Origin of the sequence: Pseudomonas sp. QD4 (genome assembly GCF_049199125.1) — a bacterium.
Taxonomy (GTDB): Bacteria; Pseudomonadota; Gammaproteobacteria; order Pseudomonadales; family Pseudomonadaceae; genus Aquipseudomonas.
This window is the reverse complement of the sequence record NZ_JBLZOM010000009.1, coordinates 86,064-140,374: the sequence shown is the minus strand read 5'-3', so window position 1 is coordinate 140,374 and position 54,311 is coordinate 86,064. Positions and strand designations below refer to the sequence as shown.

Genomic DNA, 54,311 nt, shown 5'->3' with positions numbered 1-54,311 from the left:
CCCTGGGCGCTGCCGCTGTGGGCAACCACCACCCGGCCACCCTGGCGGGCGCATTCGAGGGCCGCAGCGCGGCCGATGCCACGGGAGGCGCCGGTGATGATGACAGTCTTGTCTTTGAGCAACATAAAGAGACTCCTTTGGAAGTGGGATCAGCCCAGGTAATTGCCGTAGCCAACCATGGCGATGGACGCCAGGATCACCGCGATGCCCAGTAGCAGCACCTGTTTGGTTCGAGCGCTGGTGCCCTGCCATTCACGGAAGTACAGGCCCCAGAAGTTGGACACGATGATGATGAAAGACATGTGCAACACCCAGGAGCTGGCGTCGTTGTGCATGCGGCTGGCGCCCATACCGTAGAAGAAAAACTGCAGGAACCACAGGGTGCCGGCCGTGGCCACCAACAGGTAGTTGCGCAGCAGCGGGGTCGAGCGGTCGGTGTAGTTGTGGAAGGTGCGGTTGCGGTAGTTCAGCCACAGGCACCAGAGGCCGTTGGTGGTCAGGCCGCCCCACATGATCACCATAAAGGTCACGTTGTTCTGGAACAGGCTGTTGGCGCCGTGGGCGATGGCGGCTTCGGCCAGGGGTTGGCCGGCAGCGATACCGTAGCTGAAGCAGGCACTGAGCACCCCGGAGATCAGCGCCACCAGGGCGCCCTTGGCCAGGGAGAACTCTTTGACGCTTTCGAACTTGGTGCTGTCCGGTACTTCCCGCTCCTTGACCAGCCCGGCGCGGCCGCACAGGGCGATGCCCAGCAGCGACACCAGAACGCCGATCAGTACCCAATGGCCACCGGGGTTGCCGAGCATTTCGCTGAAGGTGCCGGCCTGGGCATCGGTGAACAGATCGCGGTAGATCGGTGGCATCAGCGCGCCCAGGGCCGAGGTCAGGCCCATGATCAGCGACATGCCCAGGGACAGCCCGAGGTAGCGCATGGTCAGGCCGAACGTCAGCCCGCCGATGCCCCACAGCACGCCGAAAAAGTAGGTCCAGAACAGGGTGACGCCGTCGGCGTTGCGCAGGATCTCGACAAAGCCCGGCACCGTGAGTTGCGCGGCAATCAGCGGCACTACCAGCCAGGACACCAGGCCGCCGGTGATCCAGTAGCTTTCCCAGGCCCAGCCACCCACTTTCTTGTAGGGGATATAGAAACTGCCGGAGGCGAAGCCGCCGATAAAGTGCAGGATCACTCCCAGAAAAATGATTTCCACGTTGCGCTTTCCTTCTTATTTTTATCAGCGATAAGGGCCGGCACCGAGGCGCCGGCACGGTTCAAGGGCGTGGCAGGTCGAACATCGGTTGCAGCTCCACGCTCAGCGGCGAGCCGTCGGGATGGCTGGGCATGATGTCTTGCATGTATTGCCACCAGCGTTGCATCACCGGGTGTCGGGGCAAGTCGTCCAGGCCGTGGGCGTCCTGGTGGGTCATCACCGCGAACAGGGCGTGGCTCTGGGGGTCGAGGAAGATTCGGTAATCCTCGATCCCGGCCCCGTGCAGCAAGGCCACCAGCTCCGGCCAGATTTGATCGTGGCGGCGCAGGTATTCCTGCGCCTGACCGGGGTTGAGGTTCATCCGAAAAGCACGGGTCTGCATGGCGTGGCTCCTCGATCAGCGCGGGTAAGGGCGGTTCAGCGCGCACTCGGGGTTGAGCTCGACGCCGAAGCCGGGCTTGTCCAATACCGAGGCGCGCATACGGCCGTTGACCGGCACCGGTTCGCCCAGCAGTTGCGGGGAAAACATCGGCACGATCTGGTCGGCCTTGGGCGACATGTTGAGGAACTCGGCGAACGGGCTGTTGGTGCGGGTGATCACGAAGTGGTAGCTGTACACCGACGAGCCGTGGGGCACGACCATGGCGTTGTGGGCATCGGCCAGGGCCGAGATCTTGATCAGCTCGGTGATCCCGCCGCACCAGCCGACGTCCGGCTGGATGATGTCGCAGCAGCCCATTTCCAGCAGCATGCGAAAGCCCCAGCGCGTGGCCTCATGTTCGCCGGTGGTGACCAGCATGCCGCTGGGCACGTTTTTGCGCAGGGCGGCGTAGCCCCAGTAATCGTCCGGCGGCAGAGCCTCTTCGATCCACTTCAGGCCGAATTCGGCGGCGCCCTTGGCCAGGCGTGTGGCGTAGTTCAGGTCCAGGCTCATCCAGCAGTCGAACATCAGCCAGAAATCATCGCCGACTTTTTCGCGCATATGGGCCAGGTGCTCAAGGTTCTTGCGCAGGCCCTCTTCGCCTTCGGCAGGGCCGTATTGCAGGGGCATCTTGCCGCCGATAAAGCCCATCTCCTTGGCCAGGTCCGGGCGGGCGCCGGTGCAGTAGAACTGCAGCTCATCGCGCACCGCCCCGCCCAGCAGTTGGTGCACCGGCTCTTTACGGATCTTGCCGAGCAAGTCCCAGAGCGCCAGGTCGACCCCGGAAATGGTGTTGAGGACGATGCCCTTGCGGCCGTAGTAGAGGGTCGCGTGGTACATCTGGTCCCAGATTTTTTCGATGTCGGTGACCTTGGCCCCTTCAAGGAAGCGCGCCAGGTGCTTCTCGACGATAAAGGCGCCGATCTCACCGCCGGTGGTCACCGCAAAACCGACGGTGCCGTCGCTGGCCTCGATCTCCACCACCAGGGTGCCGAGCACGTTGATGCCGAAGCTCTGGCGGCTCTGGCGATATTCCGGGTAGCGGCCCATGGGGGTGGAGATGTGATCGTCGATCCAGTGGCCGGCCGCCTGGTCGTGGTAGTCGGCACCGCCTCCGGTGAGGGTGAAGGCGCGAACCTGCTTGATGGTCGGTGTGCTCATAAGGCTCTCCTGCAAGGCAAAGGGGCAAACAGCGGGCAAGTCGAAGACCCGGGCTGAAGGTGTCAGCCGTGGCGGCGTGGAAGTCGGTGGGGGCAAGGAGGGCGCGTCTGCAGCGACGGCGCAGCGAAATGTGGGCAAGACCATGTAGGGCTGTTCATCACGCCGGTTTCCTTATTGGATTTATCGGGGCGTAAAGGGTGGGCAGCGCCTGCGGGGAGCAGGCCGTGCCGAAGTGCATGGGAGGGAGCTTACGGAGGCGGATTGATGCTGACTAATTCAAATAAACTTAATACTGATGCCCTCAAGGTATCGATTGCGCCACCCGCCACCCGCCACCTGTAGCCGCTGCCTCGGCAGCGGCTACAGCTTCAAGCCATACGCCTGCGCCGCATTGCGAAAAAAAAACTTCTCCTGGGCCGCGAGGGAGTACTGCGCGATGCAGCGTTTCACCAAGCCCAGGGTGGTGTCGAAATCCGCCACCTGCTCACTGTTCGGCCAGTCGCTGCCAAAGAAACACCGGTCCTCGCCAAATGCCTGCCACAGGCCATCGATCCGCTCCCGGTAAAACCCCGGGTCGAGCCGCAATTGCCCTTCGCGAACCTGCGGAATCTCCGCCAGCTTGGCGAACACATTGGGGCGCTGCGCCAGCTCCTCGATCCGCCGCATAAAAGCTCGCTCCTCGCCGGGCTCGATCGTGGCGTTGGGCAGGTGATCGATGACGATCCGCAGTTGCGGCAGGCGCTCGCTGAGCTTCAACAGGCCATCCAGCAGGCGCCCGTCGGGGTTGGCACTGTCCAGGCTGCGCCCGCTGGCGGCGAGGCCTCGCAGGTTGTCGAGAAACCCGGACTGGTCCTGATCCGTCAGCAAGTCGCGGTCCCACAGGTTGCCGTAGCGCAAGCCGAGAAACAGCGGCTCCTGCTCCAGCCATTCCAGCTCCTGGCGAAACTGGCCGTGGGCCGGGTCCAGGTTGCCGACGAAACCCAGCATCCGCGGATCGCCACGCAAGGTTTCGAGCAGCCAGCGGTTGTCCCCGACCCAGGGGCTGGCCTCCACCGCGATCGCGCCGGTGATGCCATGGGCCGGGGCCAGGGCCCAGTAATGTTCGGGCAGATGAGGCGCGTAAATGCTGTCGGCCGGGGTCGGCCACGGGATGCCTTCGGCACGGCGCGGATCGAACAGGTGGATGTGGCAGTCGATGATCGGGCCGGCATAGACGGCGGGGGCGAGGGCGCTCACAGGCGATCTCCATTGTTATTGTCGGGGGCTTCGGAATAACAAACCCGACCCGCAAAAGCTAATAGGGGATTGGGGCATTGCGATACCCTGCGGGTATCAGAACAACAATAGGGTGCCTTTATGTCGACGCCGATCACCGCCCGCAGCCTGTTCAACCGCCTGCGCTACAAGCACCTGCTGATGCTGGTGACCCTGGGCAACAGCCAGAACCTGCACCGCGCCGCCGAAGCCTTGAACATGTCGCAACCGGCCACCACGCGCATGCTCCAGGAAATCGAAGAAGCCTTCGGCTGCACCCTGTTCGAACGCCAATCCCGGGGTATGCGCGCCACGGTCCTCGGCGAAGAACTGCTGCGCTTCGCCCGTGCCGCCCTTAACGGCCTGGAGCGTTGCGCCGAAGACCTCACCGACCGCCAGGCCGGCGGTTACGGTTACTTGGCGGTGGGCGCGATCATGGGCGCGGTGCCGGACCTGGTGGTGCAATCCATCGCCGAGATGAAAGCCAGCCACCCGCTGCTGCGCCTGCGGATCATGGGCGACACCAGCGACCAGCTCAGCGAGTTGCTGGACCAGCGCCGTATCGATGTGGCCGTGGCGCGCCTGTCCCACGCCCAGGACCGTCAGCGCTTCGCCTTCGAGCCCCTGGGCAACGAACACCTGGCCGTGGTCGTGCGCGCCGGCCACCCGCTGACCCAGGTCACCGCCCCCAACCTCGCGGAAATGGTCGAAGCCTGGCCCTGGATCCTGCAACCCGACACCAGCCCCGCCCGCGTCGCCCTGGAAAACGCCTTCGCCCGCCTCGACGTCGCCTCCCCCAGTGACGTCATCGAATGCACCTCGGTATTCGCCATGCTGCAACTGGTGCAAATCACCGACGCGATCCTGGTCCTCACCGACACCGTGGTCCGCGATCACGTGCACACCGGTTTGCTGACGGCCCTGGACCTGGAGATAGAAGAGCAGTTGAGCCCGTTCGGGGTGATGCTGAGGAAGGACGAGCCGCTGAGTCGGGAGTTGGAGATTTTCTTGAACATGCTGCGCGAGAGGGCGCAGCGCAGAGCTTGAAAAGAGGGGGCGGCAAGCGGTTCGGCCTGTTCGCGCAGGCTTTGCTTGAACGATGGCTGGCGCAGCCCAGATGCTCGGTCAAACACGTGCGGTGCAGAGCAAGCGGTAAAAAGACGGCTATCCGTATGCCGCTGGTTTCCCCTGGCCACAAAAAAGCCCCAGGCCATAAGACCTGGGGCTTTTTCGATGTATCTGGTGCACCCGGCGGGATTCGAACCCACGACCCCTGCCTTCGGAGGGCAGTACTCTATCCAGCTGAGCTACGGATGCAGTGCGGGCGACATCATACCCATGTCCGCCCGGGGCGTCCACGCCGGTTTTTGTTTCGCTCGCGGGGCGTGGGGGCGGGGTGTGCAGGTGCTGCTGTTCTTCACCTATTGGGCCGACGACCAGCGGTAAAGGCAGATAGCCATCACTGCTTTGACTTTGCGCTAAAGTCGTTGGGCGACTTTTAACCGGCTGTTGCCATTGTGTCTTGGCACCGTCGCACAGTCCCTTTATCAAGGAGAGAAATATGCCCGATTCCCTGGTCAATCCGCAGGCCGCTGACGTGCTGATCCAGAACACCCACCAGGCCCATGGGCTGGCCTCGCCGTCGCCCGCCGCTTACTTCGATGGCGACAGCAAGCTGGCGCTGACGGCCCAGGCGGTGTTGCTCAAGCAGATGCCTGGAGGCCCTGGCCAAGACGCGCCGCTCGCCCCCACAGAGGACGCCTTGGTGATCGTGAGCAGCGACGTGCCGCTGGGCGCCTGATTCTTGCGAGTCTTTGTTTCTTCGCACCCCACCCTGGGAGGGAATATTCGATGGCAGACACCCCTGAAAATGATATGGCCGCCTTCCTGCAAGTTGCCGAAAGGTATCTGAAGCGCCCATTGCAGAGTTATGAACAGGAGCTGTTGGAACGGTACAGATGGGCGCTGGCGGCCAGTGGCCGGCCAGCGCTAAACGCCATACAGGTGATGGAGATGATTATGCAGGGCGTTGACCCGCATGCGTGGCGTAAGGCGAACGAGGCAAACCTCGCACCACTCTTGGCCAGCAAGGAGGTGCCACGGCCACTTCAAGCGACGAATCTCGACGCTCAGTTATCGGCTCGCACTGCGGCTATGCAGCCGCTGACGTCGATTGATGATCTGGTGGGTCGACCCGGCGCGGAAGGCACCGAGAAAGTGGCCCAGGCCGGGGCGCCCGACGACCTCAAGAGCCTGCTGGCGCTGCTCAAGTCGTTTCAATCCTAGGGGCCTGGATCTCCAGCGTCGGGCGTCCGGCTTCCCGCCCCTGGGGCCTTGCCGGGCCGCAGGGGCATTTTGGCATCGGTGCTGGGAATCACGCTGATCTGAAATTTTCGGCAAATGCGCCGTTTTCGTTCTTTTTTTCGAACGGACTATTGTCCTTTACCCCTGTTGACCCTAGGATCGTTTGAGATTTCAAACGCTCTCGCTTGGGTGCTGCGCTGCGCGCGTGTCTTTTGTGCGCTTTTTCTGTCATCACCCGGTGATTGAATTCCCTGACGGCAGCCACCTGTTGGCGCCTTTCAACAATCACAATTCGCCCCGCGCCTGCGCGGTGCTGTTAAGGAAGCCGACATGCAGCTCAAAGACACCCAATTGTTCCGCCAACAAGCCTTTATCGATGGGGCCTGGGTCGATGCGGACAATGGTCAGACGATCAAAGTGAACAACCCGGCCACCGGTGAAATCATCGGCAGCGTGCCGAAAATGGGCGCCGCTGAAACCCGTCGCGCCATCGAAGCTGCCGACAACGCTCTGCCAGCCTGGCGTGCACTGACCGCCAAGGAGCGCGCCAACAAGCTGCGCCGCTGGTACGAGCTGCTGATCGAAAACCAGGACGACCTCGCGCGCCTGATGACCCTGGAACAGGGCAAGCCACTGGCCGAAGCCAAGGGCGAAATCGTTTACGCCGCCTCGTTCATCGAGTGGTTCGCCGAAGAAGCCAAGCGCATCTACGGTGACGTGATTCCTGGGCACCAGCCCGACAAACGCCTGATCGTGATCAAGCAGCCGATCGGCGTGACCGCTGCCATCACCCCGTGGAACTTCCCGGCGGCGATGATTACCCGTAAAGCCGGCCCGGCCCTGGCCGCCGGTTGCACCATGGTCATCAAGCCTGCGTCGCAAACCCCATTCTCGGCCTTGGCCCTGGTTGAGCTGGCGCACCGCGCCGGTATCCCGAAAGGCGTACTCAGCGTGGTTACCGGCAGCGCCGGCGACATCGGCGGCGAGCTGACCAGCAACCCGATCGTGCGCAAGCTGTCCTTCACCGGCTCCACCGAAATCGGTCGCCAGCTGATGGCCGAATGCGCCAAGGACATCAAGAAAGTCTCCCTGGAACTGGGCGGTAACGCGCCGTTCATCGTGTTCGACGACGCAGACCTGGATAAGGCCGTCGAAGGCGCGATCATTTCCAAGTACCGCAACAACGGCCAGACCTGCGTCTGCGCCAACCGCCTGTACATCCAGGACTCGGTCTACGACGCGTTCGCCGAAAAACTCAAAGTGGCCGTGGCCAAGCTGAAGATCGGCAACGGTCTGGAAGAAGGCACCACCACCGGTCCGCTGATCGATGAAAAGGCCGTGGCCAAGGTTCAGGAACACATCGCCGATGCCCTGAGCAAAGGCGCGACCCTGCTGGCTGGCGGCAAGGTGATGGAAGGCAACTTCTTCGAGCCGACCATCCTCACCAACGTGCCGAAAAACGCGGCCGTGGCCAAGGAAGAAACCTTCGGTCCATTGGCGCCGCTGTTCCGCTTCAAAGACGAAGCCGAAGTCATCGCCATGTCCAACGACACCGAGTTCGGCCTGGCGTCCTACTTCTACGCCCGTGACCTGGGCCGTGTGTTCCGTGTGGCTGAAGCCCTGGAATACGGCATGGTCGGCGTCAACACCGGTTTAATCTCCAACGAAGTCGCGCCTTTCGGCGGCATCAAGGCTTCGGGCCTGGGCCGTGAAGGTTCCAAGTACGGGATCGAGGATTACCTGGAAATCAAATACCTCTGCCTGGGTATCTGATCCGGTTTCAAGCGCAAAGGGCACGAGAGCGCTGTCCCTTTGCGCAGCTGTAAAAACGCACTTTTCAAGGTGGCCCGGGACCGCTCCGGCAGTCGATCATCGCATGCTGTCGCAGGCGCTTCCCCGCCCCGCAACCCTTGAACCACACCGTTTTAAAGACGGTGAATGAGGACACTATGAGCAAGACCAACGCATCCCTGATGAAACGCCGCGAAGCTGCCGTACCACGCGGTGTTGGCCAGATTCACCCGATCTTCGCCGAGTCGGCGAAGAACGCCACCGTGACCGACGTTGAAGGTCGCGAGTTCATCGATTTCGCCGGCGGTATCGCCGTGCTCAACACCGGTCACGTGCACCCGAAAATCATCGCCGCGGTGACCGAGCAACTGAACAAGCTGACCCACACCTGCTTCCAGGTCCTGGCCTACGAGCCTTACGTGGAGCTGTGCGAGAAAATCAACGCCAAGGTGCCAGGTGATTTCGCCAAGAAAACCCTGCTGGTGACCACCGGTTCCGAAGCCGTCGAGAACGCCGTGAAAATCGCCCGTGCCGCCACTGGCCGCGCTGGCGTGATCGCCTTCACCGGCGCCTACCACGGTCGCACCATGATGACCCTGGGCCTGACCGGCAAGGTCGTGCCTTACTCGGCCGGCATGGGCCTGATGCCAGGCGGCGTGTTCCGCGCGCTGTTCCCGAACGAATTGCACGGCGTGAGCGATGACGATTCCATCGCCAGCATCGAACGCATCTTCAAGAACGATGCCGAGCCGCGTGATATCGCTGCCATCATCATCGAGCCGGTGCAGGGCGAAGGCGGTTTCTACGTCGCGCCTAAATCCTTTATGAAGCGTTTGCGTGAACTGTGCGACAAGCACGGCATTCTGTTGATCGCCGACGAAGTGCAGACCGGCGCTGGCCGTACCGGCACCTTCTTCGCCATGGAACAGATGGGCGTTACCGCCGACCTGACCACCTTCGCCAAATCCATCGCTGGCGGCTTCCCGCTGGCCGGTGTCTGCGGCAAGGCCGAGTACATGGACGCCATCGCTCCAGGCGGCCTGGGCGGCACCTACGCCGGTAGCCCGATCGCTTGCGCGGCGGCCCTGGCGGTGATGGAAGTGTTCGAGGAAGAGCACCTGCTGGACCGCTGCAAGGCAGTGGGCGAGCGTCTGGTAACCGGTCTGAAAGCCATCCAGGCCAAGTACCCGGTCATCGGTGAAGTGCGTGCCTTGGGCGCGATGATCGCGGTCGAGCTGTTCGAAAACGGCGACAGCCACAAGCCGAACGCTGCCGCGGTGGCATCGGTGGTGGCCAAGGCTCGCGACAAGGGTCTGATCCTGCTGTCGTGCGGCACCTACGGAAACGTGCTGCGGGTTCTGGTACCCCTGACCTCGCCGGACGAGCAACTGGATAAAGGCCTGGCCATCATTGAAGAGTGCTTCTCGGAACTCTGATTGGTTGTGACCTGATCGACAAAAAACCCGCTTCGGCGGGTTTTTTTATGGGTTGAGGGCCGACGGACGGTATTTACGCTGTATGGATGGCGTCCCATTGACTAAGGTGCAAAGGATTGCTTTGGGAGCGTGCTGCATGACTGCTGTGGATTTACCCGCTGTACCGCGTGTGCTGATTGCCGAGGCAGACCCGTGGTCGCGTGATTTGTTGAAGCAGGTTTTATTGAATGTGCGCTGCGACGCTCGGCTGGATGTGTGTGCCAACGGCCAGGAAGCGTTGCAGCTGTTGAGTGAAAAAGCCTACGACCTGGTGATCGCCGACTGGGAGTTGCCCGGTGTCGATGGCCTGAGTGTTTTGCGCAGCGTGCGCCAGCGCCGGCGCAACCCGGTACTGCCGTTCATCCTGCTGAGCAGTCGTAGCGACAGCGCCAGCGTACGTGAAGCCCTGCCCCTGGCGCCCACGGCCTACCTGACCAAACCCCTGAACATGGACGGCCTGACCCAGCGCCTGCAGGACCTGCTGCTCGATGCCGGTCAGGAAGTCTCCTGCGAGGTGCCGGCGCTGGCGCCGGGCATGACCCTGTGGAATTTCCTTGAGCGGCGCCGCGAGATTGCTGATGGCGCGCCCTTGTTGGCCGATGTGCAGTTGGCGGTCAAGCGCAGCCTCAACCCCGGTGGCCTGGACCTGAAGCTGCTGGAAGAGGAGGTCCGCACTGATCCGCAAATCACCGCAGTCTTGATCGCGGCGGCCAACAGCGCCGCGCAGCATCACGGCAGCGCGGTGCAAACCTTGTCCCAGGCCCTGCACCGCCTGGGGACCGGGCAAAGCATGAACCTGATTCTGGGCCTGGCGCTCAAGCGCAGTGCACGGTTGAGCTCCCCGGCCCTGGCCGACTACGCCGAACGTTACTGGGATTTGTCGCTGCACACGGCGGAATACGGCCGGACCCTGGCGCGCCTGCTGGACCTGGACCAGGAGCGCTGCTATTGCGCCGGCATGTTGCATCGCCTCGGCGACCTGGCGTTGCTGCGCTGTCTGCAGGAGTGGAAACAGGCTGGCGGCGAGTTGGACGATCAGGAAGAAATCGGCGACGCCCTGGATGAGTTCGGCGCCAGCTACGGTTCGGCGTTGCGCACTCGCTGGCGCCTGCCCCTTGAGTTGCGTGAGCTGATCGCCTCGGTCTATCAGCTCGGTGGCGGGGTTTATTCCCGTGAAGCCCTGGTGATGAACCTGGCGGCCCAACTGGCCCGTCTGCGGCCGTCAGAAGGCGTTGAAGACATCGCCAAAAGCAAGACCGCGCGCCTGCTGAAGATCGGCCTGCCGGAGTTGATGCGCCTGCGCAAAGGCTGATCAGCACCAGGGGCTGCTGCTGGAGCGCTCAGCGAAAGATTTCGAGAACGCTGAACCAGCTATCGACCGTGTCGTCCGCCGCCAGAATCGCCAGGTACAGCGGCGGCAGCGACAGGATGATCAGCAGTGGCACCGCCAGTTCGAAGCCATTCCTGAACCAGAGCATGACGCCCATCCCCAGTAGAAACGCCCCGAAGCCGAACGCCAGGAAACGCTGCAGGAAGCAGCCGCCGCGTTGCTTGCCGTTGATGCGCTTGAGTAGCTGCTTTTCGTTCATGGGCACAGGGAGGCGGAAGGGGTCGCTACTTTAGCAAATCCCCCGACGCATCGGCGCGAGGCACCGCAAGTCGGGGGCGGCTTGGGCATCAGCCCGAGACAATCCGATTCTTGCCTTCACGCTTGGCCTGGTACATGGCGGCGTCGGCGCGGGCGAACAGGCTGTCGAGGTTTTCATCGTCGTCGCTGAGGTTGCTCAGGCCCTGGCTGACGGTAATGCCGAACGTCTGGCCTTCATGCTCGAAGCTCAGGCGCTGGATTTCCCGTTGCAGGCGTTCCGCGACTTGCCGGGCAATATCCGGCGTGCAGCCCGGAAACACCGCAGCAAATTCCTCGCCGCCGATGCGCCCGAACAGGTCGCCCCGTCGCAGGGCCGCGCGGCCGCTTTCGGCAATGTGCTGCAGGACGATATCGCCCGCCGGATGGCCGTAGGTGTCGTTGATCACCTTGAAGTCATCGATGTCCAGCAACAGAAAGGCCATCTGCGAGCCCTGGCTGCGGGCCTGGTCGAACTCGCGGTTGGCGCATTCGAAGAAGTGCCGGCGGTTGCTGCTCTGGGTCAGGACGTCAGTGGTGGCCAGGCGTTGCAGTTCGTTTTCCAGGTGCTTCTTTTCGGTGATGTCTTCGGCAATGCCGACAATGATCACTCGCTGCCCGGCCTCGGGGTTGCGGTTGATGAAGCACTTGTCGCTGAGCCAGCGAATCTGGCCTTCGGCATCGATGATGCGGTATTCGCGGTCTTCCACCGCGCCCTTTTCCAGCACCTGGGCCAGGCTGCGCTCGGCGTATTCCAGGTCGTCGGGGTAGATGCTGTCGCGCCATTCATTGAAGTCGGCGAGCAACAGGCCGGCAGAGCGTCCGAAAATCCTTTCATAGGCCGGGCTGACGTAAAGCATCTGGCGGCTTTCCCAGTCAAAGGCCCACAGCACGGCATTGACGCTGACCAGCAACGAGCTGAACAGCTGTTCGCGTTCGGTCAGGCGCGCCACTTCACCTTGGGCATGAATCAACGCCATCAGGGTTTGCGCGGCTTCTGGCCATTGCGGGAGGGATGAGTCTTGTAGATTTTTATTGACCATCGGCACAACTCTCAAAGGGCGTGCGCCGCTCGACATTCGAACACGGCCACTGCGTGGGGCCCCTTATCAATTATTTCTTGTGCCACAGCAGGCGCTCACGCTTTGGTGTGGGAATTAATTGATAAAAGGTCTCGGCCCGCCTGGATGGCGAAGTGTCTTTGAGATAGGGGAAACGGAGCTAAGTTCCCGCCGCGTGTGGCGAGGCGGCGTGTGCCCGCCCGGCGGTACGCGGGGGATTTTTCAGTTGAAGCCGGTCGCCAGGGAGGCTATCGACCTGTCCGCGAGGAGAGCGCCTTGCCACAGCAGGTGCTGTGGCAAGGGCCGGGGGTCAGGCCGTGGTAGGGCGCAGCGAGTAGGTTTTCAGCTGGTTGGCGAAGTCGCGCAGCGATTGAATCCCGCTGGCCTCGGCTTCGTGTACCCAGTCCTTGATCGCCGCCAGCATGTCGTGGCCGTTGGAACTGGTCTTGAGCCAGATCTGCTGCAGGGCCAGGCGTTTTTCGTAGATCACCTTCAGTGCCTGGCTGTGTTCGAGCATGTTCTGGATGCGCAGGTGATGGCGGTCGTCCAGCAGGCTGGTTTCCCGCGACAGCAGGCGCTTGGCGCGGTGGAATTGATGACGCACCGAATGATCGACCTTTTCCAGCTCCTGCTTGACCAGGGGCGCAATCACCAACTTGCGGTACTGGGCCATGATCTGGAACCGGTTATTGAGGATCGCCATGGCGGTGTCCATGTCCAGGTGGCCCTTGCCTTCGACCCGGTGGGCGATCGGCGCGACCCGCTGGACCTTGGCCAGGCGCAGGAAGCTGAAGACCTTGATCCAGGCCCAGCCCAGGTCGAACTCCCATTTTTTCACCGAGAGCTTGGCCGAATTGGGGTAGGTGTGGTGGTTGTTGTGCAGTTCTTCGCCGCCAATCAGGATGCCCCAGGGCACCAGGTTGGTCGCGGCATCGCGGCACTCGAAGTTGCGATAGCCGACGGCATGACCCAGGCCGTTGATGACCCCGGCGGCCCAGAATGGGATCCACATCATCTGCACGGCCCAGATGGTGATGCCGGCGGTGCCGAACAGCAGCAGGTCGATAGCAGCCATGAAGGCCACGCCCAGCAGCGGATAACGTGAATAAAGTTTGCGCTCGATCCAGTCATCCGGGCAATTTTTGCCATAAATGCGCAGGGTTTCAGGATTTTCCGCTTCTGCGCGGTATAGTTCCGCGCCTTTACGTAATACGGTGGACAAGCCTTTGATCACCGGGCTGTGCGGGTCATCGACGGTTTCGCATTTTGCGTGGTGCTTGCGGTGGATGGCGGTCCACTCGCGGGTGTTCTGGGCCGTGGTCAGCCACAGCCAGAAGCGGAAGAAATGTTTCAGGCCGGCGTTGAGCTCAAGGGAGCGGTGGGCTGAATAACGATGCAGGTAGACTGTAACCCCGACAATGGTTACGTGGGTCATCAATAGGGTGACTGCCACCAGTTGCCAGGCCGACAAGCCAAGTAAACCTTCGTACCACATAGGCTATAGGGACCTCGATAAAGAAAAAAACAGCCGTCGCATTATCACTCAGCGTGCACAGAAAACCAGTCGCCCTTTCAGATAAGAGTGGCGGGATGTTTCTTCCTCTATAATTCCAAGCTTTTCGTAAGGACATTGACGACCTTATGCCGGTTTCTTATCGCGATGCGATGCGTGCAGCACTGCTCTATCTATTGCTGTCTGTAGTGTGGCTACAGCTCAGTGGTCATTTATTGAGCAGTTTCTTCGATGAGTCGGCCGATCTCGCTCGATGGCAACGGATCAACGGTTACGCCTGGGTGCTGATCAGCACCGCGCTGATTTTTTTCTCTCGTTCGCGCCTGCTGCGCCTGTTGGGTGCGGACACCTGGCTGCGTCACCAGCAGGAGGATCGCGAGCGCCTGCGCCAGGCGGCGGCGGTGTTCGACTGCACCCGGGAAGGGGTGCTGGTCAGTGACCGCAAGGGCCTGATCGTGCACGTCAATCGGGCCTTTATCGAAATTACCGGCTACCAGCAGGATGAAGTGCTGGGGCGCATGCCGAGCATGTTCAAGTCCGGGCACCATTCGGCGGACTTCTACCAGGCGATGTTCGAGTCCCTGAAGAACACCGGCGAGTGGAGCGGCGAGATCTGGAACCGGCGCAAGTGCGGCGAAATCTACCCGCAATGGCAGACCATCCGCGCAATCCACGATGACCATGGCCAGCTCAGCCATTATGTCGCGGTGTTTTCCGACATCAGCGCGATCAAGGATTCCGAGCACGAACTGGCGCACCTGGCCCATCACGACCCCCTCACCGACCTGCCGAACCGCCTGCTGTTCACCGACCGTGCGGAACAGGCCCTGGCTTCGGCGCAGATCCACAAGCGCGGCTGCGCCATGCTGATGATCGACCTGGATCACTTCAAAATGATCAACGACAGCCTGGGCCACAACATCGGCGATCAGTTGCTCAAGGCCGTGTCCACGCGTTTGCTGGACATGTTCGGTCCGGGCATCACCCTGGCGCGCCTGGGGGGCGACGAGTTTGCCGTGCTCGCCGAAAGTTGCCCGCAACCCGGGCAGGCTGCGGCGCTGGCGCAACGCATCATCGACGGCCTGAAAGAGCCCTTCGAGTTGGCCGATCATCAGTTGTTTATCAATGCCAGCATCGGCATCAGCCTGTTCCCCAGCGACGCCTTGAGCGCCGAACAGCTGCTGCGCAATGCCGACTCGGCCTTGTTCAAGGCCAAAAGTACCGGGCGCGACGGGTATGCCCTGTACACCGAGGAACTGACGGCCCACGCCCAGCAGCGGGTGGAAATCGCCTTCGAACTGCGCCGCGCCCTGGAGCAGCAAGAGCTGCGGGTGTATTACCAGCCGGTGCACGACCTCAAAAGCAGCCGCCTGATCGGGGTCGAGGCGCTGGTGCGCTGGGAGCATCCCCAGCGCGGCCTGGTGTCGCCCGCCGAGTTCATTCCGATTGCCGAGCGTACCGGGCTGATTTCCGAGATCGATGCCTGGGTGATGCAGCAGGCCTGTCGGCAGATGTGCGAATGGCAGGCTGCCGGGGTGGTGCTGTCTTTTATCGCGGTGAACGTTTCGACCCGTTTGTTTGCCCGCCGCGAGTTGTATCAGCAGGTGGCGCAGGTGCTGCACGACACCGGGCTGGATCCGGCCTTTCTGGAGCTGGAAGTCACAGAGAGCGCGGTGATGGATGATCCGGAGGTCGCCCTTGAGCAGATGCATCGCCTGCGCGAGTTGGGCGTGCGCCTGGCCATCGATGACTTCGGCACCGGTTATTCGTCACTGCTGCGGCTCAAGCGCCTGCCGGTGCAAAAGCTCAAGATCGACCAGGGTTTTGTCGCCGGCCTGCCGTGGGATGAGGACGATGCGGCGATCTCGCGGGTGATCATCGCCCTGGCCCAGAGCATGGGCATGCAGGTGCACGCCGAAGGCATCGAGCAGGAGGAGCAGGCGCGTTTCCTGCTCGACCATGGTTGCGACCTGGGCCAGGGCTACTGGTTCGGCCGACCGGTGCCGGCGGTGCAGCTGGATTGGAACTGCGCCCCTCAAATTCACTGACCCACTCCCTCGCCCTGGTGCCCCGGCCAGCAGCTACACCTCTGTAGCCGCTGCCGCCAGGCGGCGCTGGTGGGGGTGTTGGTGCGGGAGGCCAACGCGGCGTTCGGCAGTGGCCACGGTAAACCCGCGTCGCCACAGGTAATTTCTTTTCGTTATATAAACATTCTTAAATAGTATTTTTAAGAATATCCGCGCCTATCTACTATTGCCCTCACGCCACAAGCAGTGCCGCCACTGCGAGGCACATCCCATTCAGGAGCAGCACCATGAGCGCATCTCTACGTAGCGTTGACGGCCAGGACGAAGCAACCATCTTGCGCGAGATCCAGAGCGCCTTGCGCGACCTGCGCTTTGGTGCGGTGGAAATCACCGTGCATAACGCCCAGGTCGTGCAGATCGAACGCAAAGAAAAATTCCGCCTGCAAAACCCCGGCAACAAACCCAGCTGAACCCCGCGTCACCCTCTCTCCCGATAGAGAGGCCCGACTGGTCAACCGGAGGGCGTCAGCCATGACCCCCAGCAGAATCAAGAGCGTTCAGTCACGAATGCGGGCCTGAAGCGCCAATAAGAAAAGCCAACACACACAAAATTTCAGGAGCTTGATCATGTCGTCAATTCGCCGTTACGCGCTGGCCGCCCTTGCCAGTGCCATTTTTGCCGGTTCCGCAGTCGCCAAGGATTACGAGTTGTTGAACGTGTCTTACGACCCGACTCGTGAGCTGTATCAGGATTACAACGCCGAATTCGTCAGCTTCTGGAAGAAAGAGCACCCAGGCGACAACGTCAAGATCCAGCAATCCCACGGTGGCTCGGGCAAACAGGGCCGCGCCGTGATCGACGGCCTGCGTGCCGACGTGGTGACCCTGGCCCTGGCCGGCGACATCGATGAAATCGCCAAGCTCGGCAAGACCCTGCCGGCCGATTGGCAGAAACGCCTGCCGGACGCCAGCACCCCGTACACCTCGACCATCGTGTTCCTGGTGCGCAAGGGCAACCCCAAGGGCATCAAGGACTGGGGCGACCTGATCAAGAAAGACGTATCGGTCATCACCCCCAACCCGAAAACCTCCGGCGGCGCTCGCTGGAACTTCCTCGCCGCCTGGGCCTATGGCCTGAAAGCCGGCGGCAGCGAAGCCAAGGCCCAGGAATACATCACCGAACTGTTCAAGCACGTGCCGGTGCTCGACACCGGTGCCCGTGGCTCGACCATTACCTTCGTCAACAACGGTCAGGGCGACGTGTTGCTGGCCTGGGAAAACGAAGCGTTCCTGGCCCTGAAGGAAGACGGCGGCGCCGACAAGTTCGACATCGTGGTGCCTTCGCTGTCCATCCTTGCCGAGCCGCCAGTGGCGGTGGTCGACAAGAATGCCGAGAAAAAGGGCAACACCGAAATCGCCGAGGCCTACCTCAAGCATCTGTACAGCCCGGCTGGCCAGGAAATCGCGGCGAAGAACTTCTACCGCCCGCGTGACGAGAAGGTTGCAGCCAAATATGGCCAGCAGTTCCCTAAACTCGACCTGGTGACTATCGACAAGGACTTCGGCGGCTGGAAAACTGCGCAACCGAAATTCTTTAATGACGGTGGTGTGTTCGACCAGATCTACCAGGCGCAGTAACCTTCAGCGGCGAGCCCTGGCACTGCAAGATGTTCAGGGATCGCTCAATAGCTAGAGCAATGAGCCCGGATCCGTTTCCGGGCTTTGCGCGTAAACCAAGGACTTTTATGTCGCGTCGTATCTCCCCCGTCATACCCGGCTTCGGGCTGACGCTGGGCTACACCTTGGTGTACCTCAGCCTGATTGTGCTCATACCACTGGCGGCGATGTTCGTGCATGCCGCTCAACTCACCTGGGATCAGTTCTGGGCCATCATCTCGGCGCCCCGGGTGCTCGCGGCGTTGAAGCTGAGCTTCGGTACAGCGCTGTATGCCGCGATCATCAACGGTATTATCGGCACGCTGCTGGCCTGGGTGCTGGTGCGCTACACCTTCCCCGGGCGCAAGATCATCGACGCGATGATCGACCTGCCGTTCGCCCTGCCCACGGCCGTCGCCGGTATCGCCCTGACCGCGCTCTACGCGCCGACCGGCCTGGTTGGCCAGTTCGCCACCTACCTGGGCTTCAAGATCGCCTACACCCCGCTCGGCATTACCCTGGCGTTGACCTTCGTCACCCTGCCGTTCGTGGTGCGTACGGTGCAGCCGGTACTGGCCGACATCCCGCGGGAAGTCGAAGAAGCCGCCGCCTGCCTCGGTGCCAAGCCGCTGCAAGTGTTCCGCCATATCCTGGTGCCGGCGCTGCTGCCGGCCTGGCTCACCGGTTTTGCCCTGGCGTTTGCCCGGGGCGTCGGCGAATACGGCTCGGTGATCTTCATCGCCGGCAACATGCCGATGAAAACCGAGATCCTGCCGCTGCTGATCATGGTCAAGCTCGACCAGTACGATTACACCGGCGCCACTTCCATCGGCGTGCTGATGCTGGTGGTTTCCTTTGTCCTGCTGCTGCTGATCAACCTGCTGCAGCGGCGCATCGAACGACCATAAGGAGGCGCGAACCATGTCCCAATCGTCTATTTCCGCTGCCTCTTCTGCCAACGCCGCACGCCGTGGCAGCGCGTCTTCACGGCTGGTGCTGATCGGCCTCGGCTGGCTGATCTTCGCCCTGTTCCTGCTGCTGCCGCTGTTGATCGTGGTGTCCCAGGGCCTGAAGCTGGGCCTGGGGGCGTTCTTCACCGCGATCTTCGAGCCTGACGCCTTGTCCGCCCTGAAACTCACGGTGATCGCCGTGCTGATCTCGGTGCCGCTGAACCTGGTGTTCGGGGTCAGCGCCGCCTGGTGCGTGAGCAAGTACTCGTTCCGTGGCAAGAGCATCCTGGTGACCCTGATCGACCTGCCGTTCTCGGTATCGCCGGTGATCGCGGGCCTGGTCTACGTGCTGATGTTCGGCGCCCAGGGCCTGTTCGGGCCGTGGCTTTCGGATCACGACATCCAGATCGTCTTCGCCTTGCCCGGCATCGTCCTGGCCACCATCTTCGTCACCGTGCCCTTTGTCGCCCGGGAACTGATCCCGCTGATGCAGGAGCAGGGGACCCAGGAAGAAGAGGCGGCGCGGCTGCTGGGCGCCAACGGCTGGCAGATGTTCTGGCACGTCACCGTGCCCAACATCAAGTGGGGCCTGATCTACGGCGTGGTGCTGTGTACCGCGCGGGCGATGGGCGAGTTTGGTGCGGTGTCGGTGGTGTCCGGGCACATTCGCGGGGTGACCAACACCCTGCCGTTGCACGTGGAGATCCTCTACAACGAATACAACCACGTCGCCGCGTTTGCCGTTGCGAGCCTGTTGCTGATCATGGCGCTCTTCATCCTGCTGCTTAAGCAGTGGAGCGAAAATCGTATTAACCGCCTGCGCGCCAGCGCCGCGGAGGAATGACACATGTCGATCGAAGTCCGTAATGTCAGCAAGAACTTCAACGCCTTCAAGGCCCTGAACAGCATCAACCTGGATATCCAGAGCGGTGAGCTGGTGGCCCTGCTGGGCCCGTCCGGCTGCGGCAAGACCACCTTGCTGCGGATCATCGCCGGCCTGGAAACCCCGGACGCCGGCAGCATCGTGTTCCACGGCGAAGACGTCTCGGGCCACGACGTGCGTGATCGCAACGTCGGTTTCGTGTTCCAGCACTACGCGCTGTTCCGCCACATGAGCGTGTTCGACAACGTTGCCTTCGGCCTGCGCATGAAGCCGAAGAACCAGCGCCCGAGCGAAAGCAAGATTGCAGAGAAGGTCCATGAACTGCTGAACATGGTGCAGCTCGACTGGCTCTCCGACCGCTACCCCGAGCAACTGTCCGGCGGCCAGCGCCAGCGGATCGCCCTGGCCCGCGCCCTGGCGGTGGAGCCCAAGGTGCTGCTGCTGGACGAACCCTTCGGCGCCCTCGATGCCAAGGTGCGCAAGGAGCTGCGGCGCTGGCTGGCACGGCTGCACGAAGACATCAACCTGACTTCGGTGTTCGTGACCCACGACCAGGAAGAGGCCATGGAAGTCGCCGACCGTATCGTGGTGATGAACAAGGGCGTGATCGAGCAGATCGGCTCGCCGGGCGAGGTCTACGAGAACCCGGCCAGCGACTTCGTCTACCACTTCCTCGGTGATTCCAACCGCCTGCACCTGGGGGACGACAACCACGTGCTGTTCCGCCCGCACGAAGTGTCGCTGTCGCGCTCGGAGCTCGAAGATCACCACGCCGCCGAAGTGCGTGACATTCGTCCATTGGGCGCAACCACCCGGGTCACGCTCAAGGTCGAAGGCCAGAGTGAACTGATCGAGGCCGAAGTGGTGAAGGACCACGACAGCCTGGTCGGCCTGGCCCGTGGCGAGACGCTGTTCTTCAAGCCCAAGGTCTGGCAGAAAGTCGCCAACGTCTGAACCCGTCAGCGCTACATCGGCCCAGGCGGCGATGTCGCTGCCGGGCCGGTGTGATGAGCGAGCGTCAGGCGTGCCCCGAGCCACCGGCAGCCAGGCGGCGTACCGGGCCCGCCCGTTGTTCGATTTCGCGTTTGAGGGGCTGGCGCAGCCCCAGCAGGAACGCCAGCTCAGCCACCACAAACAACGGCCCGACGATCAGCCCCGACAGGTCATCGACGAACGCCGGTTTGCGCCCCTCGTAGTAATGGCCGACAAACTGGATCACCCAGCCCAGCACGAACATCCCCAGGCCGCTGGCCAGCCAGACCAGGGTCTGTTGCGCCGCCAGGGCATGACCCAGCCACACCGACAGGCCCATCAACAGGCTCATCAACAGGCCCAGGCGCCATTCCAGGCGCAGGTAGAACCAGGCCGAAGCCAACGCCAGCAGCACCGCCGGCGACAGGGTGATGCCGGCCACTGCCCATTGCGGCCGCGACAGCAGCACCGCGACCGCCACCACAATCAGCGGAATCCCGATAAAGTGGCTGGCAATGTTGCGCGGGTCGCGATGGTAGGCGGCGTATTGACTGAGATGGTCGACGAGGCTTTTCATTGTTGTTCCTCCTGAAGGTTGCCTGATCATGCCCGGCCCGTGCGCCGGGCTCTGTCGGCTAGGCGACACTCCTCTGCGGTTTTGCCGGATAAGGTGTTCATGGATAAGCAGGCCTGGCGCGAACGCCTCCTGAGTGGCCAGTGGTTCAGCCACTTGCCCCTTGAGTTACAGAATAGTGTGCTCGACGCCGCGCGCCTGCGCCGTCTGGCACCGGGGCAGGCGCTGTTTCTGCGGGGTGATCCACCTTGTGGGCTGTATGCGGTGCTGGAAGGTTCGGTGCGTATCGGTGCGGTCAGCGAGCAGGGCAAGGAGGCGCTGCTGAGCCTGGTGGAAGCGCCGCACTGGTTTGGCGAAATCTGCCTGTTCGATGGCCAGCCACGCACCCACGATGCCTATGGCCTCGGCCCGTGCACCCTGTTGCAGGTGCCGCAGGCGGCGCTGTTGGCCTTGCTCGACCAGCAGCCGCAGTACTGGCGTCAGTTCGCCCTGCTGATGAGCCACAAGTTGCGCCTGGCCTTTATCAACCTCGAACAATTGAGCCTGCTGCCCGCCCCGGCCCGGGTCGCCCACCGTCTGTTGGCCATGGCCAGCGGCTACGGCGAAATCGAGCAGGCCCGGGCCGTGCTGCAACTGCCCCAGGAGCAGTTGGCGCTGATGCTTTCGCTATCGCGGCAGACCACCAACCAGATCCTCAAGGATTTGCAGAGCCTGGGGATCCTGCGCCTGGGCTACGGCGAGATCGAGATTCTCGACGCCCAGGCCCTGCGCGCCCAGGCCGGGCTCTAGCGGCTACGAACCGCGGTAGGTGGAGAAGCCGTAGGGGCTGAGCAGCAGGGGAATGTGATAGTGCTGATCGGTCTGCTTGACCTCGAAGATCACCGGAATCTCCGGAAAAAACGTCTCGCGCCTGGCCTGCTTGAAATACTCCCCGGTCTTGAACACGACCCGGTATTCACCGGCCGTCAGCGCCTGCCCGGCCGGGAACAACTCGGCGATGCGCCCCTGTTCGTTGGTGGTGCCTTCGGCCAGTGGCTTCCAGTCATGGCCCACCTGTTGTTCCAGGGTGACCTTGACCCCGGGCGACGGCAGGCCGTTCTCCAGGTTGAGCACATGCACGCTCAACGGATTCCCCGCCGCCAAGGCCAGGCCCGAAATACCGCAAAGCGCTGCGGCGACTAATGCATTACGCAAAATATTCATTCAAAAATTCCTCATTGGATAAAAAATCAAATTTGTAGCCGCTGCCGAAGGCTGCGCTGGCCCTCACAATCGCCGCGCCGTATCAGCAGTACCCCCGGCGTTGCCTATGGTCAGCGCAGCCTCGCGCTGCTCGGAAGCGGCTACAGGCTGCTGCTCAACCCCACTTTCTGCGCTGCCTGGAGCGCGCAGCTTTCGTCCTGGGCGGCGCCACCGGCGCCGGCGATGCCCATCGCCCCCACCAACTCACTGCCCGCGAACAACGGGATACCGCCCCCGAGCAACAACAGCTCAGGCAAGGTATTGAGGTTGGCTGCCTCCGGGTTGTTGCGGGCGCGCTCGGCGAACAGCCGGGTCGGGGTCTTGGTCGACAGCGCGGTATAGGCCTTGCGCTGGCTGGCGACGGTGTTGTGCGGGCCGACGCCATCGGCGCGCAGGGTCAGCAGCAGGTTGCCGCCACGGTCGAGCACCGAGACCACCGCGTTGCACTGCGCCAGGCTGGCGTCGGCCAATTGCCGTGCAGTGCGCAGGTCGAGGTCGGCGTGTCGGGGCAGTTCCGGGGCGGCCACAGCCAGGCCGCAGAGGCCCAGGCCAAGGCTCAAGACAAGGGGTTTGCAGATCATGGGTAAGGCTCCGAAAGCGAAGGCCGTCACCTTAACCAGCGTCCTTCGTCAGAACCTCGTCAGTTGCATTACAAGTTTGTAATGGGCAAGCGCGAACAACGCGCCTAGCCTGTGCCCATCCATATTGAGGTGTGCCATGCGTTTGCTGGTTGTTGAAGACGAAGCCAAGACCGCCAACTTCCTGGCCAAAGGCCTGGGTGAATCGGGTTTTGCAGTGGATGTGGCGCTCAATGGCCTGGACGGGCGGCACTTTATCGAGCAGCAGGAATACGACCTGATCATCCTCGACGTGATGCTGCCAGGGCTCAACGGCTGGCAGTTGCTGCAACTGATCCGTCAGCGCGGCGCCACGCCGGTGCTGTTCCTGACTGCCAAGGACGCCATCGAGGATCGCGTGCGCGGCCTGGAACTGGGCGCCGACGATTACCTGCTCAAACCCTTCGCCTTTGCCGAACTCCTGGCTAGGGTCCGCACTTTGCTGCGTCGTGGCCCGATGCGCGAGGCCGAGTCCTACAGCATTGCCGACCTGGAGATCGACGTGCTGCGGCGCCGGGTCAGCCGAGGAGGCCAGCGCATCGCCCTGACCAACAAGGAGTTCGCCCTGCTGCAATTGCTCGCCAGTCGCCAGGGCGAAGTGCTGTCGCGGACCCTGATCGCCTCCCAGGTGTGGAACCTGAATTTCGACAGCGACACCAACATGGTGGAAGTCGCCGTGCGCCGCTTGCGCTCCAAGGTCGACGACCCCTACATGCCCAAACTGATCCACACCGTACGCGGCGTCGGTTACCAGCTGGATGCCCCGGACGATGCGCTCTAGGTCGATTGCCTGGCGCCTGGCGCTGGCGTTTGCCGCCGTCTGCGCCCTGGTGCTGAGCGTGATCGGGGTGTTCCTGTATCGCTCCCTGGCCTCTGAAATCGCCTTGCGCGACGACCAGGCCCTGCTGGGACGCCTGGAGCAGGTCAGGGCCCTGCTGCAAGACAGCGACAGCCTGGACGCCCTGCAAGCCCGTCCCCGGCTATACCAGAACATGCTCGGCAACCAGGACAGCCTGCTGCTGGTGGAAGCGGCCGATGGCACGCCGGTGATCCGCATCAACCCGCGCCAGCAGAACCTGCCGACCCTGGCGGCGATCCCTGCGCAACAGCGCCCGCAACGCAGCGACGTGCAGACCTGGCAAGCCACCGACGGCGCCGCCGTGGCCCTGCTCGCCGGTGCTGCCGTGGGCCCGCGCGGCGAAGCGCTGACCGTGATTGCGGGCAAGGTCCTCAGCGAGCGCGAACAGATGCTCGCCAGCTACCGCCTGCGCCTGTGCCTGGCGGTCGGGTTGGGCGCCGCGCTGGCCTTCGCCCTGGGCCTGTTGCTGCTGCGCCGGGGCCTGTTGCCGCTGCGTCAGTTGAGTGAGTCGGTGCGCGGCATCGATTTGCGCAGCCTGGACAAACGCCTCGAAACCCGCGGCATCCCCGCCGAATTCCACGAACCGGTGCAGGCCCTGAATGCCATGCTGGCGCGCCTCGAAGAAAGCTTTCAGCGCCTGTCGCAGTTTTCCGCCGACCTGGCCCATGAAATCCGCACCCCGCTGCACAACCTCCTGGGCAGCAACGGCCTGGCGCTCAACCAGCCGCGTAGCACGGCGGAGTATCAGGAGGTCCTGGCGTCGAACATGGAAGAGTTCGAGCGCCTGACGCGCATGGCGGAAAACCTGATGTTCCTGGCCCGCGCCGAGCAGGCCGAACGCGCCCTTCAGCTGCGCCAGCTGGAGCTGGCGAGCGTGGGGGAGGAGCTGTGCGACTACTTCGAGGCCCTGGCCGACGACCGCGAGATCCGCCTGGAAAACGCCCTGTGCGGCCAGTTGCTGGCCGATCAGCAACTGCTGCAGCGGGCCCTGGGCAACCTGCTGGCCAACGCGGTGCGTCATGCCGACCCCGGCTCGCCCATCAGCCTGCGGCGGGTGGATACGCCTGGCCTGTGCTGGCTGCAAGTGCACAACCAGGGCCCGCCCATTGCATCCCAGCACCTGGGCAAACTCTTCGACCGCTTCTACCGCGTCGACCCCTCACGGGCCGAACCCGGCGACTCCGGCGGCCTGGGCCTGGCCATCGTGCGCTCGATCATGCTGCTGCACGGCGGGCAGGTGCGGGTCAGCAGCGATGAGGGCGGGACGGTGTTCGAGTTGGGATTCAAACAGGTGCAATAGTCTATATTTTTGCATCAAATACAGTGTGTATTGGCCCTTAATCATAAAATGCACTGTATGCGATGCAATTTGGGGGCGAAATGTACAGACTCGGCGAGCTGATCAAACAGTTGCGTAAAGAGCACAAACTGTCGCAGCAGGCGTTAGCCCAGCAATACGGCATGAGCCGGGCGACCATCTCGGGCATTGAAAACGATACGGTTTCCGAGATCGGAATCCGTAAGGTTGAAGCCATCCTCAATGGCTTCGGTTACGAACTGACGGCTGTGCCCAGGTCTCGGCAGCGGCCGACCCTGGATAACCTGAAAGAGCGCGGTTTCCATGACTGATCCCCAGCTCTTGTCGATCCGTGTAGCCCCGGCCACGCTCGGCCGTGGTCAAGCCGATGCGGGCTCGGTTTTCGCCTACGCCCCGCAGGCTTTCAGCGCATGGGCGAGGCGATGCTGGCTGCCTGGTCTGCCGGTGTAGCGCGCAGCCTGAACCCGGGTTGATCCGGCACCGACCGCTTTGAACCGTTAGGCCTGGGGTTGTCAGCGCACTCCATCGCGAAACTGCCCCGGGGTCAGTCCGGTCCAGCGTTTGAAGGCGCGGCTGAAGCTGCTGGCGTCGGTGAAGCCGAGCAGGCAGCTGATTTCGCTCAGGGAGCATTGCGGGTCGCGCAGGTGGAGCAGGGCGAGGTTTTCCCGGCATTCGTTGAGCAGGGTGTCGAAACGGCAACCCTCGTCCGCCAGGTGCCGTTGCAGGCTGCGCAGGCTCAGGTGCAAGGCCTGGGCGACGCGTTCGGCGGAGGGCTCGCCTTCGGGTAGTTGGGCCTCGATGGCCCCGAGTACCTTGCGCTCCCAGGTCAGGGGTTGCAGTTGCGCCAGGGTGGGTTGGGGCGTGGCCTGGCTGGAGGTGGCCAGTTCCGATTGGGTGTCGTCGAGGTGGCGCTCGAAATCGTGCAGGCCGAACTCCAGGCAGTCATCTGCGGCGTCGAACACCAGGTCGCAGCGAAACACCTTGTGCCACGGCCCGCAGTCGACGGGCGCCGGACGCCGCAGGTGCACGGCCAATGGCGCATAGTCGCGGCCCAGGCGGTTGCGGCAGGTGCGCACGTAGATCGCGGCAAAGGCGTCGATGGCCTCCACCGCCGGTTGCGGGCTGCCGGGCGGAACCTTGAGTACAAAGCGATAGCGGTCGGCGTTGCGCGTCAGCTCCAGCACCAGGGCGTCGCTGACCATCTGGTGGTAGCGCACGATGCGTTCGAACACCTCGCGCAGGCTGCCGCTGGCCACCAGCGCATAGCCAAGGGCGTGGAAGGTCGTCGGGCTGACAAACCGCGACACCCGCAGGCCGATGGCCGGATCGCCGCTGGCCGTGACCGCCAGCCCCCACAAACGGGTGGTGGCCGACAGCGGATAGCGGGCGTTGGGGTCATCCATCCATTGCGGGTCGAGCCCTGCCTCGCGGCACAAAGCGTTGCCGTCGAGGCCCAGGGCATCGAGTTGTCTGCGCAAGGCGCGGGTCCAGCTGGCAAGGGAGGTGGGTTCACTCATGCTGACGGCGCGTCCGGTCGACTGGTTGGCGTTCGCGGCGAAAGCCCGGGGCAATGGCCCAGGGCAGGAAGCGGGCCGGGATAACCAGAGAATGGAATCAGGCACGCTCTTTGTGCAAGCCCCAGCCGACTGAATACCCGGCCGCTGCCGAGCCCTCGAGGCCCTGGAGACCGTCGAGGGGCGTCAGGTGAATGGACGGTGCCCGATGCGGCCAGCGCAGCCTTCGGCAGCGGCTACAGTGGCGCGTTTGCAGTGTCTTCCGGCTCGCAAACTCAAGCACAATGCCGGGCTGCCGTTATTTCTCGACGAGCCTGTAATGAGCGCCGCACCTATGTCTCCACCTTGGATTTTCCCGCTTCACCCCTCGATGATGGCCTGTGGGCGCGGGTTGCTGGCTGCGCTGGTGCTGGCCTGGCTCAGCGGTTGTACGCAACTGCCGAGTAACGCCGAGCTGAGTCGGCACGCCGACGACATGGCCCGGGCCGCCGGCCTGCAGCGGGCCCAGGTGCAGACCGAGGGTTTTGTGCTGACCAGTTTCTACCGCATTACCCGTCCCGATCAGCCGCTGACGGTGTACATCGAGGGCGATGGGTTTGCCTGGCGTACACGCAGCCAGCCCTCCCTTGACCCTACGCCGCGCAAAGCCCTCGGGCTGGCCCTGGCGACGGCCGACTCGGCGCCCAACGTGCTGTACCTCGCCCGCCCCTGCCAGTTCACCCAGGCCTCGGCCAACCCGCGGTGTGCGGTGGCCTACTGGACCGGCAAGCGCTTCGCCGAAGAGGTGATCGCGGCCATGAACCAGGCCGTGACCCAGTACGCCGTGCGCGTGCCGGGGCAGCCGATCCAACTGGTGGGTTATTCGGGAGGCGGGGCCGTTGCCGCGCTGATTGCCGCCCGGCGCGATGATGTTGCCTGGATGCGCAGCGTCGCCGGCAACCTGGACATGGCCGAGGTCAATCGCCTGCACCGGGTCTCGGCCATGCCGGATTCGCTGAATGCCATCGACATCGCTCCGCTGCTCGCAACCCTGGGGCAAATCCATTACGCGGGCAGCGAAGACAAGGTCGTGCCCGCGCCGATTGCCCAACGCTTTGCCAACGCCACCGGCGGCCGCTGCACCCAGGTGCGCATCATCCCCGGCATGAGCCATGACGGTGACTGGGCGCGGCTGTGGCCCGGGCTGCTGGCCGAGCCCGTGCACTGTTCGGCAAGCCCTGGCAGCCGGGGTGAAGGCCTGCCGCAGGCGGTTACTCAGTAGGCAATCGATGCCAGGGGCAGGTCGCGGATCTGTATCGGCGTCGGCGCCTGGTAGTGGTCGTCGCTGGTCAGCTCGTGAAGCAGCTCTTCGCGCAGTTGGTGGAAGTCGAAACTGCTGCGCTGGCGCGGGTGGGGCAGGGCGATCTGCACCACGCGCTTGATGCGCCCAGGGCGCGGTTCCATGACCACCACGCGGTCGGCGAGGAAGATCGCCTCTTCCACATCGTGGGTGACCAGGACAGTGGTGATTTTCGCCCGCTCGCGGATCGCCAGCAGTTCATCCTGCATCTGCTGGCGGGTCAGGGCATCGAGGGCCCCGAAGGGCTCATCCAGCAGCAGAATGCGCGGGCTGGCCACCAACCCCCGGGCGATGGCCACCCGTTGCGCCATGCCCCCCGACAGCTGGTGTGGAAAGGCATGGGTGAAGTCGCGCAGGCCCACCAGTTCGATGAAATCGGCGATGCGTTTTTTGCGCTGGGCCTCGCTCAGAGGCTCGTTGACCAGGCCCAGGCCGATGTTGTCCTCGACGTTGAGCCAGGGAAACAGACGGTGCTCCTGGAACACGATGCCGCGCTCGCTGCCAATGCCGCGGATGGCGTGGTCATCGACCCGGATCTCGCCGCGAAACTCGGTGTCCAGGCCGATCAGCAAGCGCAACAGGGTGGATTTGCCGCAGCCGCTGGAGCCGACGATGGCGACGAATTCGCCTTCGGCGATTTCCAGGTTGAAGTCGCGAATCGCCTCGAACTCGCCGCCGGCGACCTCGAAGGACTTGCCCACATGGTTGAAGCTGACAAGGGGTGCGTTCATGCGTGTCTCCAGCGGGTGGCGCGAATTTCGATCTGTCGGCCAATGAGGTTGAGCAGGGCGCCGGTCAGTCCCACCAGCAGCATGCCGGCCATGATCAGGTCCATGCGCAGCAGCTGTTGCGCGCCGATCATCTGGCTGCCGATGCCGCCGTTGGAGGGCATGAAGTATTCGGCGCCGATGGTGCCGAGCCAGGCGTAGATCAGGCTCAGGCGCAGGCCGGCGAAAATCCCCGGTGCAGCCCCCGGCAATACCAGCCGCCGCAGGCGCTGCCAGAGGCTCAGGCGCAACACCTGGGCGGCCTCGGCCAGTTGCGGTGACAGGTTGGCGACGCTGCGCTGGGTGGCGATAAACAGCGGGAAGAACGCGGCAAGGGCGACGAACACCCACTTGGCCAATTCACCGAGGCCGAACCAGGCGGTCAGCAGCGGCACCCAGGCAAAAATCGCGATCTGACGGATAGCGGCCAGGGTCGGGCCGAGGATGCGTTCGCTGATCCGCGACAGCCCCAGGAGCAAGCCCAGGGCGAACCCCAGGCCGCCGCCCAGGGCCAGGCCGCCAACGGTGCGTCCCAGGCTCAGGCCCATGCCGCCGAGCAAGGTGCCATCGAGCAGCCCGCTGAGGGTGGTTTGCAGCACCGTCAGCGGGCTGACCAGGATTGCCGGGTCGACCCACTGGCGCCAGCACGCGGTTTGCCAGACACCGAACAGGGCCAGCGGCAACAGCCAGGGTTGCAGCCGCTGCCAGCCCTGATAGCGCGGGCCACGGCGAATTTCTGCGGTGGCCGGGTGTGGCCAGTACAGGAGTTTTCGGTCCAGGGCGCCGATGCCGCGATCCATGGCCACGCCGATCACGCCGATCACCAGGATGCAGACGAAGACGATGTCGAGCATGAACAACTGCCGCGCCCAGACCATCAGGTAGCCGATGCCCTCACTGGACGCCAGCAGTTCCACCGCCAGCAGCGAGGTCCAGCCGGCGGCCAGCGCCAGGCGCACCCCGGCCATGAAGGCCGGCAGCGCCGCCGGCAGCACCAGGCGGCGAATCAGCAGGTGCGGCGGCAGGCGCAGGACGGCGGCGGCTTCGCGCAATTTGGGCTGGGCGTCGCGCACCCCGACCAGGGTGTGCAGGGTGACCGGGACCACGATGGCCTTGACCAGCACCACCAGCTTCAGCACTTCGCCGATGCCGAAAAACACCATGAACAGGGGAATCCAGGCCAGGGTCGGGATCTGGGACAAGGCGCTGAAGGTGGGGAACACCAGGCGTTCCAGGCGCTGGCTGAAACCCAGTGCGCCTCCCAGGATCGCGCCTGCGCTGATGCCGGCCAGCAGGCCCCAGCACAATCGCTGCAGGCTGATCGCCAGATGGCTCCAGAGCTCGCCGCCGGCCAGCTCCACGGCGCTGCTCCAGACCAGAGACGGAGCAGGCAGGATCTGCTCGCTCATCCACTGATTGCGGCTGGCCAGCCACCACAGCAGAAACAGGCCCAGTGGCACGATCCAGGGCAACAGGCGCTGGCTGAGGGTGGGCCAGATCTTCCGCGCGCTGGCGCCGGGTGCCGCGAGCGGCAGACTGAGAAGGGAAACACGGGCCATGGATGACCTCCGTTGTCGGGTTCTGCACGGGCCGAATATTCTTTTGCGATCTATTAAAAAACTTATCAATGCTATTGGGAGATAAGAGGAGCCATTTAAGGCTTCTCGTTGTTCAGCATCCAATGCATTTGAGGAATATTTTCGATGCTGTTCATGCATAAGCCGCGCAGACAGGCGTTCTAAACGGGTTATTCGATTTTGTTATTAAAATGTGAATTTATAGTATTTAAGCGTTGATCCCCTCAGGGCCTACCTTCTGCTCCTCAATGCCCGTGCAACCAGGAGCCGCACCCATGAACCTTCCCTTTAAACGCGTTATCAGTCTGTTCGCCGCGCCGGCCCTGGCGGGGCTCCTGGGGTGCCTGCCGCTGATGGCCCAGGCCGCCGCCGTGACCGAGATCCGCATTGCCGTGCCCGACCTCAGCGCCGGCACCCAGCACAGCGGCGGCGGGGTGGTGGACGTATTGCGCGAGCAGCAGATCTACGAAAAAGCCTTCGCTGACCAGGGCATCAAGATCCAGTGGAATTTCTTCAAGGGCGCCGGTCCGGTGATCAACGAAGCATTCGCCAACGGCCAGGTGGATTTCGCCTACCTGGGTGACCTGGCGGCGATCATCGGCCGCTCCAACGGCCTCGACACCCGGCTGCTCAGCGCCTCGGCGCGTGGGGTCAAACACTATTTGGGGGTGCAGCCGGGCTCCGGGATCAAGACCCTGCAAGACCTCAAAGGCAAGCGCGTGGCGGTGTTTCGTGGCACGGCTACCCAGCTTTCGTTCGACGCCGCCCTGGCCAGCCAGGGCCTGAGCGAGAAGGACCTGAAGGTGATCAACCTCGATTTCAGCGCTGCCGTGGCGGCCCTGGCGGCCAAGCAGATCGACGCCTCGTGGGGCAGCACCGGGCTCTCGGCCCTGCGCATCAAGGGGCTCGCCGAGCTGCCGCTGAACACCAAGGACCTGGGCGGCGCCGGCAGCGTGCAGAGCGTGCTGGTGGGGTCCGGCAAGTTTGTCGACGAACACCCGGAAGTGGTGGCCAAGCTACTCAAGGCGCAACAGCAGGCCGTGCAGTGGCTGACCGACGACGACAACAAGGAAGCCTATATCCAGCTGGTATCGGGCCTGGCCAGCTACCCGCCGGTGATCCTGCAAGAGGACTTGCATGACCAGAAACTCAGCGAACTCTTCCCCTCCAACCTGGATCCGGCGTTCCTCGCCAAATTGCAGGGCTCGGTGGACCTGGCGGCCAAGGAACGTTTGATCCGCAAACCGTTCCAGGTCACCGAATGGGTCGCGCCGCAACTGACGGCTGCAGGCTTGTAATCGCTGCCGAAGGCTCGGGCCGCGTTCGGACGCTGGCCCTTATGTGCGCCGTGATGTTCCAGATGGATGTGCGGTGCTGCTGAGGGCCAAGCCCAGCCTCGCGTTGCTCGGCAGCGGCTACGGGGTCAGACGGCGATGCTGTGTTCCTGTTTGTCCACCGCCACCAGCACTTCGATCAGTTTGCGTGCGGCCGGTGACAGGCGGAACCCGGTGCGGCTGACGATGCCGCAACGCGCGTTCAGCACTTCGATGTTCTGCGGCAGGTTGCGCCAGTGCAGCAGCGCCAGGGAGCCCTGCTCGATGTCCTCGATAAACGACTCCGCCGTGCCGATGCCAATGGCGTTGGATTGGCGGACGATTTTCACCAGCGCCGGAAAATGCTCGGTCTGGATGGTCGGCGAAAAATCCATGCGGCCGCTGAGGTTGGCCAGCAGTTTGCGAATCCCTGGCGGGATCAGCGTGGTCGCCAGCGGATAGTCGAACATGTCGTTGGTCGACAGGCTTTCCTTGGCCAGCAACGGGTGCCCCGGCCGGCAGAAAAACACCCCGCGCTTGGGGGTCAGGGCCTGGGTCTGGAAGTTCGGGTCGGCCTCGAAATGACGGATGTCGGCGATAAAGAATTCGATCTCTTCACGGCTCAGGCTGCGGCTGAGTTTTTCCCAGTTATCCACTTCCAGGCAGATCCGCACCTTGGGGTGCGCCGAGGTGAATTGGGCCAGCGCATCGGGCACCAGCTTCACCGCCGGTGCCGGGCCGCAGCCGAAGCGCAATTCGCCGGCGTCGAGCTTGGTCATCTGGGTCACTTCACTGCTCAACAGCGCCGCACCCTGGACCAGGCTCAGGGCATGTTGCAGCACCACCTGGCCTTCGGGTGTGGGTCGCAGATCCTTGTTGCCACGGTCCACCAGCACGCAGCCGAACTCCTGCTCCAGCCCCTGGATACTGCGGCTGAAGGCCGGTTGAGTGATGCCCATGGCGTCCGCCGCGCGGACAAAACTGCGGTGCTCGTTGAGGGCGATGAAGTAGCGCAGCTGGCGTAGATCCATATGCTTTTGCGGCATCCTAAAAATAGCTCGAAGGCATTTGCGACGAGTGAGGAATGAGGTTTTAAATGCAAGCTCTTATTCCGTCAACGAAGCATGTAGATATCTATTAGATCTAAATTGAATATAGATAGAGCGTTGTTTCGCTGCGGCTCAAACCGTAAGCAGTCAGATGAGGGTGTACCCGATGAGCAATGCCGCATTAGCCGTTAAACCCGCTGTTCATGCGCTTGAGATTCACCCGGTGGCCGGTCGCATCGGCGCCGAGATCCGTGGTGTACAACTTTCCGGCAACCTTGACCCCGCCACCGTGGACGCCATTCAGCAGGCCCTGTTGCAGTACAAGGTGGTGTTCTTCCGCGGCCAGGGTCACCTCGACGACCAGAGCCAGGAGGCGTTCTCCCACCTGCTGGGCGAACCGGTGGCGCACCCGACGGTGCCGGTGCGCGATGGCACCCGTTACCTGCTGGAACTGGACGGCGCCGAGGGCCAGCGCGCCAACTCCTGGCACACCGACGTGACCTTCGTCGAGGCCTACCCCAAGGCGTCGATCCTGCGCTCGGTGATCGCTCCGGCTGCCGGTGGCGACACGGTCTGGGCCAACACTGCCACGGCCTACAACGAACTCCCGGCGGAACTGCGCGAGCTGGCGGACAAGCTCTGGGCGGTGCACAGCAACGAATACGACTACGCCTCGGCCAAGCCGGATGTCTCGGCGGAGAAGCTGGAGCGCTACCGCAAGGTGTTCACCTCCACCGTCTACGAGACCGAACACCCGATCGTGCGCGTGCACCCGGAGAGCGGCGAGAAGAGCCTGGTGCTGGGGCATTTCGTGAAGCGCATCAAGGGTTATTCCCAGGCCGACTCGGCGCACCTGTTCGGTTTGCTGCAAAGCCACGTGACCCGCCTGGAAAACACCGTGCGCTGGCGCTGGACCGCTGGGGACGTGGCGATCTGGGACAACCGCTCGACCCAGCACTACGCCGTGGACGACTACGGTACCCAGGACCGCATCGTGCGCCGCGTGACCCTCAAGGGCGACGTGCCAGTGGGCGTGCATGGACAGCGCAGCCAGACCACCAGAGGGGCGTGACAGGACTGCTCGGCAGCAGCCGGTCCTGTGGCGAGGGAGCTTGCTCCCGCTCGGTTGGCCGGCGCCCCGAGGCGCAGCAGCCGCAACCCTGCTATCCGGTGCTGCCTGACGGGATGCGGTGCCGGTTTTGGGGCCGCTTCGCGGCCCAGCGGGAGCAAGCTCCCTCGCTACAGGGGCCAGCCGCTGTGGTGAGGCTGCGCCGGCCTTTAGCGACACCATGATTTCTCAGCCCCCCCTTGGCGCCCCCCGGGTTTACCACACGCCGATCTGCACCAGTTTTTCCGTTTCCGGCTCGCCGTAGCGGAAGCGTTGGCCGCGCAGGTCGATTTCTTCGTGGCTGATGGTGGTGCGGCGTTTCAGGCCGCGCAGCCAGTCGAACAGGTAACCCAAGTGCTCTTCGCGCACAGCAGCGTAGGCCGGGTCGGCGCCGAGGTCGTGCAGCTCCTGCGGGTCGTTCTGCAGGTCGAACAGTTGCGGGCGGAAGCCATCGTAGGCCAGGTATTTCCAGCGCTCGCTGCGAACCATGGTCATCCGGCAGCGGTCGATGGGCTGGGCCAGACGTTCCCGTGCCGGGGCCTGGAAGGCGTAGTCATATTCGCTGATTGCGTAGCGCCGCCAATCCGTCGGGGTGCCGTGCAGCAGCGGGATCAGCGAGCGACCTTCAAGGCGATGTTCGGCGCCGGGCAAGCCCAGGGCCTCGAGGAACGTCGGCAGCGCATCGATGGTTTCCACCAGGCGCTGATCCACGCTGCCCCGGGTGCTGTCCGCCGCCGCGCGCGGGTCACGCACAATCAGCGGCACACCGACCGCCGGCTCCAGCAGAAACTCCTTCTCCCCCAGATAGTGATCGCCCAGGAAGTCGCCATGGTCGCTGGTGAACACGATCAGCGTGTCATCCCAGCGGCCGTTGCTCTGCAGGAAGTCAAACAGCCGCCCGAGTTGATCATCCACTTGCTTGATCAGCCCCATGTAGGTCGGCACCACGTTCAGGCGCACCTCGTCGCGGGAGAAATTGAGGCTCTCTTCATGCTGGCGAAACGCGGCGTACACCGGGTGGTCGCTGGCCTCGCCCGCTGCTGGGCGCACCGCCGGGATCACCTGCTCGGCGCCGTACAGCGCGTGGTAGGGCGCCGGAGCGATATAGGGCCAATGGGGCTTGATGTAGGACAGGTGCAGGCACCAGGGCTGCTCACCCTGTTCGGCGATAAAGTCGATGGCGCGGTCGGTGGTGTAGACCGTTTCCGAGTGCTGCTCCGGCACCCGCGCCGGGAGATGGGCGTTGCGCATTTTCCAGCCGCTGAGGATCTCGCCGTTCGCGCCTTCGGCCGCATTGGCCCAGTCGTGCCAGGGGTTGCGGCCGTCAAAGCCCTGCTCGCGCAGGTAGTGGGTGTAGGGCGCGGATTCGCGCTTGTCGTCGAACAGCGGGTCGTCGGGGAAGATCCCGTCATGCCGGAAATACGCCTCGAAACCGACCTCGTTCAAGGCATCGGCCTGGACGCTTTGCGGTTCGATGGCCAGGCGCTGCAAGGCATCGATATTGGGCGTGGCGTGGGTCTTGCCCACCAGCGCGGTGCGGATGCCGTGGGGCCGCAGGTAGTCGCCGATGGTCAGTTCTTCCAGGGGCAGCGGCACCGCATTCCACGCCACCTGGTGGCTGCTGACGTAGCGCCCGGTGTAGGCCGACATGCGCGACGGGCCGCAGATGGTGCCCTGGGTGTAGGCGCGGCTGAAACGCACCCCGGCGGCGGCCAGGCGGTCGATGTTCGGCGTGTGCAAATGGGGGTGGCCGTAGCACGACAGGTAATCGCGACGCAGTTGGTCGCACATGATGTACAGCACGTTGCGCAAGGGCTGGGCAGGGTTGGACATGGGGTTCACCGAAGGGAAGACAGGCGTCGATTTTTCACCGTTGCGGGGGGCTGTCAGCAAGCGCATTCGCTGAATAGTTTTGATGCACAAACTGCATGCGCCAGTGCCCCATAGCGCCTGGCAGCGGGATCAGACCGCGACGTTGTCCAGGCTGTACACGTCCTCGTCCAGTTCATCGGTGCGCTTGATCTCCTCGATCATCGCCTCGGCCAGGGGCGACAGGCGATAGCCGGCGCGGCTGACGATGCCGTAGCGGGTGTAGAGCTCTTCCAGGTCATCGGCCAGGCCGTCGATTTTCAAGCGCACCAGTTCGCCCTTGGCGTTGTGCAACGCGTCGCTGTAGGAGCCGACGATGCCGATCGCATCCGAACGCAGGACCACGCCGAGCAGGCTGTAGCTGTTTTCGCACTCGACATTGGGCGTGTAGTCCGGCCGGCCGCTCAGGTCGACGATGACCTTGCGCAGGTTCGGCGGGCGGATGGTCACGGCCAGCGGGTAGCTCATCAGTTCGGCGGCGCTGACGCTGTCCCGGCCCGCCAGCGGATGCCCGGCGCGGCAGCAGAAATGCCATTTGCGCGGGCGCAGGCGTTGGGTCAGGTAGTCCGGGTTGGCTTCGAAGTGCCGAGTGTCGGCGACAAAAAATTCGAACTCTTCGCTGAGCAGGCGCTTGCTCAGGCTTTGCCAGTCATCGACCTGGAAATGCACCCGGGCCTTGGCGTAGCGCCCGATAAAACTGCCAATCGCCCGGGGTATGAGGCCGGACGCCGGCGCCGGACCACAGCCGAAACGGATCTCGCCGGCCTCCAGGCCATTGAACTGTTCGATCTCATTGGCCAGTTGCTGCGCGCCGCTGACCAGGCGCCGCGCATGTTCCAGCAGGACCTGGCCCTGCTTGGTCGGCGCCAGGTCCTTGCGTCCACGGTCCACCAGCTGGCACCCGACGCTGTGTTCCAGGGCCTGGATGCTGCGGCTGAACGCCGATTGCGAGAGGTTCACCGCTGCCGCAGCCGCGACAAAGCTGCGCTGTTCGGCGAGGGCGATGAAGTGGCGGAGCTGGCGCAAGTCGATATGCATTTTTCACATAAAAAATATCGGGGAAATGCATTGGCTATGCATTAGGTCGACTCCTTATAAAGGCAATCTCTTATGCAGTAAATCTTTGTAAAAACATAAATAAATAACTTAAAAGAATATGCAGGCCTGTATATTTTTTCATCAGGAGCCGCCCATGAGCCCGTCGTACCTCGCTTCACCCACTTCGCCCCGGCGGCTCAAGCGCTTGCCGCTGGCCCTGTTGCTGGCCGGCAGCGCCAGTTGGTCCCAGGGCTGGGCGGCCGAGACCCAGGCCCCTGCCGAGAGCCCGGTACAGGCCGTGGACAAGAGCGCCGGCGGCAAGGCCAAGGCCGGCAGCGGCCAGCTGGAAACCGTCACCGTGACCGCGCGCCGCCGTGAAGAAAGCTCGCAAAGCGTGCCCACGCCCATGAGCGTGATCGGGGGCCAGGCCCTGGAGAGCCAGCGGGTGTATCGCATCCAGGATCTGCAGCAACTGGTGCCCAGCGTCAACGTCGCCTATATGCATGCGCGCCAGTCCAGCGTGTCGATCCGCGGCCTGGGCAACAACCCGGCCAGCGATGGCCTGGAAGGCAGCGTCGGGCTGTACATCGATAACGTCTACCTCGGGCGCCCGGGCATGGCGGTGTTCGACCTGATGGACATCGAGCAGCTGGAAGTCCTGCGCGGTCCGCAAGGCACGTTGTTCGGCAAGAACACCACCGCCGGGGTGATCAACATCAGCACCCGCGCGCCGAGTTTCACCCCGGAGCGCAGCATCGAGAGCTCCCTTGGCGAGGACGGCTACTTCCAGACCAAGGGCACGATTTCCGGGCCGCTGACGGATGAGCTGGCGGGGCGTTTTTCCGCTTACCGCACCCGCAGCGACGGCGACATCAAGAACGAACACGACGGCCACGACTTGAACGGTGGATCGCGCCAGGGCTTTCGCGGGCAACTGCTGTACAAGCCCAGCGAGACCTTCAACCTGCGCTGGATCGGTGACTACAACGAAGAGGATTCCAGCGCCGGCACCCGGGTCCTGTACAGCACCGGGCCGACCATCAACGGCACCAATATCTACGAGTCGCGGGCCGCTGCGGCAGGCGCGACCCTGGTCAACGGCTCGCACCGCAAGGTCAACCTGGACAACGACCAGCACGTCACGGTGTTCCAGGGCGGGACCTCGCTGGAAGCCAACTGGACCCTGCCCAGCGACTTCACCCTGACCTCGGTCAGCTCCTACCGCTGGTGGAATTTCACCCCGCGCAACGACGATGGGCTCAACGTTCCGGCCAGCTACAACGCCGGGGTTTCGGTGGAAGACAAACAGTGGTCCCAGGAATTTCGCCTGGCCTCGCCCAGCGGCGGGTTCTTCGACTACGTGCTCGGCGCCTACTACTTCGGTTCCGACCTGGATAACAAATCCTTCAGCTACTACGGGCCTCAGGCGGACATCTGGAACGGCACCGCCAACGGTGCGTTGAGCAACGTCACCAGCATCGGCAACGGGCATATCCAGACCGACAGTTTTGCGTTGTTCGCCCAGGGCACCTGGCACCTCACCGAGCGCCTGGACTTCACCGCCGGTCTGCGGGGCACCTATGAAGAAAAAAGCGCCTGGGTCAGCCGCAATGCGCCGCTCGGCGGTGCCGCCGTCACCGGGGCCGCAGCCACGGCCCGACGCGGACGGGCCGGGGCCTACGACTCGGGCGACTTGAGCCAGTACAGCACCAGCCCCTCGGGGCTGCTCAATCTGAGCTACCGCTTCACCGATGATGTGCTGGGCTACGCCACCCTGTCCCACGGCGAGAAATCCGGCGGAGTCAACCTGGCGGTGGGCTCGGCGCCGACCGCCGGTGCCGACTCGCTGCTGATCGGCACCGAGCGTGCGAACAACGCCGAACTGGGTTTCAAAAGCACACTCTGGGAGCGTCGCCTGCAACTCAACGCCAACCTGTTCTGGACCCAGGTCAACGGCTACCAGACCAACGCCTACGACTATGGCAACCGCGTGCAATACCTGACCAACGCCGGTTCGGTGCGCTCGCGTGGGGTGGAAGTCGAAAGCACGCTGATTCCGGTGCGGGGCCTGACCCTCAACCTCAACGGCTCTTACAACGATGTGCGGTACCTGTCCTACAAGGATGCGCCGTGCCCGCCTGAAGTCAGCCTGCGCCCGGGCGCCCCGGCCTCATGCGACCTCAGCGGCCACCAGGTGGTCGGCGCCTCGAAATGGATCGGCAACGCCAACGGCGAATACAAATGGAACCTGGATAACGGCCTCGAAGAGTACGTCACCGCCAGTTATGCGTTCCGTTCCAAGGCGGTAGGCACCGTCGAGGATTCCGAGTACGGGCAGATCCCCAGTTACGCAGTGGTCAACCTTTCCACCGGCCTGCGCGGCAACTACGAGCAGGGCCAGTGGGACGTTTCACTGTGGCTGAAAAACGCCTTCGACAAGACCTACTACACCACCCTCTGGACCGGCGGTAACGGCGGTTACGAAGGCCTGCTGGGGACGCCGCGGACCTTGGGCGTGACCGGTCGCTACGACTTCTGATTGCCGATTTTCCGCTACGCCGCGCCGGGTGTTCCGGCGCCCATGAACTTGAACAGGAGTTCCACCATGTTGCGTGCCACCGTCGCTTTGCCGCTGTTGTTGATGTTCAGTGCCGGCGCCTTCGCCACCCCCAGCGTCTACCCCACCGGGGTTACTCGCTACGACCCGGCCAAGGCCTATAACCAGTACGTGATTTTCAGCGGCGCCGACAAGCAGACGCACCTGATCGACATGAACGGCAATCAGGTCAAGACCTGGCCCCAGGCCGGCTTTCCCTCGGCGATCATCGACCCGCACCTGGTGGGTGGCGAGCGTGGCCGGGTGCTGCTGCAACTGAGTGACAAGGCTCCGGGCCCGCTCGGCTCGGCCGGCAATGGCCTGGGTAACCAGAGCGTCGGCGAGCTGGACTGGGACGGCAAGGTGGTCTGGCAATGGGGCGACAAGGCGCCCGGCGGCGCGGCCCAGCAGCATCACGATCAGCGGCGGTTGAGCAATGGCAACACCCTGGTGCTGGCGAACAAGGTGCACAAGGTGGCGGGGTTCAAGGTGCCCGAGGTGATCGACGATGTGATCTATGAAGTCAGCCCCGACGGCCAGGTCAAATGGCAGTGGCTGGCTTCCGAACACCTCAAGGAATTTGGCTTCACGCCCGAGCAGTTGAAGCTGGTGCGGGCCAGTAAAGACCCGGACTACCTGCATATCAACAACCTCAGCGTGGTCGGGCCCAATCGCTGGTTCGATGCCGGGGATAAACGCTTTGCTCCGGACAACCTGCTGCTGGATTCTCGCAACGCCAATTTCATCGCCATTATCGACAAGCACAGCGGCAAGGTGGTGTGGCGCCTGGGACCGAACCTGCCGACCCTGAGCCCGAAAACCGCCGGGCAAGTGCCGCGTCCGGTGGACCAGTTTGTCGGCCAGCATGACGCCCATATCATCCCCGCCGGTTTGCCGGGAGCGGGCAACCTGCTGGTGTTCGACAACCAGGGCACGGCCGGTTACCCCTCGGTGCCCCTGGGGCTGATCTCCGGGTCACGGGTGCTGGAGATCGATCCGCTGACGCAGCAGATCGTCTGGCAGTACAGCGCGGCCAGTTCCAGGCAGCCGGGCTGGGCGTTCTACAGCTCGTTCATCAGCAGCGCCCGGCGTTTGCCCAACGGCAATACCTTGATCGATGAGGGCATGAACGGTCGTTTCTTCCAGGTCACCCGCAGCGGGGAAAACGTCTGGGAGTACGTCAGCCCTTACCTGGGCAAGGCCCCGGGCAGCGACGCCGTGAGCAACTGGGTGTACCGCGCATTGCCGGTCAGCTACGACTGGGTGCCCAAGGACACCCCGCGCTCTGAAACCGCCGTCATCGCCCCCACTCTGTAGCCGTTGCCGCTAAGCTCGGGCCGCGTTCCGACGCAGCCCGTCATGGGCGCGGGGATGTTTCAGACAGCGCCGTCGTCGTGGTAGGCCTTGATGTTGATGACCTCCAGGCTTCGGGCGCGGCAGTTGAGTTTGCAGTGGGGGCCGATCTCCAGCTGGACGTAGTGATAGCTATCGTGCCGGGTCACCGTGATGTTCAGTGCGCCGTAGAAGTTGAAGTCGATCATTTCAACGTCGCTGACGGCGCTTAACAACAGGTCGAAGCCGTAGGCGTTGTACTGCCTTTCGTGCCATTTGCTCGGGTAACCGTCGCCGATGATCTGGCCGATCACTTTGATCCAGACCCCGTTGTCCCTGAACATCACGTAGTCCACGCTCAGGTGGCGAAGGGTGTTGGGGTCGGTAAACACGGCTTGCCACTGAGGGTGGTTGGCCAGAAAAGCAGTCCACATGGATGAAGCCTCACAGCGATTGAAGGGGGCAGCGCGCGTCCGCGCTCACCAGGGCCAGGGCTCTTCGCGATAGAACACCGGCGGCGTCAAGAGCGGGCGCACCTGGCCGAGGCAGTGTTCGAGCGCATGCTGGTCCGGGAAGCGCAGCACCAGGCCGATGACGGGTTGGTCCTGGAAAGAAAGCACCAGCATGTGCTGCTTTTGATCGTGGATCACCAGGTTGAACCCACTCCAGGGTGAAACATTGCGTTTGACTTCGTTTTTCCAGCTCAGCAACCGCAACGCTGCCATCGCAGCCATGGCCGCCGGCCCGAGCAGGAACAGCAACGAGCCTGTGAACACGGCGACCGCGAAAAACAACAACAGAACGACCAGTGCCGTGCCACGAAACATCGGCGCCGCCCAGTCCGGGAAGTACAGGTACTGTTCGACCTCGACACCGTCGGTGGTCAGGCGGTAATTGAATACGGTCTTTTGCCGGACCATCATCAGCATCGCGAAAAACAGGCCGTACACGATGCAATAAATCGCGATCAGGCTGTCCAGATTCTCGCGAATGCTGCCCCACATGCTCCAGGTCACGCCCAGGCAGATGGCACTGGCGATGACCATCAGCACGATGGGCCCCAGGACAATGTCTCTCCTGGGTTGTTTGATGGCCTTGATCGACCAGGCTGCCAGCTCACGCCCGGTCAGTACCGGGGGAGCGGGATCAGATGTTGCTTCGGGTTGGGTCGAGACCATGGACAGTGCTCTTGCGGTGAAAAGGGCGCAGGCCGTGGACTATTCGCGCCACAACTGAACGAACCCCGGAAAATGCGCAGCCACCCAGTGGCTGCGTCGGGCGTCGGTGTCGAACAGCGCGACCGCGACCGAAGGGCTGTTGAAGTCCAGGCAGATCAACCAGCCACCGGCATCGCGAGCGATGGGCAGGTAGCCGGCAGGGAGCCCGGGCACGCGTTGGGCGTACCAGAGGAGGGAGTAGGGCTGGGCTTGGGCGCTGAAGGTGAAGAATTCACTGATGCAGGTTTCGCCGAGGTCGTAACTGAAGCAGGAGACCTCGGGCGAGGCCGCGTCGGCGTACCTGACCAGATCCAGATACAGCGCCGGCAACAGCACGCCCAGCTGCTGTTGCACCTGGGCAATCACCGCGTCGGTGACGGTCGATCCGGGTTCGATCGCAAAACTATTCCAATCCATGGTCAGCACTGGCATCCGCTATTTGATAGGTCGACAGTGCCCGTTCGCTGCGAGCGCGGCGGGTTGCCGGGCGCGGATTGTAGGCGGGGCGCGGGGACTTGGGAAAGCCTCGCGCCTGATTGAGTCAGCGCACGGCGTGCAGTGCCGGTGCCGGTGCCTGCTGCGGCTCCCGGTAGCTCGCCGGGCTGAAGACTCGGGTCAGCAGCAACATGCCGAGCACGGTGGCGGTCAGCACCCACCAGGCGCTGACGAAGCTGCCGGTCAGCTCCCGCAGCCAGCCGGTCATCCACGGCGAGACGGCGTTGATCAAAAAGCCCACGCCCTGGACGAAGGCCGCCAGTTGCCCGGCGGCGCGCGGGTCGCGGCGGTGATCGAGGGTGAGGATCAGGCTCAGGGCAAAACACGCCCCCAGGCCGAAGCCGATCAGGGCCACCCACACCTGTGGCGCCTGCTGCGGCCACAGCACCAAGCCGACGTAGCCCACGGCCTGGGCGCTGAGGCTGATGCCCAACAGAGGGCGACGGTCGCTGCTGCGTTGGGCCAGAGCCGGCATCAACAGCGCGGCGAGCACCTGGAAGATCGTCATGAACGCCAGCAGCGAACCGCTTTGGGTGGCGCTCCAGCCTTGTTGCAGGTAGTAGGCCGGAAGCCAGGCCACCATGCTCATGTAGCCGCAGTTGATCAGGCCGAAATACAGCGCCAGCAGCCAGGCTCGACGGTTGCCCCAGAGGCGGCTGGCGCTGGCCGCCAACTGCGGATTGCGCGCGGCGCCCAGGGGTACGCACAACCACAGCAGCAACGCGGCCATGGCCGGCAGCAACCACACGCCGAGTCCGGCCTGCCAATGGGCAAAGTGCCCGGCCACCACCGGGCTGAGCAGGGCCGCCAGGCCGCCGCCACCCATCAGCGACGCCGAATACACGCCCATGGCCAGGGCCACCCGCTGCTGGAACTGGCGCTTGATCAGCGCCGGCACCAGGGCCTGGATCAAGGCCACGCCGGCTCCGCCCAACAGCGCGGTGGCCAGGAGCGCCGGCGCCTGACCGATCAACAGCCGGGCCAGGCATGCCAGCAGAATCAGCATCAATCCCAGCGCGACCCCTCGACGTTCCCCCAGGCGTGCTTCGAGGCGGACCCCGAGCAGCGCCACCAGGCCCATGCAAATCACCGGCAGGCTGGTGAGCCAGGCGCTGCTCTGGAAGCTCATGCCGGTGGCTGCGCGGATCTCGCCCAGCAGCGGGCTGATGGAGCTGAGGATCGGCCGCAGGTTCAGGCCCAGGGCGACCAGCAGCGCCCAGCCGCCCAGTTGGTTCAGGCGCGGTTTACTGAGGGTCATGGCGCGCTTTCCAGTCCTGATAAATACCGGCCATCGCGGCCTGTGGCAGGTGCTCGACGGGCAGGCGCTGCTCACTCAAGGGCAGGGCCAGTTCGGCGTAGAGGGCGGCGGTGGACAGGCCAAACGCTTCGGCCTGCTCGTTGGCCGCCGCGAACACCGCCCGCGATACCCCGCACAGGTACATGGCGCTCAGGCACATAGGGCAGGGCTGGCCGCTGGCGTAGATCACGCATCCCTCCAGACGCGGGCCGAGCTGGCGGCTGGCGCTGCGGATGGCCAGGAGTTCGGCGTGGGCGGTGGGGTCCTGGTCGAGGTGGATCCGGTTCACCGTTTCTGCCAGTACCTGGCCGTCGCGCACCAGCACCGCGCCGAACGGCCGGCCGCCTTGTTCGACGTTGCGCCGAGCCAGTTCGACGGCGCGTTGCAGGTAGTGCTGATCGTTATTCATGGTTCGATTCCTTGTGCGGTTTCACGATGCGCCGGCGTCGCGCAGCAGTTTGACGATAGCGCTCTGGCCCCGTTGTTCGGCCAGGCGCAACGGGCGGATGCCGGAGCGGTCCGGCAGGTCAAGGTCGGCGCCGGCGGCGATCAATTGCGCGACGATGTCCTGGTGCGCCGGCCCGCCGTCGGCCAGCACGATGGCTTCGATCAGGCAGGTCCAGCCCAGGCGGTTGACGTGGTTGAGGTCGGTCCCGGCCTTGATCAGCAAGGCCACGGTGGCGGCATGCCCGCGCTCGCAGGCCGGGATCAGGGCGGTACCGCCGTAGCGGTTGGTGCTCTGCAGGTCGGCGCCGTGGGCCAGGGTCAGTTGCAGGATTTCATTGCGGCCACTGGCGCCGGCCAACAGGTAGGCGCTGTCCTGGATCAGGTTTTTCTGGTTCACGTCGGCCCCGGCCGCGATCAGGGCCCGGGCGATGTCGATCTGGTTGGCCTGGGTCGCCAGCAGCAGCGCATTGCTGCCGTCCAGTGCCCGGGCGTTGACGTTCACGCCTTGCTCGAGCAGGTCCTGCACAGCGTGCAGTTGCCCGCTGCGCACCGCGTCGAGCAGGGCCTGGTCGTTGCCCTGGGCATACCCGGCCAGCAACAGGCCGCCCGCCAGGATGCCGCGCTTGAGCGATACCTTGAGTGCCATGTGAACCTCCGTTGAAGGTCAATAGAGGGGGGAGTATGGTCAGCGCCCAAGGTATTCTGAAATTAAATATAACCATGCCAAGCAGTGGCATCAGGAATGGTTGGGCCATGTTCGATCCCGTGTTGTTGCGCAGTTTTGTCGCGGTTGCCGATTGCCAGAACTTCACCCGCGCTGCCGAACGCCTGCACCTGACCCAGTCCACCGTCAGCCAGCAAGTACGGCGGCTGGAGGAGGGCCTGGGTTGCCAGCTACTCGACCGTGACCAGCGCCGGGTGGTGGCGACTGCCGAAGGTGAGCGGCTGCTGGCCTACGCCCGGCGCATCCTGGCCCTGCATGCGGAAGCCGCCGATGTCTTGATCCATCAACAAAGCGAGGGCGTGTTGCGCCTCGGGGTGCCCGAGGATTTCGCCGCCGAACGCCTGATGCCGCTGTTGTCGAGCTTTGGCCGCGACTATCCGGGGGTGCGCCTGGAGGTGACCAGCGGCCTGGGCCCCGAGTTGCGCCGGCAATACCAGCGCGGCGAGTTCGACCTGTTGCTGGTCAAGCAGATGGGCCACAGCGACGACTGCCTGGCCTCGTGGCCGGAGCCTTTGTGCTGGGTCGACAGCCTCGCCAGCCCGGCGTTTGGTCGCGACCCGTTGCCGCTGGTGGCGTTTCCGGTGGGCGGTTTGTATCGCCAGGAAATGCTCCAGCACCTGGAAGCGGGCGGTTGGCGTTGGCGCATTGGTTATTCCAGCGCGAGCCTGGCCAGTGTCTGTGCGGCGGTGGCCGCCGGTCTTGGCATCAGCCTGCTGCCGGTACGGGTGGTGGGCGCCGGGCATCGGGTTCTGGAAGCGGCCAGCGGCTTGCCGAATATCCAGGGCGTGCGCCTGGCGCTGTATGGCAACAGCGGCCTGAGTCGCGCCGGCAAGGCCCTGCAAAGCCAGTTGCGGGACCTGTGCGAGAGCCACCAGTTGCAGCCCTGAAGGGCTTGGCGCGTCATTCTGGCGCGCGAAAACCATGCCTTTAGCGAATATTTTTCATGCCTGTAAAGCATCGAGTTTTTGCCCCTGGGCGCAAACCCTTGCTGCACGGGGCTTTGCCGAGGGTGGTCGGTTCTTATATTCCTGTTCGGTCTATTCATAACCTTAAAGATTACTTTAAGAGATAAGCCTCAAGCGCCAATCATTCAGCCCTCGACGCCGCCGCGCGGGGGAAACAAGGCGCGGCTGTCGGGTTATTCGCAAAAGACCGTAGGGAGTAAATCAATGGGCAATGTCCAGACCGCCGCCAGTGCTCAAGAGGTGCTTTGGCGCCAGGCACCGAGCGGTGAGTTGGTCGACCTCGGCCGGCCGCACCGCCTGCCCTTGGGCCAACTGCGTCTGCAGAAGACGCCCAAGGGTGTGCTGCGCCGGCGTGAGGCGATCCTGCTCGGGATCTTCGCCCTGGCGCTGCACGGTGCGGTGATCTACTGGGTGAGCCAGAAGCCGACCCCGGTGTTGCCGATCGTGCCGCCGGAAATTCCGCCGATGACCATCGAATTTTCACGCCCGGCACCGCCGGTGGTCGAGCCGCCGCCACCGCAGCCGGTGCAGCCCGTGGTTGAGCCACCGCCTCCGGTAGAGGACGAATTGGCGGTCAAGCCGCCACCGCCCAAGCCGGTGCCCAAACCCAAGCCGAAACCGGTGCCCAAGCCTGAACCCAAGCCGGCTCCGAAACCGGTCCAGCAACCGCCAGCGCCGGCCCAGCCTGCGGCCCCGGTTGCCGCTCCGGCACCGCCCGCGCCACCGGCTCCGGCCCCCGTGACGCCCGCCTCGGCCAACGCCGCGTACTTGAAGAACCCGGCGCCGGAATACCCGTCGCTGGCCCAGCGTCGCGGTTGGGAAGGCACGGTGTTGCTGCGAGTGCATGTACTGGCCAGCGGCAAGCCGGGGGAAATCCAGATTCAGAAAAGCAGCGGTCGCCAGCAACTCGACGATGCGGCGCTGACCGCGGTGAAGCGCTGGAGCTTCGTCCCGGCCAAGCAGGGTGATGTCGCCCAGGACGGCTGGGTCAGCGTGCCCATCGACTTCAAGATTCATTGATCCGGTGTGCCGCGCACACCGCTATCGCCGGCCAGCCGGCTCCAACATTCGCGCTAAACGCTTACACAGAGGGACTACATCATGACGTTACTGGCATCTCCACTCGAATCCATCGAAAGCGCGGTGATCTGGCTGTTGGTGGTTTTTTCCGTCGCCACCTGGGGCCTGGCTTTGCTCAAGGGCGTGCAGTTCGCCCGCCTCAAGGCCCAGGATCGCAAGTTCCACAAACAGTTCTGGGCCGCCTCCAGCCTGGACTCGGCGGCTGAACTGGCAGAAACCCAGCCCGGCGCGGCGGCCCGCGTGGCCCAGGCCGGTTATGCGGCGATCCAGGTGGGCGAGGCGCCACAGGCCACCGACCTGAGCCAGGCGATCAACCACCAGGACCGCCTGGAACGTGCCTTGCGCCAGCAGATCGTGCGTGAGCGCCGCTCCCTGGAAACCGGCCTGGCCGTGGTTGCCAGTATCGGCAGCACCTCGCCTTTCATCGGCTTGTTCGGCACCGTGTGGGGCATCATGGAAGCCCTCAAAGGCATCAGTGCCGCCGGCTCCGCCAGCCTGGAAACCGTGGCCGGCCCGATCGGCGCGGCACTGGTCGCCACCGGCGTTGGGATCGCGGTCGCGGTGCCTGCGGTGCTGGTCTACAACTACTTCCTGCGCCGCCTGAAACTGACCGCCGCCGACCTCGACGACTTCGCCCATGACTTCTACAGCCTGGCGCAGAAGAGCTCGTTCCGCGTGCTGATCCACCCGGCCGCGCACAAGTCCGTGGCCCAGGGCAGCGCACAGAAAGTGAAGGAGGCGTCCTGATATGGCCTTTTCCACCCAAGACAGCGATGAGGTCCTGAGCGAGATCAACGTCACGCCGCTGGTCGACGTGATGCTGGTGCTGCTGGTGGTGTTTATCGTCACCGCGCCGCTGCTGACCAACGCGATCCCGATCAACCTGCCCAAGACCGAGGCCGTGGCCCCGGTCGAGCAGAAAGACCCGCTGGTGGTGAGCATCGATGGCAGCGGCAAACTCTTCATCAACAAGGATGAGATCCAGCCCGATCTGCTGGAATTCAACCTCCAGGCAGCCAAAGCCAAAGACCCGGAAGTGCGCGTGCAACTGCAGGCGGACGACGGGGTGAACTACGGCGAAGTGGCGCGAGCCATGGCCTCCATCGAGCGTGCGGGCATCACCAAGCTGTCGGTGATCACCGCGCGCTGAACCCGAGCAACACACCACGACTTTTCAGGCCGTCTCCTTGGCAGGGTGCGGCCTTTTTTTATGCCTGGGGGTTTTGGTTGTGAGTCTGGCAGATGCTGCGCGGCGTCCCTGCTGGCCAGCGTAGCCTGCGGCAGCGGCTACAACGCCGGTAGCCGCTGCCGAGCCTGCGCTGGCCCTGTACGGCACCCATCTTCCACCTGGCTACTGGCCATTCCCCACCCCGCCGCCCGGGGCAATGAATTGGATTTCTCATATTCCTTATGGGTCTTAATAAATAGCTTCTTATTCCTTAACGAATATAAAACTCCTCCCTATACTCGTTCGGGAACAGACACGCAGCAGGAGAGTTCCCCATGCGCAACGAATCAATTCGCTACCTGATTGTGCCGGGCTGGCAAGGATCGCCAGAAGATCATTGGCAAAGCCATTGGCAGAACAGTCTGCCGAACAGTGCGCGGGTGGAGCAGGCCGATTGGCTGACGCCGCGCCGTGAAGATTGGGTCGCGGCCCTGGCCGAGGCGATTGCTGCCGACAGCACGCCGGTGATCCTGATTGCCCATAGCCTGGGTTGCATCACCGTGGCCCATTGGGCGGCCCATGCGCCGGTGGCGGCGCTGCGCCAGGTGCGTGGTGCGCTGCTGGTGGCGCCCGCGGATGTGGAGCGCCCGGCGTGCGCGCCGGCGCTGCGTAATTTTTCACCGATCCCGACCGACCTGCTGCCGTTCCCGAGCCAGGTGGTCAGCTCCGACAACGACAGCGCCGTGAGTGCCCCGCGTGCCCTCGAACTGGCCCGCAACTGGGGCGCCGAGGCCGGGATTCTGTCCGGTGCCGGGCATATCAACGTCAAGTCCGGTCATCTGCGCTGGGAGCAGGGTTTCGCTTACCTGTATCGCCTGCAAAACCGCATGGAACAGCACGCCCTGCGTCGCGCCTGAATTCTTTCTTTTTGTTAAACGCCCCCGCCCCATGGCGGTTTTGGGCGGGAGCCTGCCATGAGTTTGCATGAGTCTTTCGGTCAGCCCCTGCTGACCTTTCCCGACGCCGAAAAGAGCCCGCTGAGCATTCGCGCCAAGGCCCTGGTGTTTGTCGATCCGCGTTCGCGGCAATTGCGTCATGAGCTGGAGCAACTGGCGCCGCGTTCGGTCTCGGTGCTGATCCGGGGTGAAACCGGCAGCGGCAAGGAGCTGCTGGCCCGACACATCCACCGTGCCAGTGATCGCGGTGGCCTGTTTGTGTCGGTCAACTGCGGCGCCATCAGCCCGACCTACGCCGATGCCGAGCTGTTCGGTTATGCCGGCGGCAGTTTCAGCGGATCGGCCAGCAGCCGCGCCGGCTGGTTCGGCTCGGCCAACGGCGGAACCCTGTACCTGGACGAGATCGGCGATTTGCCGCTGCCGATCCAGATCAAGCTGCTGGCGGCCCTGGAGAACCACGAGGTGACCCGGGTGGGCGCCCATCAACCGAGCCCGGTGGATGTACGCCTGGTGGCGGCCACCAGCATCGACCTGGCCCAGGCAGTGGCGGCCGGCAAGTTCCACGAGCGGCTGTACCGCTACCTCGGCGAAGGCCAACTGGACCTGCCGGCGCTGCGGGATCGGGTCGGCGACATCGAATCCCTGGCCGAATACTTTCTCGGCATTTACAGCCAGCGCCTGGACCTGCCGGTGCCACTGATCAGCGAGGCCGCCCAGCAGGTACTGGAGCAGCACAGTTGGCCGGGCAATACCCGCGAACTGGAGAACGTCATTCACTTTGCCCTGCTGGTGAGCAGTGGCGACGAGATCCTGCCGGAGCACCTGAACCTGCCGGCGGCGCCATCGCCCCTGGAGCAGGTGCGGCAGTTGGTTCAGCGCATCAGTGAGCGTGGCACGGCGGCTGATCGCGAGGCGCTGAAGAGTCTTCTGCCCCGGTAAAGCCGGCGCCTGCCAGGGTTTGCAGGCGTGCAAGCGTCTGCGCTGAGCCTTCCAGGCTGTATGAACGAAATGGAATAACAACGTGAATAAAAGATATTGTTAGGGAATAAAAAATCTCGGTATCTTCCGCTCCACGCCAGCGATAGCACTTCACTGGCACTCTCATTGAAGCCGTCGTTCACGACACATTAAGGACACTGCATGAAAAAGGTTCTGTTGTTCACCGCACTGGCGGCAGCTCTGACCGCGGGCCTGGCTCAGGCTGGCGAGAAACTGGTCGTCGCCGCAACGCCGGTGCCCCACGCCGAGATCCTCGAGCTGATCAAGCCGACCCTGGCCAAAGAAGGCGTGGACCTGGAAATCAAGGTCTTCACCGACTATGTCCAGCCCAACGTCCAGGTTGACCAGAAGCGTCTGGATGCCAACTACTTCCAGACCCTGCCCTACCTGAAAAGCTTCAACGAAGGCAAAGGCACGAATCTGGTGACCGTGATCGGCGTGCACGTCGAACCGTTCGGCGGCTACTCGAAGAAAGTCAAAACCCTGGCCGAGCTCAAGGACGGCGCGACCATTGCCATCCCTAACGAAGGCAGCAACAGCGGCCGTGCCCTGATCCTGCTGCAGAAAGCCGGCCTGATCGAGCTCAAGGACCCGAAAAACGCCCTGGCCACGCCAAAAGACATCGCCAAGAACCCGCACAACTTCAAGTTCAAGGAACTGGAATCCGCCATGCTGCCGCGGGTGCTGGATCAGGTTGACCTGGACATGATCAACACCAACTACGCGCTGGAAGCTGGCCTGAACCCAGCCAAGGACGCGCTGGTGATTGAAGGCGCCGATTCGCCCTACGTGAACTTCCTGGTAGCGCGTCCGGACAACAAGGACAGCGTTGCGATCCAGAAGCTGGCCAAAGCCCTGACCAGCCCTGAAGTCAAAGCGTTCATCGAGAAGAAATACAGCGGCGCCGTATTGCCGGCGTTCTGATCGACTACGCTGATGGAGTAGCAAACCCCTTCAAGGTTTAAACGCCGACGGCTCCCACAGCGTCGGCGTTTTTTATTGCCCGCTGGAAGGCGTGGTCGCCATCACCGGCTGCGCGGCAAATGAAAGGGTCGGGCAACCGGCCTGCATCGCCCGGCGCAGGGCGGTCAGCCATTTCAGCAGGTCGTGGGGATCGAGGGGCTGCGGGGTGTTGGCATCGGCCATGGTCAACGTCCTTGTGCGGCTGATGGGCAGCCTGGGCTGCGTCTCCTTGAGGCGCGCCGGGGCAAAAGACACCCCGGCGTCCACGGCGGAAACGGTAGACCCTCGGCGCCAGCCCGGCAAATTCGCGGGTTAGTTTTTTGGGTGATATCAATATGCTTTAACGGTATTTAAATTCTCGTTTTTATACCTTTAAAGTCGGTACTTGCCGGGTGGTTATCCACTGCCCATGGACCGCACCGCCGCCGCTGTACCCCAGCGGCGTTCAGGATTCTCAATGACTCTCGATTACGCCTTTATCCTCGGCACCCTGCCGGCGTTTCTCAAAGCCGTGGGCGTGACCTTGCAGGTCGGCCTGATTGCCATCTGCACGTCGCTGCTGGTGGCCTTGATCAACGCCACGATCCTGGTATTTCGCACCCCCTACCTGTGGCGCCTGGTGGCGTTGTATGTGGAGCTGGCGCGCAATACGCCGCTGCTGATTCAGCTGTTCTTCGTGTACTTCGCCTTGCCCGCCCTGGGGATCAAGATTTCCGGGTTTGCGGCGGCAATCATCACCATGACCTTTCTCGGCGGCGCCTACCTCACCGAAGTGCTGCGCGCCGGTGTTGAGGCCGTGCCCCAGGCGCAACTGGAATCGGGGCGCTCCATTGGCCTGTCCCATTGGCAACTGCTGCGCTACGTGATTCTGCCGCAAGCCGGGATCCTCAGCCTGCCGTCGCTGTTCGCCAATTTCATTTTCCTGCTCAAGGAAACCACCGTGGTCTCGGCGGTGGCGGTGCCGGAGATTCTCTACACCACCAAGAGTTACATCGCGCTGTACTACAAGACCTACGAAATGCTCGCCGTGCTGACGCTGATTTGCGTGTTGCTGTTCTTGCCCCTGTCGCTGCTGCTCAGCCGCCTGGAAAGGAGGCTCCAGCATGGCCAGTTCGGGTCTTGAGTTGCTGTGGGTGTCGTTGCCGCAACTGGGCAAGGGCGCGCTGCAAACCCTGTCGATTTCCTTTTTGAGCATCGCCTTCAGCACCCTGGGCGGCGTGTTGTATGGCGTGTTGCGCAACCTGCCGAGCAAGTGGCTGAACGCCGTGCTGCGGGTCTACCTGGAACTGTTCCGGGCGATTCCGGTGCTGGTCTGGCTGTACCTGCTGTTCTTCGGCTTTCCGATCTTTTTCGGCATCAGCATTCCCAGCTTCACCTGCGCGGTACTGGTGCTGTCGCTGTGGGGCGCCAGCGAAGTGGGCGAGGTGGTGCGCGGCGCCCTGCATTCGCTGCCCCGTGGCCAGCGTGAGGCGGGCTTGTCGATCGGGTTGTCCGGCCCGCAACTGTTCATTTATGTGCTGCTGCCCCAGGCCCTGAAACGCATGACGCCGCCGACCATCAATGTCTACACGCGGATCATCAAGACCAGCTCGCTGGCGGTGCTGATCGGCGTGGTGGATGTGATCAAGGTCGGCCAGCAGATCATCGAGCGCACCTATGAGTCGGTGTTGATCTACGGCGCGCTGTTTCTGTTTTTCTTTTTTATCTGCTACCCGCTGTCGGCCGCTTCCCGCGTGCTGGAGCGGCGCTGGACGCAAGCATGAGCGCACTGATCGAGTTCCGGGGTTTCAACAAGTTTTTCGGCGAGCAGCAGGTGCTCGACCAGGTCGACCTGCGGGTCGAGTCGGGTGAAGTGATCGTGATCCTCGGCCCCAGCGGCTGCGGCAAAAGCACCCTGTTGCGCTGCCTCAACGGGCTGGAAGTGGCCCACAGCGGCAGCCTGACTTTCAATGGCCGGGAACTGCTGGACAAGGGCACCGACTGGCGCGACGTGCGGCAGCAGATCGGCATGGTGTTCCAGAGTTATCACCTGTTCCCGCACATGAGCGTGCTCGACAACATTCTGCTCGGCCCGCTCAAGGTGCAAAAACGCGAGCGCCGCGAGGCCCGCGAACAAGCCGAAGCCTTGCTCGCCCGCGTCGGCCTGCTGGACAAGCGTGATGCCTTCCCGCGCCAGCTCTCCGGCGGCCAGCAGCAGCGCATCGCGATCGTTCGTTCGCTGTGCATGAACCCGCAAGTGATGTTGTTCGATGAAGTGACCGCCGCCCTCGACCCGGAAATGGTCAAGGAAGTGCTGCAAGTGATCCAGGGCCTGGCCCGGGACGGCATGACCCTGTTGATCGTGACCCACGAAATGGCCTTCGCCCGAGCCGTGGCCGACCGCGTGGTGTTTATGGACGCCGGGCGCATCGTCGAACAGAACCCTCCCGAGATTTTCTTTACGAACCCGCAGACCGCACGCGCGCAGCAGTTCCTGGAGAAGTTCTCCTTCGTTGAAACACTGCCTAAAAAAGCACCTGAAAAGGAACTGGAGCGCTTATGAAAACTGCCAAGTCTTCGCTGTTGTTACTGCCGTTGTTCGGCCTGGCCCTGCTGGCCGGCTGCGATAAATCCACGGATGCCCCCAAGCCTGCGGCCAGCACGGCCAGCGCTGCGCCTGCGGCCGGCTACCTGGACAAGATCAAGGCTCGCGACAAGCTGATTGTCGGGGTCTTCACCGACAAGCCGCCGTTCGGTTTTGTCGATGAGGCCGGACGTTATGTGGGGTTCGATACCGACATTGGCCGGCGTTTCGCCAAGGACCTGCTGGGTGATGAGAACAAGGTCGAGTTCGTGGCGGTCGAGCCGGCCAGCCGGATTCCATTCCTGCAAAGCGACAAGGTCGACCTGATCCTGGCCAACATGACCGTGACCCCGGAGCGCAAGGAGGCGGTGGAGTTCACCAACCCCAACCTCAAGGTGGCTGTGCAGGCGCTGGTGCCGAATGGCAGTGAGGTGAAAAAACTCGACGACCTGGCGAGCCGCACCACGATCGTCACCACCGGCACCACCGCCGATATCTGGCTGACCAAGACTCACCCGGACTGGAAACTGCTGAAGTTCGAGAAAAACTCCGAGTCCCTGCAAGCCCTGGCCAACGGTCGCGGCGACGCCTATGCCCAGGACAACCTGGTGCTGTTCAGCTGGGCCAAGCAGAACCCGGGCTACCGCGTGCTGGAAGAAAAACTCGGTGACGAAGCCCCCATCGCCCCGGCGGTGAAGAAAGGCAACATCGAACTGCGTGACTGGGTCAACGCCGAACTGGCCAAGCTGGGCGAAGAGAAATACCTGCTCAAGCTCTACGACCAGTATGTGCGCAAGGAACTGAGCGACGACACCAAGCCCGAGAGCGTGATCGTCGAAGGCGGAAAATGGCAGGGCTAATAACCCTGTAGCCGGTGCTGCGCGGTGATTTTCCAGGTGCCCCTGCGGCGCCTGCAAGGGCCAGCGCAGCCTTCGGCAGCGGCTACAGCACCGCCCGGTTGGCGCGGGCGCCCCCCCGCGGGGGCGCGGGGGCGCGAAGGCCACAGACACCCCACCGGGCGTATA

General features: G+C 63.5%; 56 protein-coding genes and 1 tRNA gene (1 of these 57 only partly in view). 32 read left to right on the top strand and 25 right to left on the bottom strand.

From position 1 onward, the window contains the following. From ACOZJV_RS32065 to ACOZJV_RS32045, 5 genes are all read right to left on the bottom strand, one after another. Positions 1 to 125: the 5' portion of an SDR family NAD(P)-dependent oxidoreductase gene (locus tag ACOZJV_RS32065; protein WP_078469206.1), read on the bottom strand. Its footprint begins 646 nt before the window's first position; the window shows 125 of its 771 coding nt (coding positions 1–125); the start codon lies at positions 123 to 125; its stop codon lies beyond the left edge, outside the window. A 24-nt stretch (positions 126 to 149) separates the two neighbouring features. Continuing rightward, a complete protein-coding gene (rhaT, locus tag ACOZJV_RS32060) occupies positions 150 to 1,208 on the bottom strand; it encodes an L-rhamnose/proton symporter RhaT (RefSeq protein ID WP_078469207.1) in 1,059 nt (352 codons plus the stop codon). Positions 1,209 to 1,269: 61 nt separating this feature from the next. Next, a complete protein-coding gene (gene rhaM, locus ACOZJV_RS32055) occupies positions 1,270 to 1,590 on the bottom strand; it encodes an L-rhamnose mutarotase (RefSeq protein WP_201128879.1) in 321 nt (106 codons plus the stop codon). A gap of 15 nt (positions 1,591 to 1,605) precedes the next feature. Continuing rightward, positions 1,606 to 2,790 carry an L-rhamnonate dehydratase gene (gene rhmD, locus ACOZJV_RS32050; RefSeq protein WP_201128881.1) on the bottom strand — a complete coding sequence of 395 codons (1,185 nt, stop codon included), beginning with the start codon at positions 2,788 to 2,790 and terminating at the stop codon, positions 1,606 to 1,608. 360 nt (positions 2,791 to 3,150) lie between these two features. Beyond that, positions 3,151 to 4,026 carry an amidohydrolase family protein gene (locus ACOZJV_RS32045; protein WP_421549346.1) on the bottom strand — a complete coding sequence of 292 codons (876 nt, stop codon included), beginning with the start codon at positions 4,024 to 4,026 and terminating at the stop codon, positions 3,151 to 3,153. Positions 4,027 to 4,146: 120 nt separating this feature from the next. On the opposite strand from ACOZJV_RS32045, the gene ACOZJV_RS32040 reads away from it, so the two are divergent. Then, the gene (locus ACOZJV_RS32040) at positions 4,147 to 5,091 is read left to right on the top strand and encodes a LysR family transcriptional regulator (protein ID WP_201128885.1); all 945 of its coding nucleotides are present in this window, start codon (positions 4,147 to 4,149) and stop codon (positions 5,089 to 5,091) included. A 193-nt stretch (positions 5,092 to 5,284) separates the two neighbouring features. On the opposite strand, the gene ACOZJV_RS32035 is transcribed toward ACOZJV_RS32040, so the two are convergent. Next, positions 5,285 to 5,361: transfer RNA gene (locus ACOZJV_RS32035), tRNA-Arg, on the bottom strand. Between the two features lie 244 nt (positions 5,362 to 5,605). Here ACOZJV_RS32035 and ACOZJV_RS32030 point away from each other — a divergent pair. The 5 genes from ACOZJV_RS32030 (at position 5,606) to ACOZJV_RS32010 (ending at position 10,926) form a co-directional block, all read left to right on the top strand. After that, the gene (locus ACOZJV_RS32030; protein WP_421549345.1) at positions 5,606 to 5,845 is read left to right on the top strand and encodes a hypothetical protein; all 240 of its coding nucleotides are present in this window, start codon (positions 5,606 to 5,608) and stop codon (positions 5,843 to 5,845) included. Between the two features lie 50 nt (positions 5,846 to 5,895). After that, on the top strand, positions 5,896 to 6,330 hold the full coding sequence (locus tag ACOZJV_RS32025) for a hypothetical protein (RefSeq protein ID WP_421549344.1): 435 nt from the start codon (positions 5,896 to 5,898) through the stop codon (positions 6,328 to 6,330). Positions 6,331 to 6,678: 348 nt separating this feature from the next. Next, entirely contained in the window at positions 6,679 to 8,121 is a 1,443-nt protein-coding gene (gene gabD, locus ACOZJV_RS32020) for an NADP-dependent succinate-semialdehyde dehydrogenase (RefSeq protein WP_020296991.1), read from the top strand. A 176-nt stretch (positions 8,122 to 8,297) separates the two neighbouring features. Beyond that, complete coding sequence (gene gabT, locus ACOZJV_RS32015; protein WP_020296990.1) at positions 8,298 to 9,575, top strand: 4-aminobutyrate--2-oxoglutarate transaminase; 1,278 nt, start codon at positions 8,298 to 8,300, stop codon at positions 9,573 to 9,575. 136 nt (positions 9,576 to 9,711) lie between these two features. Further along, complete coding sequence (locus ACOZJV_RS32010; RefSeq protein WP_421549343.1) at positions 9,712 to 10,926, top strand: HDOD domain-containing protein; 1,215 nt, start codon at positions 9,712 to 9,714, stop codon at positions 10,924 to 10,926. 28 nt (positions 10,927 to 10,954) lie between these two features. Here the strand turns inward: ACOZJV_RS32010 and ACOZJV_RS32005 are convergent, their stop codons facing one another. The 3 genes from ACOZJV_RS32005 to desA all read right to left on the bottom strand — a co-directional run bounded on the left by ACOZJV_RS32005 (position 10,955) and on the right by desA (position 13,794). After that, the gene (locus ACOZJV_RS32005; RefSeq protein ID WP_078469214.1) at positions 10,955 to 11,203 is read right to left on the bottom strand and encodes a hypothetical protein; all 249 of its coding nucleotides are present in this window, start codon (positions 11,201 to 11,203) and stop codon (positions 10,955 to 10,957) included. 88 nt (positions 11,204 to 11,291) lie between these two features. Continuing rightward, the gene (locus ACOZJV_RS32000) at positions 11,292 to 12,281 is read right to left on the bottom strand and encodes a GGDEF domain-containing protein (RefSeq protein ID WP_078469215.1); all 990 of its coding nucleotides are present in this window, start codon (positions 12,279 to 12,281) and stop codon (positions 11,292 to 11,294) included. A gap of 328 nt (positions 12,282 to 12,609) precedes the next feature. After that, positions 12,610 to 13,794: a delta-9 fatty acid desaturase DesA gene (gene desA / locus ACOZJV_RS31995; protein ID WP_020296986.1), complete on the bottom strand. Its 1,185-nt coding sequence runs from the start codon at positions 13,792 to 13,794 to the stop codon at positions 12,610 to 12,612. A 146-nt stretch (positions 13,795 to 13,940) separates the two neighbouring features. Here desA and dibA point away from each other — a divergent pair, with 146 nt between their 5' ends. The 6 genes from dibA (at position 13,941) to ACOZJV_RS31965 (ending at position 20,282) form a co-directional block, all read left to right on the top strand. Further along, complete coding sequence (dibA, locus tag ACOZJV_RS31990; RefSeq protein WP_421549342.1) at positions 13,941 to 15,860, top strand: phosphodiesterase DibA; 1,920 nt, start codon at positions 13,941 to 13,943, stop codon at positions 15,858 to 15,860. Between the two features lie 266 nt (positions 15,861 to 16,126). Next, on the top strand, positions 16,127 to 16,309 hold the full coding sequence (oscA, locus tag ACOZJV_RS31985) for a sulfur starvation response protein OscA (protein ID WP_007941032.1): 183 nt from the start codon (positions 16,127 to 16,129) through the stop codon (positions 16,307 to 16,309). A gap of 157 nt (positions 16,310 to 16,466) precedes the next feature. Further along, entirely contained in the window at positions 16,467 to 17,477 is a 1,011-nt protein-coding gene (locus ACOZJV_RS31980) for a sulfate ABC transporter substrate-binding protein (protein ID WP_020296984.1), read from the top strand. A 107-nt stretch (positions 17,478 to 17,584) separates the two neighbouring features. Then, positions 17,585 to 18,403 (top strand): sulfate ABC transporter permease subunit CysT, encoded by an 819-nt coding sequence (gene cysT / locus ACOZJV_RS31975; protein WP_201128889.1) that lies wholly within the window; start codon positions 17,585 to 17,587, stop codon positions 18,401 to 18,403. 13 nt (positions 18,404 to 18,416) lie between these two features. Beyond that, entirely contained in the window at positions 18,417 to 19,289 is an 873-nt protein-coding gene (gene cysW, locus ACOZJV_RS31970) for a sulfate ABC transporter permease subunit CysW (RefSeq protein WP_201128890.1), read from the top strand. Between the two features lie 3 nt (positions 19,290 to 19,292). Next, the gene (locus ACOZJV_RS31965) at positions 19,293 to 20,282 is read left to right on the top strand and encodes a sulfate/molybdate ABC transporter ATP-binding protein (protein ID WP_078469218.1); all 990 of its coding nucleotides are present in this window, start codon (positions 19,293 to 19,295) and stop codon (positions 20,280 to 20,282) included. Positions 20,283 to 20,346: 64 nt separating this feature from the next. Here ACOZJV_RS31965 and ACOZJV_RS31960 read toward each other — a convergent pair whose 3' ends face one another. Continuing rightward, complete coding sequence (locus ACOZJV_RS31960; protein WP_078469219.1) at positions 20,347 to 20,877, bottom strand: DUF962 domain-containing protein; 531 nt, start codon at positions 20,875 to 20,877, stop codon at positions 20,347 to 20,349. 99 nt (positions 20,878 to 20,976) lie between these two features. On the opposite strand from ACOZJV_RS31960, the gene ACOZJV_RS31955 reads away from it, so the two are divergent. Then, positions 20,977 to 21,663, top strand: coding sequence for a Crp/Fnr family transcriptional regulator (locus tag ACOZJV_RS31955; RefSeq protein ID WP_201128891.1), 687 nt, complete (start codon positions 20,977 to 20,979; stop codon positions 21,661 to 21,663). A 3-nt stretch (positions 21,664 to 21,666) separates the two neighbouring features. Here the strand turns inward: ACOZJV_RS31955 and uraH are convergent, their stop codons facing one another. Together uraH and ACOZJV_RS31945 are read right to left on the bottom strand one after the other, a co-directional pair. Further along, entirely contained in the window at positions 21,667 to 22,077 is a 411-nt protein-coding gene (gene uraH / locus ACOZJV_RS31950) for a hydroxyisourate hydrolase (RefSeq protein ID WP_421549341.1), read from the bottom strand. A gap of 140 nt (positions 22,078 to 22,217) precedes the next feature. Further along, entirely contained in the window at positions 22,218 to 22,697 is a 480-nt protein-coding gene (locus ACOZJV_RS31945) for a GlcG/HbpS family heme-binding protein (RefSeq protein ID WP_078469222.1), read from the bottom strand. 136 nt (positions 22,698 to 22,833) lie between these two features. On the opposite strand from ACOZJV_RS31945, the gene ACOZJV_RS31940 reads away from it, so the two are divergent. From ACOZJV_RS31940 to ACOZJV_RS31930, 3 genes are all read left to right on the top strand, one after another. Next, positions 22,834 to 23,514 carry a heavy metal response regulator transcription factor gene (locus tag ACOZJV_RS31940; RefSeq protein WP_078469223.1) on the top strand — a complete coding sequence of 227 codons (681 nt, stop codon included), beginning with the start codon at positions 22,834 to 22,836 and terminating at the stop codon, positions 23,512 to 23,514. After that, positions 23,504 to 24,892, top strand: coding sequence for a heavy metal sensor histidine kinase (locus tag ACOZJV_RS31935; RefSeq protein ID WP_421549340.1), 1,389 nt, complete (start codon positions 23,504 to 23,506; stop codon positions 24,890 to 24,892). The genes ACOZJV_RS31940 and ACOZJV_RS31935 overlap by 11 nt, the downstream gene beginning before the upstream one ends. 80 nt (positions 24,893 to 24,972) lie before the next feature. Next, positions 24,973 to 25,221 carry a helix-turn-helix domain-containing protein gene (locus ACOZJV_RS31930; RefSeq protein ID WP_078469684.1) on the top strand — a complete coding sequence of 83 codons (249 nt, stop codon included), beginning with the start codon at positions 24,973 to 24,975 and terminating at the stop codon, positions 25,219 to 25,221. A gap of 201 nt (positions 25,222 to 25,422) precedes the next feature. On the opposite strand, the gene ACOZJV_RS31925 is transcribed toward ACOZJV_RS31930, so the two are convergent. Next, positions 25,423 to 26,427 carry an AraC family transcriptional regulator gene (locus ACOZJV_RS31925; protein ID WP_421549339.1) on the bottom strand — a complete coding sequence of 335 codons (1,005 nt, stop codon included), beginning with the start codon at positions 26,425 to 26,427 and terminating at the stop codon, positions 25,423 to 25,425. 331 nt (positions 26,428 to 26,758) lie between these two features. Between ACOZJV_RS31925 and ACOZJV_RS31920 the strand changes: the two genes are divergently transcribed. Further along, the gene (locus tag ACOZJV_RS31920) at positions 26,759 to 27,685 is read left to right on the top strand and encodes an alpha/beta hydrolase (RefSeq protein ID WP_421549338.1); all 927 of its coding nucleotides are present in this window, start codon (positions 26,759 to 26,761) and stop codon (positions 27,683 to 27,685) included. On the opposite strand, the gene ACOZJV_RS31915 is transcribed toward ACOZJV_RS31920, so the two are convergent. Continuing rightward, the gene (locus ACOZJV_RS31915; RefSeq protein WP_078469227.1) at positions 27,679 to 28,494 is read right to left on the bottom strand and encodes an ABC transporter ATP-binding protein; all 816 of its coding nucleotides are present in this window, start codon (positions 28,492 to 28,494) and stop codon (positions 27,679 to 27,681) included. The genes ACOZJV_RS31920 and ACOZJV_RS31915 overlap by 7 nt on opposite strands. After that, complete coding sequence (locus ACOZJV_RS31910; RefSeq protein ID WP_421549337.1) at positions 28,491 to 30,089, bottom strand: ABC transporter permease; 1,599 nt, start codon at positions 30,087 to 30,089, stop codon at positions 28,491 to 28,493. Before ACOZJV_RS31910 ends, ACOZJV_RS31915 begins: the two co-directional genes overlap by 4 nt. 293 nt (positions 30,090 to 30,382) lie before the next feature. On the opposite strand from ACOZJV_RS31910, the gene ACOZJV_RS31905 reads away from it, so the two are divergent. Continuing rightward, entirely contained in the window at positions 30,383 to 31,405 is a 1,023-nt protein-coding gene (locus ACOZJV_RS31905; protein ID WP_421549336.1) for an ABC transporter substrate-binding protein, read from the top strand. Between the two features lie 125 nt (positions 31,406 to 31,530). Here ACOZJV_RS31905 and ACOZJV_RS31900 read toward each other — a convergent pair whose 3' ends face one another. Beyond that, positions 31,531 to 32,451: a LysR family transcriptional regulator gene (locus ACOZJV_RS31900; protein ID WP_020296968.1), complete on the bottom strand. Its 921-nt coding sequence runs from the start codon at positions 32,449 to 32,451 to the stop codon at positions 31,531 to 31,533. 184 nt (positions 32,452 to 32,635) lie between these two features. Here ACOZJV_RS31900 and ACOZJV_RS31895 point away from each other — a divergent pair, with 184 nt between their 5' ends. Next, complete coding sequence (locus ACOZJV_RS31895; protein WP_078469230.1) at positions 32,636 to 33,541, top strand: TauD/TfdA dioxygenase family protein; 906 nt, start codon at positions 32,636 to 32,638, stop codon at positions 33,539 to 33,541. A gap of 252 nt (positions 33,542 to 33,793) precedes the next feature. Here ACOZJV_RS31895 and ACOZJV_RS31890 read toward each other — a convergent pair whose 3' ends face one another. Together ACOZJV_RS31890 and ACOZJV_RS31885 are read right to left on the bottom strand one after the other, a co-directional pair. Further along, positions 33,794 to 35,410, bottom strand: coding sequence for an alkaline phosphatase family protein (locus tag ACOZJV_RS31890; RefSeq protein ID WP_421549335.1), 1,617 nt, complete (start codon positions 35,408 to 35,410; stop codon positions 33,794 to 33,796). A gap of 129 nt (positions 35,411 to 35,539) precedes the next feature. Continuing rightward, complete coding sequence (locus ACOZJV_RS31885) at positions 35,540 to 36,484, bottom strand: LysR family transcriptional regulator (protein ID WP_078469231.1); 945 nt, start codon at positions 36,482 to 36,484, stop codon at positions 35,540 to 35,542. Between the two features lie 154 nt (positions 36,485 to 36,638). Here ACOZJV_RS31885 and ACOZJV_RS31880 point away from each other — a divergent pair, with 154 nt between their 5' ends. Continuing rightward, entirely contained in the window at positions 36,639 to 39,023 is a 2,385-nt protein-coding gene (locus ACOZJV_RS31880; RefSeq protein WP_421549334.1) for a TonB-dependent receptor, read from the top strand. Between the two features lie 66 nt (positions 39,024 to 39,089). Further along, entirely contained in the window at positions 39,090 to 40,397 is a 1,308-nt protein-coding gene (locus ACOZJV_RS31875; protein ID WP_078469233.1) for an aryl-sulfate sulfotransferase, read from the top strand. A 59-nt stretch (positions 40,398 to 40,456) separates the two neighbouring features. Here the strand turns inward: ACOZJV_RS31875 and ACOZJV_RS31870 are convergent, their stop codons facing one another. The 6 genes from ACOZJV_RS31870 to ACOZJV_RS31845 form a co-directional block, all read right to left on the bottom strand. Continuing rightward, the gene (locus ACOZJV_RS31870; RefSeq protein ID WP_078469234.1) at positions 40,457 to 40,846 is read right to left on the bottom strand and encodes an Imm50 family immunity protein; all 390 of its coding nucleotides are present in this window, start codon (positions 40,844 to 40,846) and stop codon (positions 40,457 to 40,459) included. Positions 40,847 to 40,891: 45 nt separating this feature from the next. Next, positions 40,892 to 41,590 carry a hypothetical protein gene (locus ACOZJV_RS31865; protein WP_421549333.1) on the bottom strand — a complete coding sequence of 233 codons (699 nt, stop codon included), beginning with the start codon at positions 41,588 to 41,590 and terminating at the stop codon, positions 40,892 to 40,894. A 39-nt stretch (positions 41,591 to 41,629) separates the two neighbouring features. After that, positions 41,630 to 42,046: an SMI1/KNR4 family protein gene (locus ACOZJV_RS31860; RefSeq protein WP_238596123.1), complete on the bottom strand. Its 417-nt coding sequence runs from the start codon at positions 42,044 to 42,046 to the stop codon at positions 41,630 to 41,632. A gap of 124 nt (positions 42,047 to 42,170) precedes the next feature. Continuing rightward, positions 42,171 to 43,382 carry a CynX/NimT family MFS transporter gene (locus tag ACOZJV_RS31855; RefSeq protein WP_421549332.1) on the bottom strand — a complete coding sequence of 404 codons (1,212 nt, stop codon included), beginning with the start codon at positions 43,380 to 43,382 and terminating at the stop codon, positions 42,171 to 42,173. Beyond that, positions 43,369 to 43,830, bottom strand: coding sequence for a nucleoside deaminase (locus ACOZJV_RS31850; protein WP_421549331.1), 462 nt, complete (start codon positions 43,828 to 43,830; stop codon positions 43,369 to 43,371). Before ACOZJV_RS31850 ends, ACOZJV_RS31855 begins: the two co-directional genes overlap by 14 nt. Before the next feature lie 21 nt (positions 43,831 to 43,851). Next, complete coding sequence (locus ACOZJV_RS31845) at positions 43,852 to 44,514, bottom strand: ankyrin repeat domain-containing protein (RefSeq protein WP_421549330.1); 663 nt, start codon at positions 44,512 to 44,514, stop codon at positions 43,852 to 43,854. A 107-nt stretch (positions 44,515 to 44,621) separates the two neighbouring features. On the opposite strand from ACOZJV_RS31845, the gene ACOZJV_RS31840 reads away from it, so the two are divergent. The 7 genes from ACOZJV_RS31840 to ACOZJV_RS31810 all read left to right on the top strand — a co-directional run bounded on the left by ACOZJV_RS31840 (position 44,622) and on the right by ACOZJV_RS31810 (position 50,684). Then, entirely contained in the window at positions 44,622 to 45,479 is an 858-nt protein-coding gene (locus ACOZJV_RS31840) for a LysR family transcriptional regulator (RefSeq protein ID WP_078469241.1), read from the top strand. 282 nt (positions 45,480 to 45,761) lie between these two features. Then, complete coding sequence (locus tag ACOZJV_RS31835; RefSeq protein ID WP_078469242.1) at positions 45,762 to 46,577, top strand: energy transducer TonB; 816 nt, start codon at positions 45,762 to 45,764, stop codon at positions 46,575 to 46,577. A gap of 81 nt (positions 46,578 to 46,658) precedes the next feature. Beyond that, positions 46,659 to 47,384 (top strand): MotA/TolQ/ExbB proton channel family protein, encoded by a 726-nt coding sequence (locus tag ACOZJV_RS31830; RefSeq protein ID WP_078469243.1) that lies wholly within the window; start codon positions 46,659 to 46,661, stop codon positions 47,382 to 47,384. Position 47,385: 1 nt separating this feature from the next. Further along, positions 47,386 to 47,787, top strand: a complete 402-nt coding sequence (locus ACOZJV_RS31825) for an ExbD/TolR family protein (RefSeq protein WP_078469244.1) — start codon at positions 47,386 to 47,388, stop codon at positions 47,785 to 47,787. Between the two features lie 353 nt (positions 47,788 to 48,140). Next, on the top strand, positions 48,141 to 48,722 hold the full coding sequence (locus tag ACOZJV_RS31820) for an alpha/beta hydrolase (RefSeq protein WP_078469245.1): 582 nt from the start codon (positions 48,141 to 48,143) through the stop codon (positions 48,720 to 48,722). 57 nt (positions 48,723 to 48,779) lie between these two features. After that, the gene (locus ACOZJV_RS31815) at positions 48,780 to 49,700 is read left to right on the top strand and encodes a sigma 54-interacting transcriptional regulator (RefSeq protein ID WP_078469246.1); all 921 of its coding nucleotides are present in this window, start codon (positions 48,780 to 48,782) and stop codon (positions 49,698 to 49,700) included. A gap of 201 nt (positions 49,701 to 49,901) precedes the next feature. Then, positions 49,902 to 50,684: a MetQ/NlpA family ABC transporter substrate-binding protein gene (locus ACOZJV_RS31810; protein WP_010464830.1), complete on the top strand. Its 783-nt coding sequence runs from the start codon at positions 49,902 to 49,904 to the stop codon at positions 50,682 to 50,684. A 72-nt stretch (positions 50,685 to 50,756) separates the two neighbouring features. On the opposite strand, the gene ACOZJV_RS31805 is transcribed toward ACOZJV_RS31810, so the two are convergent. Then, entirely contained in the window at positions 50,757 to 50,906 is a 150-nt protein-coding gene (locus ACOZJV_RS31805; protein ID WP_178102911.1) for a hypothetical protein, read from the bottom strand. A gap of 274 nt (positions 50,907 to 51,180) precedes the next feature. Here ACOZJV_RS31805 and ACOZJV_RS31800 point away from each other — a divergent pair, with 274 nt between their 5' ends. Genes ACOZJV_RS31800 through ACOZJV_RS31785 form a run of 4 tightly spaced genes read left to right on the top strand, consistent with a single transcriptional unit; the run spans position 51,181 to position 54,146 of the window. Further along, positions 51,181 to 51,846, top strand: a complete 666-nt coding sequence (locus ACOZJV_RS31800; RefSeq protein WP_078469247.1) for an amino acid ABC transporter permease — start codon at positions 51,181 to 51,183, stop codon at positions 51,844 to 51,846. Beyond that, positions 51,827 to 52,486, top strand: a complete 660-nt coding sequence (locus tag ACOZJV_RS31795) for an amino acid ABC transporter permease (RefSeq protein ID WP_078469248.1) — start codon at positions 51,827 to 51,829, stop codon at positions 52,484 to 52,486. The genes ACOZJV_RS31800 and ACOZJV_RS31795 overlap by 20 nt, the downstream gene beginning before the upstream one ends. Continuing rightward, complete coding sequence (locus ACOZJV_RS31790) at positions 52,483 to 53,265, top strand: amino acid ABC transporter ATP-binding protein (RefSeq protein WP_201128910.1); 783 nt, start codon at positions 52,483 to 52,485, stop codon at positions 53,263 to 53,265. The genes ACOZJV_RS31795 and ACOZJV_RS31790 overlap by 4 nt, the downstream gene beginning before the upstream one ends. After that, the gene (locus ACOZJV_RS31785) at positions 53,262 to 54,146 is read left to right on the top strand and encodes a transporter substrate-binding domain-containing protein (RefSeq protein WP_078469250.1); all 885 of its coding nucleotides are present in this window, start codon (positions 53,262 to 53,264) and stop codon (positions 54,144 to 54,146) included. The genes ACOZJV_RS31790 and ACOZJV_RS31785 overlap by 4 nt, the downstream gene beginning before the upstream one ends. Positions 54,147 to 54,311: the final 165 nt, after the last annotated feature.

Coding starts and splice junctions, on each gene's coding strand:
- ACOZJV_RS31965 (WP_078469218.1), top strand. CDS start 19,293: ATGTCGATCGAAGTCCGTAATGTCAGCAAGAACTTCAACGCCTTCAAG.
- ACOZJV_RS31890 (WP_421549335.1), bottom strand. CDS start 35,410: ATGTCCAACCCTGCCCAGCCCTTGCGCAACGTGCTGTACATCATGTGC.
- uraH (WP_421549341.1), bottom strand. CDS start 22,077: ATGAATATTTTGCGTAATGCATTAGTCGCCGCAGCGCTTTGCGGTATT.
- ACOZJV_RS31830 (WP_078469243.1), top strand. CDS start 46,659: ATGACGTTACTGGCATCTCCACTCGAATCCATCGAAAGCGCGGTGATC.
- ACOZJV_RS31790 (WP_201128910.1), top strand. CDS start 52,483: ATGAGCGCACTGATCGAGTTCCGGGGTTTCAACAAGTTTTTCGGCGAG.
- ACOZJV_RS31800 (WP_078469247.1), top strand. CDS start 51,181: ATGACTCTCGATTACGCCTTTATCCTCGGCACCCTGCCGGCGTTTCTC.
- ACOZJV_RS31980 (WP_020296984.1), top strand. CDS start 16,467: ATGTCGTCAATTCGCCGTTACGCGCTGGCCGCCCTTGCCAGTGCCATT.
- desA (WP_020296986.1), bottom strand. CDS start 13,794: ATGTGGTACGAAGGTTTACTTGGCTTGTCGGCCTGGCAACTGGTGGCA.
- ACOZJV_RS31910 (WP_421549337.1), bottom strand. CDS start 30,089: ATGGCCCGTGTTTCCCTTCTCAGTCTGCCGCTCGCGGCACCCGGCGCC.
- ACOZJV_RS31865 (WP_421549333.1), bottom strand. CDS start 41,590: ATGGTCTCGACCCAACCCGAAGCAACATCTGATCCCGCTCCCCCGGTA.
- ACOZJV_RS31900 (WP_020296968.1), bottom strand. CDS start 32,451: ATGGATCTACGCCAGCTGCGCTACTTCATCGCCCTCAACGAGCACCGC.
- ACOZJV_RS31920 (WP_421549338.1), top strand. CDS start 26,759: ATGTCTCCACCTTGGATTTTCCCGCTTCACCCCTCGATGATGGCCTGT.
- ACOZJV_RS32030 (WP_421549345.1), top strand. CDS start 5,606: ATGCCCGATTCCCTGGTCAATCCGCAGGCCGCTGACGTGCTGATCCAG.
- ACOZJV_RS31940 (WP_078469223.1), top strand. CDS start 22,834: ATGCGTTTGCTGGTTGTTGAAGACGAAGCCAAGACCGCCAACTTCCTG.
- ACOZJV_RS31855 (WP_421549332.1), bottom strand. CDS start 43,382: ATGACCCTCAGTAAACCGCGCCTGAACCAACTGGGCGGCTGGGCGCTG.
- ACOZJV_RS31795 (WP_078469248.1), top strand. CDS start 51,827: ATGGCCAGTTCGGGTCTTGAGTTGCTGTGGGTGTCGTTGCCGCAACTG.
- ACOZJV_RS31945 (WP_078469222.1), bottom strand. CDS start 22,697: ATGATCTGCAAACCCCTTGTCTTGAGCCTTGGCCTGGGCCTCTGCGGC.
- dibA (WP_421549342.1), top strand. CDS start 13,941: ATGCCGGTTTCTTATCGCGATGCGATGCGTGCAGCACTGCTCTATCTA.
- ACOZJV_RS32025 (WP_421549344.1), top strand. CDS start 5,896: ATGGCAGACACCCCTGAAAATGATATGGCCGCCTTCCTGCAAGTTGCC.
- ACOZJV_RS31810 (WP_010464830.1), top strand. CDS start 49,902: ATGAAAAAGGTTCTGTTGTTCACCGCACTGGCGGCAGCTCTGACCGCG.
- ACOZJV_RS31960 (WP_078469219.1), bottom strand. CDS start 20,877: ATGAAAAGCCTCGTCGACCATCTCAGTCAATACGCCGCCTACCATCGC.
- ACOZJV_RS31905 (WP_421549336.1), top strand. CDS start 30,383: ATGAACCTTCCCTTTAAACGCGTTATCAGTCTGTTCGCCGCGCCGGCC.
- ACOZJV_RS31825 (WP_078469244.1), top strand. CDS start 47,386: ATGGCCTTTTCCACCCAAGACAGCGATGAGGTCCTGAGCGAGATCAAC.
- ACOZJV_RS31815 (WP_078469246.1), top strand. CDS start 48,780: ATGAGTTTGCATGAGTCTTTCGGTCAGCCCCTGCTGACCTTTCCCGAC.
- ACOZJV_RS31845 (WP_421549330.1), bottom strand. CDS start 44,514: ATGGCACTCAAGGTATCGCTCAAGCGCGGCATCCTGGCGGGCGGCCTG.
- ACOZJV_RS31935 (WP_421549340.1), top strand. CDS start 23,504: ATGCGCTCTAGGTCGATTGCCTGGCGCCTGGCGCTGGCGTTTGCCGCC.
- ACOZJV_RS31820 (WP_078469245.1), top strand. CDS start 48,141: ATGCGCAACGAATCAATTCGCTACCTGATTGTGCCGGGCTGGCAAGGA.
- ACOZJV_RS32010 (WP_421549343.1), top strand. CDS start 9,712: ATGACTGCTGTGGATTTACCCGCTGTACCGCGTGTGCTGATTGCCGAG.
- ACOZJV_RS31925 (WP_421549339.1), bottom strand. CDS start 26,427: ATGAGTGAACCCACCTCCCTTGCCAGCTGGACCCGCGCCTTGCGCAGA.
- gabT (WP_020296990.1), top strand. CDS start 8,298: ATGAGCAAGACCAACGCATCCCTGATGAAACGCCGCGAAGCTGCCGTA.
- ACOZJV_RS31785 (WP_078469250.1), top strand. CDS start 53,262: ATGAAAACTGCCAAGTCTTCGCTGTTGTTACTGCCGTTGTTCGGCCTG.
- gabD (WP_020296991.1), top strand. CDS start 6,679: ATGCAGCTCAAAGACACCCAATTGTTCCGCCAACAAGCCTTTATCGAT.
- ACOZJV_RS31895 (WP_078469230.1), top strand. CDS start 32,636: ATGAGCAATGCCGCATTAGCCGTTAAACCCGCTGTTCATGCGCTTGAG.
- ACOZJV_RS31850 (WP_421549331.1), bottom strand. CDS start 43,830: ATGAATAACGATCAGCACTACCTGCAACGCGCCGTCGAACTGGCTCGG.
- rhmD (WP_201128881.1), bottom strand. CDS start 2,790: ATGAGCACACCGACCATCAAGCAGGTTCGCGCCTTCACCCTCACCGGA.
- ACOZJV_RS31835 (WP_078469242.1), top strand. CDS start 45,762: ATGGGCAATGTCCAGACCGCCGCCAGTGCTCAAGAGGTGCTTTGGCGC.
- ACOZJV_RS31880 (WP_421549334.1), top strand. CDS start 36,639: ATGAGCCCGTCGTACCTCGCTTCACCCACTTCGCCCCGGCGGCTCAAG.
- ACOZJV_RS32000 (WP_078469215.1), bottom strand. CDS start 12,281: ATGGTCAATAAAAATCTACAAGACTCATCCCTCCCGCAATGGCCAGAA.
- cysT (WP_201128889.1), top strand. CDS start 17,585: ATGTCGCGTCGTATCTCCCCCGTCATACCCGGCTTCGGGCTGACGCTG.
- oscA (WP_007941032.1), top strand. CDS start 16,127: ATGAGCGCATCTCTACGTAGCGTTGACGGCCAGGACGAAGCAACCATC.
- ACOZJV_RS32005 (WP_078469214.1), bottom strand. CDS start 11,203: ATGAACGAAAAGCAGCTACTCAAGCGCATCAACGGCAAGCAACGCGGC.
- ACOZJV_RS31860 (WP_238596123.1), bottom strand. CDS start 42,046: ATGGATTGGAATAGTTTTGCGATCGAACCCGGATCGACCGTCACCGAC.
- rhaM (WP_201128879.1), bottom strand. CDS start 1,590: ATGCAGACCCGTGCTTTTCGGATGAACCTCAACCCCGGTCAGGCGCAG.
- ACOZJV_RS31875 (WP_078469233.1), top strand. CDS start 39,090: ATGTTGCGTGCCACCGTCGCTTTGCCGCTGTTGTTGATGTTCAGTGCC.
- ACOZJV_RS31805 (WP_178102911.1), bottom strand. CDS start 50,906: ATGGCCGATGCCAACACCCCGCAGCCCCTCGATCCCCACGACCTGCTG.
- ACOZJV_RS31870 (WP_078469234.1), bottom strand. CDS start 40,846: ATGTGGACTGCTTTTCTGGCCAACCACCCTCAGTGGCAAGCCGTGTTT.
- ACOZJV_RS31885 (WP_078469231.1), bottom strand. CDS start 36,484: ATGCATATCGACTTGCGCCAGCTCCGCCACTTCATCGCCCTCGCCGAA.
- ACOZJV_RS31930 (WP_078469684.1), top strand. CDS start 24,973: ATGTACAGACTCGGCGAGCTGATCAAACAGTTGCGTAAAGAGCACAAA.
- ACOZJV_RS31915 (WP_078469227.1), bottom strand. CDS start 28,494: ATGAACGCACCCCTTGTCAGCTTCAACCATGTGGGCAAGTCCTTCGAG.
- ACOZJV_RS31840 (WP_078469241.1), top strand. CDS start 44,622: ATGTTCGATCCCGTGTTGTTGCGCAGTTTTGTCGCGGTTGCCGATTGC.
- ACOZJV_RS31955 (WP_201128891.1), top strand. CDS start 20,977: ATGGATAAGCAGGCCTGGCGCGAACGCCTCCTGAGTGGCCAGTGGTTC.
- cysW (WP_201128890.1), top strand. CDS start 18,417: ATGTCCCAATCGTCTATTTCCGCTGCCTCTTCTGCCAACGCCGCACGC.
- ACOZJV_RS32040 (WP_201128885.1), top strand. CDS start 4,147: ATGTCGACGCCGATCACCGCCCGCAGCCTGTTCAACCGCCTGCGCTAC.